A 53,844-nucleotide genomic window follows, 5' to 3' on the forward strand; every position below is an offset into this window, starting at 1 on the left:
TCAGATTCATCCCGGCGAGGTTTTCATAGGCTGCGGCGATGACGCTGCGGTGGGTTTCTTCAAGCCGGTCGAGCCGCGCCTCGAGCCGCTCCATCGCCAGTCCCCGCATGTCCACGATATTGGTACCCATGGATTTGTCATTGGCGGTGATCAGGGCGTGCATCAGCTCCTGATCGTCGAGGATCAGTTCCGGCTGGGTCTTGATCTTGTCACGCAGATCGCTGCCGATCGGGGCGGGAATGCTCATGTCTGCCTCGGATGTTTTTTGTTTGTTGTCGGACAGTATAGCGGGGGTCGAGCGGGAATTCAGCAGCTTTTTGGCAACAGACGAGGGGGAAACCGCTCGTCAGGCGCATGCGATGGCGCCGATCCACGCCCCGCCGGGCTCACGGCCAAAGGAAAGCCCCCACGCCGGATCGTGGCTCACTCCGGAATATGGGACATAGGATGGCCCTGCCGATTTTTTCCGCGGGGCCTCTTGATTGATTTGGGCAAAAAAGTGGTGGCCGCCCCTGAAAGAGCTTGGCGGTTTCTCATGTCTTTGGATCCACTCCATCCATCTCAAACAGGCTTTCGATGATTGGGCAATCAGGCACGTCGCCCTTGGCGCACTCGGAAGCCATATCCTGAAGCGCGCGTTCAAGAACCTGAAGGTGAGTAATCTTGGCGCGCACTGTGCCCAAATGCTGCATCGTCAGGCGATGGACATCGCCGCAGCACACATCCTTCTGATCGACCATGCTGAGCAATGCCCTGATTTCGTGAATGCTGAATCCCAGATCACGGCTGTGCCGGATGAAAGATAGTCGCTTGAGATGGTCTTGTGAGTATTGACGATTGCCGCCCGAAGTGCGCCCGGGGTCCGGCATCAAGCCGATTTTCTCATAATATCTGATGGTTTCGATAATGACCCCGGTTTCCCGCGACATTGCTCCGATGCCATAGGCTCGCGTGTTCGTGATCCCGGTCATGCCAAATCTTCCTTGCATCTGTAGCCACTACAGATCCCAGATTATCAATCATCAGACAACGAAACGAGGGTTTTCATGGCCGAGACCGTTGAACATGTTGCGAGCGATGACCGCAAAACCGCCGGGTTGATGGCCCTGGGCGGTGTCCTTGGCGCGATCGGAGCATCTACTTGCTGCATCGTGCCGCTGATCCTGTTCAGCCTCGGTGTGTCTGGTGCCTGGGTTGGCAACCTGACGGCCATGGAACCCTACAAGCCGATCTTCATCATCTTCACGCTCGGATTTCTCGGCTATGGCTACTGGATGGTCTATCGCAAACCAAAGGCCTGCGCCGAAGGCGAGGCTTGCGCGCGCGCCCTTCCCAACCGGCTGGTGAAGTCCGCTCTTTGGGTTTCGACCGTCCTGATCCTCATCGCACTCTTCTGGAACTGGATCGCCCCTGTTGTGGCCCCGATCCTGCTTGGACTTTGAAAGGAATGACATGCAACTGAAACCCCTTCTTGTTGGCGTGATGCTGGCCGCTTTTTCGCCACCCGCATTTGCCGCCGAGCAAACGGCCACTTTTTCAGTGCCGGGAATGAACTGCGCCAGTTGCCCCTTCATCGTGCAATCGGCCATGTCCGCTGTTGAGGGTGTGCAATCGGTTGAGACAAGTCTTGAGGACCGCACCGCTCGTGTTGTTTTTGACGACGCGCTGACTGCGGCCGATGCAATTGCCCTTGCTTCAACCAATGCCGGATATGCGGCTGAGTTGATCGAAAACGGCGGCGACTCCTGAGAGCTGGCCTTGTCGCGCAGATCCTCCAGCAAACTGCTGACCACCGGCATCGTCGGCACGGTGGTTGCCGCTGTTTGCTGTTTCACTCCTGTGTTGGGCGTGTTGCTGGGCGCGGTTGGGCTGTCCGCATTGTTGGGATTTCTGGATTTTGTCCTGATCCCGGCGCTTCTTGCCTTCTTCGGCATCACGATCTTCGCCCTGGTTCGCCGACCAAATATCAGTTCCCCACCAAAAAGCGGCTCCAAAGAAAGCTGACCTCATGTCCGATTGCTGTTCCTCAGGCCCGACCGACACATTTGACCTCGCCGTCATCGGCGCAGGGTCTGCCGGGTTTTCCGCCGCGATCACTGCTGCGGATCAGGGCGCGCGTGTGGCCTTGATCGGGGGTGGGACGATCGGCGGCACCTGTGTCAATGTCGGCTGCGTTCCCTCAAAGACGATGATCCGGGCTATGGAAGCGGTGCATTCGGCGGCCGCAGCGCGTCGGTTCGACGGCATCGAGGTATCCTCTCGGATCACCGACTGGGGCGCAGTCGTTCGCCAGAAACAGGCGCTGGTCGAAGAATTGCGGGCGGCCAAATACACGGATGTCCTGCCAAACTACAACGCCATTTCCTACATGGAGGGCGCTGCCGCGTTTTCCGATGATGGCGGTTTGTCTGTAGCTGGCAAGGCGGTGCAGGCGCGCAAGACCATCATCGCAACCGGCTCGCGCCCGCATGTTCCGGGTATTCCGGGTCTGGACGGCGTACCCTTCCACGACAGCACGTCGATCCTTGAGCTTGAGGCGCTCCCCGCTTCGCTCATCGTCATGGGTGGCGGCTATATCGGCGCGGAGCTGGCCCAGGTGTTTGCCCGTGCTGGTGTGAAGGTGATGATCGTCTCCCGGCGCGGCCTTCTGCCAGAGGCTGAGCCCGAGATTGCCACCGCTCTGACCTCGTATTTCGAAGCAGAGGGCATCGTTGTTCGCTCGCAGCTGCAATACGAACGCGCTGATCAAGACGGCGACGGCGTGGCCCTTAGGATTTCCGCCCCCGCAGGCAAGGAAATCCTTCGCGCCGAGGCATTGCTCTTGGCGACTGGCCGAGTGCCCAATACGCAGGGTCTGAACCTTGATAGGGCCGGTGTGCGGACCAACGCAAATGGCGGCATCCATGTCGATGCAGCACTCATGACCAGCCGCGAAGGCGTCTATGCGGTGGGAGATGTCACCGGACGCGACCAGTTCGTCTATATGGCCGCCTACGGCGCCAAGCTGGCGGCGCAAAACGCCCTGAATGGCAACACGCTGTCCTACGACAATTCCGCCATGCCTGCGGTGGTGTTCAGCGATCCGCAGGTGGCCAGTGTGGGCATGACGGAAGCGCAGGCCATTGCTGCGGGACACAGGGTGAAAACCTCTGTACTGCCGCTTGAGCATGTGCCGCGCGCCCTCGCTGCAAGAGACACGCGCGGCCTGATCAAGCTTGTCGCGGATGGCGCAACCAGGCGGCTTCTGGGCGCGCACATTCTTGCACCGGAAGGCGCCGACAGCATCCAGACCGCCGCGATGGCCATTCGCGCGAGGATGACATACGAGGAGTTGGGCGCGATGATCTTTCCCTACCTGACGACTGTCGAGGGCCTGAAGCTGGCAGCACAGACCTTTGAGCAGGATGTAACGAAACTGTCTTGCTGCGCTGGGTGAATATTTTGCAAAATCAAAGCCTTTGGTGGGATTCCTGGTTCAGATATCGCGTCTCGAACTTCCCCCACACCTGCACGAAATCGTCGGTGCCGGTAAGCTGCCATCTTCCTCTGCTGTGCTCCCGGTCCCTTGAAAGTCGGCAATGAGAAATCCGCGCCACACTGAAGTTCCCACGATCCGGATCACCACAGGCGTTCAGGTCATTTTGGATGAAATGGGAGGATACACTCCCTCCAACGACAGTTTCGGAATACTCTTGACCATCAGACCTTCCCGTTCTGTGAGCCATCAAGATGGCCTCAGTGAGCCGACTGTTGTACTGGCCAAAGCTGGGAAATCCGAAGCTCTGGCATGCATTTTTTCCGAAAGTGTTTCCGAGGGATTTTTCTCCCTCGGATTCCGCCCGTTCTCTAACTTTTTTCTTCCCGAAAAATCAAACGCCTACCGAGAAAAAATCTCGATAGGCGCGTTCTTTATGTCCCGCTTTCCGGAATGAGCCAGCCGGATCGACGCGGGGGCTTCAGTTCTCGGGAAAGGCGTGGTCCTTACAGGATCTTGATATCCGCAGCGGCGATGTCCGCCAGGAAGGCATCCAGGCCCTTGTCGGTCAGCACATGCTTGGCCATGGCCTGGATCACCGACGGCGGCGCGGTGGCCACGTCGGCGCCGATCAGGGCCACGTCCTTCATGTGGTTCACGGTGCGGATCGAGGCGGCAAGAATTTCGGTCTCGTAGCCGTAGTTGTCATAGATGGTGCGAATGTCGGCGATCAGCTCGGCGCCATCGAGGTTGATGTCGTCCAGGCGGCCGATGAAGGGCGAGATGAAGGTCGCGCCGGCCTTGGCCGCCAGCAGCGCCTGGTTGGCCGAGAAGCAGAGCGTTACATTGACCATGGTGCCGTCATCCGACAGCGCCTTGCAGGCCTTCAGGCCGTCCCAGGTCAGCGGCACTTTCACGGCGATCTTGTCGTCGATCCTGGCCAGCTTGCGACCCTCGGCGATCATGGTTTCGGCGTCGGTGGCGGTCACTTCGGCGCTCACCGGCCCATCGACCAGATCGCAGATTTCCTTGGTGACTTCCAGGATGTCACGCCCGGATTTCTTGATCAGCGAGGGGTTGGTGGTGACGCCATCGACCATGCCAAGGGCGTTCAGCTCGGCAATGGCTTCGATATCGGCAGTATCGGCGAAGAATTTCATGGCAGCGGTCCTGTGTCAGACGGGTTCATGTTGGCGGTCTCATAGCCTAAACAGGTTCCAGCAGAAACCCCAAAGGAGTCGCCCGTGAGCGTCAGGTTCTACAATGCAGGGGAGCGGGTGGGGGTGCTGACCACCCAGCCGCTGGACCGCATCCTGACCTATCGCGCGCCGGAAGGCGGCTGTTGGCAGGGCGCCTATGTCGAGGTGCCGCTGGGGCCGCGCAAGGTGATGGGCGTGGTCTGGGGACCGGGCGAAGGGGGCTTTGACGCCTCGAAACTGCGCAGCGTGATCCGGGTGCTGGACCTGGCGCCGATGCGGCCCGAGATGGCCGAGTTCCTGACCCGCGTGGGCGACTATACCCTGACCCCGATGGAGCAGATGCTGCGTCTGGCCACACGCGCACCGGGTCTGACCGACCCCCCCGGCATGCGCAAGATCTACCGCCCGGGCGGGCCGCGCCCGAACAAGATGACCGATGCGCGGGTGCGCGTGATGGATGCGCTGGACAGCTACGGCGGGCTTGGCTTCACGTTGAAGGAGCTTTCCGACCTCGCCGGGGCGTCCCCCTCTGTCGTGAAGGGGCTGGTGAAGCTGGGGGCGATCCGGGAGGAAGATACGCCACGCGACGTGGGCTATCCCCATCTGGACGCCGCGCTGCCCGGAAACGAGTTGACCGAAGACCAGCAGGCTGCGGCGCAGGTGCTGCGCGACGGTGTGCGGTCGCGCAAATACGGCACCACGCTGCTGCGCGGCGTGACCGGGTCGGGCAAAACCGAGGTCTATATGGAGGCTGTCGCCGAATGCCTGAAACAGGGGCGCCAGGCGCTGGTGCTGCTGCCGGAGATCGCCCTGACCTCGGAGTTCCTGAAACGGGTCGAGGCGCGGTTCGGCGCCCGTCCCGCCGAATGGCACTCCGGCGTGACCATGACCGAACGGCGCCGCTGCTGGCGCATGGTGGGAGAGGGCGAGGCCTCGTTGGTGGTTGGCGCCCGGTCCGCGCTCTATCTGCCCTTCCGCGAGCTGGGTCTGGTGGTCGTGGATGAGGAACACGACAGTTCCTACAAGCAGGAGGACGGGGTTTTGTACTCCGCCCGCGACATGGCGGTGATGCGCGCAAGCCTGTGTGACGCGCAGGTGGTGCTGGCCTCGGCCACGCCGTCGCTGGAGACCTGGGCCAATGCGGAGGCCGGGAAATACAAGAGGCTGGAGTTGAAAAGCCGGTTCGGCCCGGCGGTTCTGCCGGAAATGCGCACGATCGACATGCGCGCGCAGGAGCTGCCGTCGAACCGCTGGATCTCGCACACGCTTCGCCGCGCGGTGAATGAGCGGATCGAGAGGGGCGAGCAGAGCCTCCTGTTCCTCAATCGTCGCGGCTACGCCCCGGTGACTGTCTGCCGCGCCTGCGGGCACCAGATCGGTTGTGACCACTGCGACGCGCGCATGGTGGAACACCGGTTCCTGAAACGGCTGGTCTGTCACCAGTGCGGCGAAACGAAACCCATTCCGGACGCCTGCCCGAGCTGCGAGGCCGAGGGCAGGCTTGCTCCGGTCGGGCCCGGCGTGGAGCGTCTGGACGAAGAGGTGCGCGAGACCTTTCCCGATGCGCGGGTGGCGGTGCTGTCCTCGGACCTGTTCGGATCGGCGCGGGCGCTGAAGGAGCAGGTCGAGCTGATCGCCGCCGGCGGCGCGGATATCATCATCGGCACGCAGATGGTGGCCAAGGGGCACAACTTTCCTCTGCTGACGCTGGTGGGCGTGATCGACGCGGATCTTGGCCTGCAGGGGTCCGACCTGCGTGCCGCCGAACGGACCTTTCAGCTGATCCGGCAGGTGGCCGGTCGGGCCGGTCGGGCCGAGGTGCCCGGGGTGGCGCTTTTGCAGACCTGCCAGCCGGAACATCCGGTCATCCGCGCGATCGTGGCGGGCGACGAGGAAGCCTTCTGGCGCGCCGAGGCGATGGAAAGACGCGGCGCGGGTGTGCCGCCCTACGGTCGGCTTGCGGGGATTGTTCTGAGTTCGCCGGATGTGCAGGAGGTGTTCGACCTTGGCAACGCCATGGTCCGCAACGATGGTCCCTTGCGCCAGATCGGCGCGCAGCTCTTCGGCCCGGCGCCTGCGCCGATTGCCCGCATCCGGGGGCGGCATCGCGTGAGGCTACTGGTCAAGGCCGACAAGGGCGCGCCGTTGCAGCCAGCCCTGGCGCGCTGGCTCAGGCAGTTTCCGGTGAAAGGCGAGCTGCGGATCTCGGTCGATATCGACCCTCAGAGTTTCTATTGAACATTCCCGTAGTGAGTACCTGCGGCAGACTTGATGTCTCGCCGGGCGGTGGCCCGGGTCGGGATTGGTGCATGCGGCGGGTGATACGCGCGAGGGGGTACGGGTTGGACGGGTTGGGCTGATTTTCTGAAACGTGGCCGAACGGCAATCGTACCGCTCAATACACCCTGCTCAATTTGGGGCTGATCCACCCCCGCCTCACACGGTGGCGGGTTGGCCCTTGCGTTGATCCACCAGCGCATCCGTCACAATCGCGCCGATCCACATGCAGATCAGCGCCACCCACGCCGTGCCGACGAAGATCGAACCGCCGGTGACGCCCGCGCCAATCGCGCAGCCGCCGGCCAGCATGCCGCCAAAGCCCATCAACACCGCGCCAGTCATCGAACGGCGCATCATCGCTTCGCCCTCGAACCCCTGCCATCTGAACTCGCGCGACAGGTAGCTTGCGGCAAAGGCGCCGATCACCACGCCGGGGACCAGGCCGATGTCGAACTCCAGCACCGGGTCGGGGATCAGGAAGAACATCAGCGTATTGGCCGAGGGGCCGGTAAAGGTGGCCGAGGTCACGGTGATCGGATCAAATGCCACCTGGGAGAGGTTGTAGGTCAGCACCCAGCCAAGGGCGACGGCAAATCCCACGCCGGAACCGAACACCAGCCGTTTCGCCCCCAGCTCCGCCTTGCGGGCGATCAGCAACGCCAGCACCGCGCAGACCACGCCCAGGGCCAATCCGCCCCAGTCCGGCAGGTTCAGCGCAGTCAGCAGGTTCACGTTGGTCCCGCCACCGGTCATCCACAGTCGCGCCAGCCAGTCGCGGGTGGGGGCGAGCCATCCATGCAGGCTCATCTGCGCGACCACGGCAAAGATCATGCCCGACACGACCGAGCGCAGGTTGCCGGTCGCCGCCAGCACCAAAAGCCGCCCGGAACAGCCCCGCGCCAGCACCATGCCGGCGCCGAAGATCAACCCGCCGATGATCGCGCCCGACCAGCTGCCGGTCACGGCCATCATGCGCGCATCCTCGGGCCGCATCAGCCCCAAGAGCGATGCCCCCTGCACCCAGACCAGCGCGGTCGAGAAACACAGAAGCCAGACCGCGACCGAACTGTCGAGCATGCGGCGGGCGAACTCCACCGTCGCCGCGCGCAGGCAGAACCGCGACTTTTGCGCTGCCACGCCGAAGACCACGCCGGTGATCAGGCCGAACAGAGCATTGGACGGGGCTTCGCCGATCCGCTCCACGATGGGCAGAATATCCATGTCTCTCCTCCCTGCGTCCCCCGCCCGCGCAAGCCGTGCAGGTTTGCCGGGCATTCTCGCACGCCCGGCGGGCTGATCCTTGATATAAATCATATCATATCGAAATGCATGCATATGTTTTGCTCTCGCCCCGGAAGCAAATGAAGCGTATGGCGAAGTCATGACCACGCGACACCACATCCTGACCCTGGCCGAGGCCAAGGGACTGCCGCTCTGGCGCCGCCCGATCACCCTTTTGCTGCTGATGGCAGTGGCGATGCCGATTGCCTTCTCGACCTGGTCGGCGCTTCTGAACAACTGGGTCATCGAGATGGTGGACTTCACCGGGGTCGAGATCGGCTGGCTGCACACGGTGCGCGAGATTCCCGGCTTTCTGGCCATTGGCGTGATTGCCCTGATGATGCTGATGCGCGAGCAGGTGTTGGGCGTGGTCGCCCTGGGCCTTTTGGGCGTGGCCACGGCGCTGACCGCGCAATTCCCCAGCCTGGGCGGGATCCTGACCCTGACCATGCTGAGCTCGATCGGGTTTCATTACTACGAGACCGTGAACCAGTCGCTGCAGCTTCAGTGGATCGAGAAATCCAAGGCGCCGCAGGTGCTGGGCTGGATCACCGCGGTGGGCTCGGGCGCGTCGCTGTTGGCCTATGGTCTGCTGGTGCTGACCTGGAAGACGATGGGGCTGAGCTACAACACCGTCTACATGATCGCCGGTGGCATCACCGCGCTGATCGCTGCCTTCTGTTTCTTCGCCTATCCGCAATTCGAAAGCCCCGAGCCGCAGTTGAAGCAGTTCGTGCTGCGCCGCCGCTACTGGCTCTATTACGCGCTGCAGGCCATGTCGGGTGCACGGCGACAGATCTTTACCGTTTTCGCCGCCTTCATGATGGTCGAACGCTTCGGCTTCGAAGTGCACGAAGTCACGGGGCTATTCATTGCGAACTTCATCGCCAACATGATCTTCGCCCCGCTGATGGGCAAGGCGGTGGCGCGCTGGGGGGAACGGCGTGCGCTGGCCTTCGAATATGTCGGGCTGGTGGTGGTTTTCCTGGCCTATGGCGGGATCTACTATTTCGGCTGGGGCGTGGTGCTGGCCGCCGCGCTCTATGTCATCGACCACCTGTTCTTTGCCCTGGCCTTCGCACTGAAAACCTATTTCCAGAAAATCGCCGACCCGCAGGACATCGCGCCCACGGCGGCGGTGGCCTTTACCATCAACCATATTGCGGCGGTATTCCTGCCGGCGGCGCTGGGCTACCTCTGGGTGGTCTCTCCCGGGGCGGTTTTTGGCCTTGCTGCCGGCATGGCGGGAGTGTCGCTGTCGCTGGCCCTGATGATCCCACGTCACCCGGAAAAGGGGAACGAAACGGTATTCTCACGATTTGTTGCACAGGCGGCCGTGTAGAAAACCCGACCGCGGGCCGCTATCTTTTTTCCAGCGAACAGGGAGGCGCAGATGTTCTTTGCCAGGAAGAAAACGGAAATGGTGACGCAGGACAGGGCACTGCCCGGGCGTGAGGCGACGATTGATTACGGGACAACCCACCATGTTTTTGGCCGTGCCCTGACGCTGGACGTGCCGGAGGGCCATGAGGTCGTGCTGTTCGGCATGGGCTGCTACTGGGGTGTCGAACGCATCTTCTGGCAGCAGCCCGGCGTCTGGCTGACCATGGTCGGCAATGCGGGCGGGTTCACGCCGAACCCGACCTATGAAGAACTCTGCTCCGGCCAGACCGGGCATACCGAGGTTGTGCGCGTGGTCTATGACCCGGCGCAGACCAGTTTCGAGGCGCTGCTGAAACTGTTCTGGGAAAACCACGACCCGACCCAGGGCAACCGCCAGGGCAATGACGTGGGCACGCAATACCGCTCGGCGATCTATGTGACGTCCGAGGAACAGTTCATCGCCGCCCGCGACTCCGCAGAGGCATTCGAGCCGCGCCTGGAAACGGCCGGGCTGGGCGCGATCACCACCGAGATCGCCAAGGCCGGGGCGTTCTACCCGGCCGAGGAATACCACCAGCAATACCTGTCCAAGAACCCGGGTGGCTATTGCGGCATCGGCGGCACCGGCGTGAGCTGCCCGATCGGCACAGGGGCGTAACCCGCCACCCCGACCCGGCGTGCTCACAAGGCCCGGTCGCACCTGCCCACCCCGCTGCGCCATGGGCGGCACCGGGGCCTTTCATCTTTCCGCAAATATCCTCGCCGAAGGCACGAATTCCGCCGAGCGAAGCGAGGCCATCCGCAACGGGCGACAAGCCGAAGGCGACGGCGGGCGGCGGGAGCCCCGGCTGCGCTTGACGCGCTGCCTGCACAGGTCTACGCCCCTTTCAACCACTGAAAGGACACGCCCATGCCCACCTGGACCGCTCTCACCACCCTCTCCGGCAAGGATCAGGCCGAGGCGCTTGGCGCGGCGATGGAGCACCTCACCCCCGAGCCCACCGGCATCGGTGTGTTCGAAGTCGAAGACGACAGCGGCCTGTGGGAAGTGGGCGGTTATTTCACCGGGGAACCGGACGCGGCGGGCCTGGCCCTGCTGGCCGCGATGCATGGTGCCAGGGATTTCACCGTCTCGGAGCTGCCGGAAGTGGACTGGGTCGCCCATGTGAAACGAGAGCTTGCCCCGGTCGAAGCCGGGCGTTTCTTTGTCTACGGCGCGCATGACGCCGACCGGCTGCCCGCCGACAAGATCGGCCTGTTGATCGAGGCCGCCATGGCCTTCGGCACCGGCCATCACGGCACGACGCTCGGCTGTCTGCGGGCGCTGGACCGGCTGGCGCAGGGCGGCTTCCACGGCCATCGCGTTGCCGACATCGGCTGCGGCACCGCGGTGCTGGCCATGGCGGCGGCCCGGATCTGGCCGGAGCCGGTGCTGGCCGGGGACATCGACCAGGTGGCGGTGGACGTGGCAAGGGCCAACGTCGCGGCCAACGGCCTGGAGGGCCGCGTGACCTGTGTCGAAGCGGCGGGTTTCGATGCGCCCGCCTTGCGGGATGCAGCCCCCTTTGATCTTGTCTTCGCCAATATCCTGAAGGGCCCGCTGATCGGGCTTGCTCCTGAGATGGGCCGCTCTCTCCAGCCTGGCGGCTATGCGATTCTCTCGGGCATCCTGAATCCGCAGGCCGAGGAGGTGATCGCGGTTTATGCACGGAACGGGTTCAATCTGGTGCAACGCGAAGAGATTGTTGACTGGACCACGCTAACCTTGCAACGACAGTCCTGAATTGGTTTAGGAAACAATCGGTTTCCTGCGCTTTGCCACATTCCTGCCGCATTTCGCCGTATTCTTGTCACTGTTGCTGGTGGGGGCTAGCAATGGGAGGCGAAGATGGCGGACGCCAACTACGTCAGATTTAACAAACGGCTGCGTGATATCGACCGCAAGCACCGCAAAATGTCGCGGGGTTATGTTCAGCTGGTCGAACGTGACGGACTCCTCGTCCCTGTCTCGCGCCGCCCCGCCCGCCGTGGCTTTCCGTTCCGGGGTCTTCTGTTGATCCTGGCCGGTTTCCTCATATTCAAGGCCATCCTCCTGACCCATCTCGGTCCCATCACCTATGGAGAACGGGTCGAGAAACTGGCAGGTGGCACCGCGCTGGAACAGGCCGGGGCCTGGGTGATGAGGGCGGATCCGGTCACGCTGTGGATCACACAGCAGGTCGAGCTGAAACTCGACGCGCTGCTCTGACAAGAATGTGAATGGACCCGACGGCCTGTCCCCGCCGGGTCCAACCTCTGAAATGAAAGGGCCGCCGCAGGCAATTGCGGCGGCCCTTCGTTCCTCCCGTGCCAGGGCCAGGGCTATTGCACCCCAGGCAGGTCATAAGCCACGAGCCCCAGGCGCCGGGCGCTGTCCATGGTCAGGATGTCCGAGTTGAAGCCGGGCAGCTGGAACTGGCGAATGGCGCGGCGGGTGCGTGCATCCATCTCGCCGGTGATGGCGCCGCGATAGACCCCGCGCACTTCCAGCGCGCGTTGCACCGAGGCGATGAACTCGGGTGTCATCCGGGTGGGGCAGGGGACTTCGAAGAAGAACTCCCGCCGCGCCTGAACGATGCGCTGGCGGGTATCTGTCTGGTAGACCGCAGGCGTGATGATTGCCCCGTCCGCGGCGATCTGCGGCGGCTGCACCAGCACCTGTTCGGTTACGGTTTCGATCACGGCCGGTGTGACGTCCTTGCCGTAGCAGGCACCGTCGGCGGCATCGGGCGGGCCCTCGCCGGGGGCCAGAAGCGTGGCGCCTTCGGGGGCGGTCGGCAAGCCGGGGGCCGCGCAGGCACTCAAGGCGGCGATTGCCACCAGTGGGATCAATGGTCGGAACATTCTGCTCGTACTCGGCTCTTTCTGGGACCGTTTAAAGCGTTCTGCCAAAAATCTGAAACATTGATCTTTGGCAGAACGCACGAAACATCGATATGTTGTGCTGCGCCCCTCCTTATCCCTGCCTCAGGTGTAAGGCAGGACGCTTCGGCGGGACGATAGCCGCTTTCGGCGCGGCGGCCTAGACCCCGGCCGTGTGGATCGGCAGCCCTGTGCCGAAGCTCAGGTGAGGAGGCGCCAGAAGAACACCGCGCTCATGGAAAACCCCACGAGTGCGATCAGCGCGCGGACCAGGGCTTTCGGCAGCGCGCGGGCAATCGGTGCGCCGGCATAGCCGCCCAGGATTGCGGCGGCCATCATGACCAGGGCCAGATCCCACTCGACCAGTCCGCCCACCGCAAAGACTGCGACCGAGATGGCCGAAAGCGCAAAAGACAACCCGTTCTTGAGCCCGTTCATCTGGTGGATGTTCGCCATGCCCCAAAGCGCGAAGAGCGCCAGCAGGACGATGCCCAGCCCCCCGTTGAAATAGCCGCCGTAGATCGACACCAGAACAATCCCGCCGGCACCCTGCGGGGTGATGCCCCGGCTATGATCCGCCGCCCAGGTGCGGAGGCGATCGCCGAACAGGAAGGCCAGCGTGGCGCCCAGCAGCAGGAAGGGTACGACCAGCGAGAACGCCTCGTTCGACGAGACCAGAAGCAGAAGCGATCCGATCAGCCCACCCAGCAGGGTCAGCCCGGTCAGGCGGATCAGCTGGCGCCGGTCAAACCGGGCAAGTTCTTCGCGAAACCCCAGCGCCCCGCCCAGATAGCCCGGAAACACCGCCACCGCGCTGGTGGCATTGGCCGCGACCGGGGGCACACCGATGAAAACGAGGGCGGGAAAGGTCAGGAATGTGCCGCCGCCGGCGATCGTGTTCAGCACGCCCGCGCCGAAGGCGGCGGCGAGAATGAGCAGAATGTCCATGGGGCGTCCTTCAGGTGCGCGTGGTGTCCGCTCCGGCCTATCAGCCTGTCCGGTCGGTTTCCAGTCCACTTTCGGCAGCGGGGCGGGCCAGCTCATCCAGCATGGGCGAGATATCCTCGATCACCTCGGCGATGATCTGCACCACCCCGCTTTCGCGTTGCAGCTTGCCGGTAACGCGCAGGCAGCGCCCCGAGACGACCGCGCGGCGGAACCGCTCATAGGCCTGGCGCCAGACGATGATGTTGGAAATCCCGGTCTCGTCCTCCAGCGTCAGGAAGATCACCCCGTTCGCCGTGCCCGGCCGCTGGCGCACAAGGACCAGCCCGGCCACGCAGACCCGCGCGCCGTTGGGCGGTTCGTTCAGGCGATCATGCGGCAGCGCATGTGGGGGGCGGGGCCAGGCGTGCATGAGAACATTATAGGAACATTTATCGAGGTAACACAACTGCGACATGGCAGGGGTCGCAAATCGGGCTGGCAGGGGTTATCTGGCTTGGCTAGGAAAGGCACAAGCTAAGTTTTGGAGGGAGCCAGATGGCCAAGATCACCTATATCGAGCACAACGGCACCGAGCACGTCGTAGACGTGGCGAACGGCCTGACCGTCATGGAAGGCGCGCGCGACAACAACATTCCCGGCATCGAGGCCGACTGCGGCGGCGCCTGCGCCTGTTCGACCTGCCACGTCTATGTGGACGAAGCCTGGGTCGGCAAGATCCCCGGCAGGGAAGCGATGGAAGAGGACATGCTCGACTTTGCTTATGAACCGAATGCCGTGACCTCGCGCCTGACCTGCCAGATCAAGGTGAGCGACGCGATGGACGGCCTTGTGGTGCGCATGCCCGAGAAGCAGATCTGATGCTTCGCGTGGCGCTCGTCGTTTTCTGGGCGCTGACACAGATCGAGCCGGTCCGGGCAGAGGGCAGCCCGGGCTGTGCCATCTCGATCACGGCCGCCGCCTATGATGGGCCGAGCGACCGCTATCCCCATGGTGCTTTGGGGGATCCACTGGAATGGACGGAACTGCGGTTGCAGGTCACACCTGCCGCCTCCTGTGGGCGCGAGACCACGGCATTGGTTCTGACCCTGCCCGAGGCGCTTGTATTCGAAGACACCGCACCGCGTCTTGCTGATCTTGATGGCGATGGGCTTGCCGAAGTCATCACGGTCGAAAGCCACCAAATGAACGGTGCGCGTCTTGCGATATATGGCGCGGTTTCCGGGTCCGTTGTCCGGATCGCCGCCACCCCCTATATCGGCCGCCGGTTCCGCTGGCTGGCGCCGGTCGGCGGTGCGGATCTTGACGGGGACGGTGCGATGGAACTGGCCTATGTCGACCGTCCACATCTGGCGAAAACCTTGCGGGTCTGGCGGTTTCTCGACGGGCGGTTGTCTGAAGTGGCTTCGCTGGAAGGACTCACCAATCATGCGTTTGGTCAGACTGAAATCCTGGGAGGCATCCGGGATTGCGGATCCGGGCCCGAAGTAATCACGGCGGATGCAGGTTGGCAGAGGATCATGGCAACGCAGCTTATCGAAGGAAGGCTGAGCGCACGAGCTGTTCTGCCTGGGGCGGAACCCGCCCAGTTCGATGCCGCCCTGGCTTGCAAAGACTGAACCCTACTTGTCTGAAATCTCTATACCTGCCACCTTCCGGGGAGGGGGTGGCGAAATGCATTATTCAATCCTGTTGGAAGACGAAAACGGTGTGTCCTACTTCGTGGATCGCGAGGCTGACTTGCCGGAACAGGATTTTGTCCCTCCGGCCACGCCTCTGCTCATATCAGACGTGCTGCCTGCCTCGGGATTCGTTTTCCTGACGCTGCCAGTGGGTTGGAAGGGCATTCGGCACCGCTCTCCTCATCGCCAGATTGCCGCGATCCTGTCGGGCCGGTTCCGGGTCGAGGCAGGTTCGGGCGAGGCGCGCGAATTTACTTCCGGCGATCTGTTCTGGATGGAGGATACTACCGGGGAAGGCCACGCCTCGTCAGCAGAAGGTGGTGAACCGGTTACGATGGTGATCACCCAGCTTTCCTGAATACGGGATTACAGGGCGCGCCAGCCGATATCTGAGCGGTTGAACCCTTCGGGCCAGTCGATCCCCTTGACCATCGCATAGGCCCGATCTCGTGCCTCGCGCAGGCTCTCGCCGCGCGCGGTCACGTTCAGGACCCGGCCGCCGGTGGCGGTGATCCGGCCGTCCTCGGCGGTGGTGCCCGCGTGAAAGACCATGTTCATGCTGTCCTCGGGCAGGGCGTCGAGCCCGTTGATCACGCTTCCCTTTTCATAAGGGCCCGGATAGCCGTTCGCGGCCATCACCACGGTGATCGCGTGATCGTCGGCCCAGTTCACCTGCGCCTCGTCCAGCCGCCCTTCGGCGCAGGCCAGCATCAGGTCCAGCGCCTGTGCGCCCAGGCGCATCATCAGCACCTGGCATTCGGGATCGCCGAAACGCACGTTGTATTCCACCAGGCGCGGCTGGCCGTCCTTGATCATCAGACCGGCATAGAGCACACCCTTGTACGGGCTGCCGCGCCGGGCCATTTCAGCGACGGTCGGGTTGATGATTTCGTCCATCGCTTTTTGGGCGATCTGGTCGGTCAGAACCGGGGCGGGGGAATAGGCGCCCATGCCGCCGGTGTTCGGTCCGGTATCGCCGTCGCCGACGCGCTTGTGGTCCTGGGCGGTGCCGATCGGCAGGGCGGTCTTGCCGTCACAGAGGATGAAATAGGACGCCTCTTCGCCTTCCATGAATTCCTCGATCACCACCTCGGCGCCCGCGTCGCCGAACTCGCCGTCGAACATGTCATCGATGGCCGCCAGCGCCTGGTCCAGTTCCATCGCCACGATCACGCCCTTGCCCGCGGCCAGACCGTCCGCCTTGACCACGATCGGCGCGCCCTGGGTGCGGATGTACTCCTTGGCGGGCTCCGGCGCGGTGAACCGGGCGTAAGCTGCTGTGGGCGCGTTGGCCGCGTCGCAGATTTCCTTGGTGAAGGACTTGGAGGCTTCCAGGCGCGCCGCTTGCGCGGAAGGCCCGAAGACCAGGATACCAGCCTCCTCCAGCCGGTCCGCCACACCGACGGCCAGCGGGGCCTCGGGGCCGACGATGACGAAGTCGATGGTGTTCTCCTGCGCGAAAGTCACCACCGCGTCGCCATCCATGATGTCGATCCCGGCGCATTCCGCGATCTCGTCCATGCCCGCATTGCCCGGCGCCACTATCAGCCGGTCGCATTTCGGGTTCTGCATCACCGCCCAGGCCAGGGCATGTTCGCGGCCGCCGCTGCCGAGAATGAGGATGTTCATGTGGGGAGGCTCCTGCCGAGAAAGTTCCGTTGGGGGTTTCTATGCTGCGTCTGCAGGATTCTCAAGCTTGGTGGCGCCGATTGAGAGCAACGGCGACCGTAACCGGACTACGACCCGCCAATCGTGGGACGGGCCGCCACACTGGCTGGTTTCCCCGGTCACACAAGCCTGAGCCCTTTCCCTTGGCACCTGCCCGCCATAGGATGGGCGGAACCCAGCAGGCAGGTCACACCGGAGCCCCCATGTCCGACTTTTTCGAAGAGCCCGAGACCCCGCAGAATGGCGCAAACGCACCGGAATTCACGGTGTCCGAAATCTCGGGTGCCGTGAAAAAGACCATCGAGGGCGCCTTCGGCCGGGTCCGCGTGCGCGGCGAGGTGGGGCGCGTGTTCAAGGCGCGGTCTGGGCACCTCTATTACGACGTGAAGGACGACCGGAACGTGCTGGCCTGCACCACCTGGAAGGGCCAGGCGTCACGCCTGTCGGTGCAGCCGGAGGAAGGGCTTGAGGTCATCGTGACCGGCAAGCTGACCGCTTTCGGGGCGCAGTCGAAATACAACCTGAACGTCGAAGAGGTCGAGGTCGCGGGCGAAGGCGCGCTGATGGCCATGCTGGAAAAGCGCAAGAAGGCGCTGGCCGCCGAGGGGCTGTTCGCCGAGGAGCGAAAACAGCGCCTGCCTTATCTGCCCGGGGTCATCGGTGTGATCACCTCGCCCTCCGGCGCGGTCATTCGCGATATTCTGCACCGGCTGCGCGACCGCTTTCCGCGCAAGGTGCTGATCTGGCCGGTGGCGGTGCAGGGGGCCGCCTGCGCGCCGGAGGTGGCCCGCGCCATCGAAGGATTCAACCTGCTGACCCCGGGCGGCGCGCTGCCCCGGCCGGACCTGCTGATCGTTGCGCGGGGCGGGGGCTCGATCGAGGATCTGTGGGGGTTCAACGAGGAAATCGTCGCGCGGGCGGTGGCGGCGTCCGGAATCCCGCTGATCTCGGCGGTGGGGCACGAGACCGATACGACGCTGATCGACTATGTTTCGGACCTGCGCGCGCCGACACCGACGGCGGCGGCAGAACATGCGGTGCCGGTGCGGCTGGAACTGATGTCCTGGGTTGAGGATCAGGGTGCGCGAATGAGCCGGGCGATGGGGCAGGGCGTGATGCAGCGCGGCCAGCGGCTGCGCGACCTGGCGAGGGCGTTGCCCCGGGCCGAGGCGCTGCTGGACGGGCCGCGCCAGCGGCTGGACCACGCGGGCCTGCGCCTGCCCACGGCGCTGAAGGGGATGACGGATGCGCGCCGGGTGCAACTGACCCAGGCTTCGGCCGGGTTGCGCCCCCATGTGCTGGCCGCGCGACTTGCGCCGCAGCGCGACCGGGTGGAGGCCGCGGGCGCCAGGCTGGACCGTGCCTTCGCCGCCCTGACGGATGGGCATCGCAAGCGGCTGGATGCCCTGGAGCGGATGCGCCAGACGCTGGGATATACCGAAACCCTGCGGCGCGGTTATGCCGTGGTGCGTGGCGATGGCGATGTGGTGACAACCCGGACAGCGGCGGGCAGGGCCGCGGCGTTGGAGATCGAGTTCGCCGATGGGGTGATTGCGGTGGGTGGGGGCGCTGCCCCCTCGGGCTCCGGGTCGCCGTCCGGACCCAAGCCTGCAAAGAAGTCGAAACCTCCCACGCCTGAGCAGGGATCGCTGTTCTGAACCGTCACCGCACGGCGTGTCGAAGGCGCCGGGTTACTTCCGGTGTGGTTTTCCACCCGGTTTTGCACCCAGTTTACCACTTGGTTTGCCACCCCGTCCGGGCCCGGTCGCACGGGGTGTGCCCGGGGCCTTGCCGGCTTTTCCCGCTTTGCCGAAACTGCCTGCGCCGGGTTTGCCTCCCGGTTTGCTACCTGTGCGCCCCGGTTTGCCGGGTTTGCCCGCACCCGCACGGGCGGGGCGTTCGCCAGGCTTTTCAGCGGTGCCACCCCGGCGTGTGCGCACCGGTTTCTTGGTCGGCGTTTCCTCCAGCCCCAGTTGGTCACGCAGCACACGGGGGCGGACCTCTTCGACTTCGCCTGCCTTCAACTCGCCCAGACGGAAGGGGCCGTAGCTGACGCGCAACAGGCGGTTCACGGAGAGGCCGATCGCCTCCATCGCGCGGCGAATTTCGCGGTTCTTGCCTTCGCGCAGGGACACGGTCAGCCAGGCGTTCGCGCCCTGTTGGCGGTCCAGCGACACGCCCATCGGCTGGAACCGCTCGCCGTCGACGGTGATGCCCTTGCGCAGTGGCGTCAGGCTGTCCTCGGTCGGCGCGCCCTTGACCCGCACACGGTACTTGCGCACCCAGCCGGTCGAGGGCAGTTCCAACTGGCGCTTGATCCCGCCGTCATTCGTGAGCAGCAACAGCCCCTCGGAATTCAAGTCGAGCCGCCCCACGGACATCACGCGCGGCATGTCCCCGGGCAGGGCGTCGAACACCGTCTCACGCCCCTTTTCGTCCTTCGCCGTGGTCACAAGCCCGGTGGGTTTGTAATAGAGCCACAGGCGCGGCGGTTCGGGCTCCGCGAGCGGGGCTTCGTCCACCATGATCTTGTCACGCGGGCCGACGTTCAGGGCCGGGCTGTCGATCCGCTTGCCGTTGACGGACACACGGCCCGCCTCGATCATGCGTTCGGCCTCGCGGCGGCTGGCGACGCCGGCGCGGGCCAGCACCTTGGCGATGCGTTCGCCTGGTGTGGTCGGCGTGGGCGATTTCTTTTGATCCTTGCTCATGCCTCCGCATAGCGCGCTGCGGCTCGAAGGGAAAGGCCTGGTAATGGGTTGGCAAAGCGGCGCGGGCAGGGCAACAAGGCTGCATGAGCCCGTTCATCAGCCATATGGCCCCCGCGCTGGAGGAAGCCCACGCCGCCGCTGCCCGTGGCGAAGTGCCGGTGGGCGCCGTGGTCGTGTCCCCTTCCGGCGAGGTGGTGGCGCGGGCCGGGAACCGGACTCGGGAGCTGAACGACCCTTCCGCCCATGCCGAGGTGCTGGCGATCCGCGCTGCCTGCGCGGCAGCAGGCAGCGAACGTCTGCCGGATCATGACATCTACGTGACGTTGGAGCCCTGCCCGATGTGCGCCATGGTGATCTCGGCTGCGCGTATTCGCAGGCTGTACTACGGCGCGGCAGATCCGAAATCCGGCGGAGTGGCACAGGGCCCCCGGATATTCTCGCACCCGCAATGTCACCATGTGCCCGAGATCTATGACGGGCTGTGCGCCGAGGAGGCCGAGCTGCTGTTGAAATCGTTCTTTGCCGAGCGGAGGTAGCCATGGACTATGAAACTGTTTCCGCTGCGGATTTCGGTCGGCAGCTGAGGGGGGTGGGGGTGAACCTCCTGACCCGTGACGTGAAAGCCAAGGTGGCGTTCCTGACCGGGGTCTTCCGGATGCAGGCGCACCGGGTCACGGCGGATTTCGCAATTCTGACTTACGGGGATGCGGTGTTCCAGATCCACGCCGATCACACCTATCACAGCCACCCGCTGCCCGCGCTACTGCCTGAAGCCGGGGCGCGCGGGGCGGGAGTGGAGCTGCGGCTCTATGACAGCGACCCGAACGCGGCTGCCAGCCGGGCCGAGGCGCATGGCGCGACCCTGTTGCAGGCGCCCGAAAACAAGCCGCACGGGCTGCGCGAATGCGTGATCCTGGACGCCGAGGGCTATGCCTGGGTGCCGTCGCGCCCGCTGACGCCGGATGAAGAGGTGTAGACGCCCGTGTCCTGCCAGTTGCCCGGTCTCGCGGCCGTCTGCCTGGCCTGACAATTTCCCTTCGAAGGAAACTGAACCGGTCAGATCTCGATCGCCTGCATTACCTCGGGCTCGATCACATCCACCCCCGGCAGGCCCTGGGCCAGCACTTCGGCGGATTGTTCGAGAAACGGGAAGGTGCGGTAGTGGCAGGGGATCACGGTCTTGAAATCGAAGTAACGCCGCGCCGCATAGGCCGCGCGCGACATGTCCATGGTGAAATGCCCGCCCGCGCAGAGTATGCCGATGTCGGGTGCGTGGATATCGCCCATCCATTCCATATCGGCCATGATGTCGGTGTCGCCGCTTACATAGATCGTTCGACCCTCAGCTGCGATCATGAACCCGGCTTCGGCGCCGGTGTAGGTCGGGCCGTTGCCATTCGCCATCGAGGACGAATGTACCGCGTTCACCATCGTCACCGCCACGTCGCCCAGCATGACCGTGCCGCCCTTGTTGAAGCCGACTGTCGAGATGCTGTGCTTGCCTTCCCACCACTGCATCAGGTCATAGATGCCGACGGCGGGAACCCCCAGCCCGGTGCAGATCGCGGGAGCGTCGCCCGCGTGGTCGCCGTGGCCGTGAGTGATCAGCACATGCGTCGTGCCTGCAATCGCCTCCTGCCGGCGTGATTCGTCAAACATGGGATTTCCGGTGATCCAGGGGTCCAGCAAAAGCACCTGGTTGCCGATCTCGATGCGGAAACTCGCGTGGCCCAGCCATGTGATTTTCATTTGCAATCCTCCCGTCAAATCTTCACCTCACAGTAGCAGCAATTCGGAGCCTGTCACGTGGACCCGACCGCTTCGGTACGCCCGCCGTTCCGATGCGGTGGCCCCGGGGGCGGCCCTACCGCCGCCACATGCTTGCCCATCCGGTCCCCGGACGCTAAACGACAAGGCGAAACTCATCTGGAGCGCCCCATGTCGATCGACATCGAAACCGCACGCAAAGTGGCCCATCTGGCCCGGATCCGGGTGGAGGAAGACCGCCTTCCCGCCCTGGCTCAGGAATTCAACGACATCCTCGGCTTCATTGAACAGCTGAACGAGGTGGACGTGGAGGGCATCGAGCCCATGACCTCGGTCACGCCGATGCGGCTGAAGCGCCGCGCCGATGTGGTGACTGATGGCGACCAGCAGGAGAAAATCCTGAAGAACGCCCCCGATGCCCGCGAGGGCTTCTTTGCCGTGCCCAAGGTGGTCGAATAATGACTGAACTGAACAAACTGACGATTGCCGCCGCGCGTGATGCGCTGAAGGCCGGGGATGTGACCTCGGTCGAGCTGACCCGCGCCTGCCTGACGGAAATCGACGCGGCCGATGCCCTGGGGGCTTTCGTGCACAAGACGCCGGACCTGGCACTGGAACAGGCGGCCGCGGCCGACACCCGGATCAAGGCCGGAGACGCGCCGGACATGTGCGGCATTCCGCTGGGCATCAAGGATCTGTTCTGCACCAAGGGTGTGAACAGTCAGGCGGCTTCGGCCATTCTGAACGGGTTCAGGCCGGAATACGAATCGACCGTCAGCCAGAACCTTCTGGACGCGGGCGCGGTCATGCTGGGCAAGCTCAACATGGACGAGTTTGCCATGGGATCGTCGAACGAGACCTCGGTCTATGGCAATGCGGTGAACCCGTGGAAGGTGGACGGGCGCAACCTGACGCCGGGCGGCTCCTCCGGTGGTTCGGCCAGCGCCGTGGCGGCCGACCTGTGCCTTGCGGCGACCGGCACCGACACCGGCGGCTCGATCCGCCAGCCCGCCGCCTTTACCGGCATTACCGGCATCAAGCCCACCTATGGCCGCTGCTCGCGCTGGGGCATTGTCGCCTTTGCGTCCTCGCTGGACCAGGCCGGGCCGATGACCAAGGACGTGCGCGACGCGGCGATCATGCTGGAAGCCATGTGCGGCCATGATCCCAAGGATTCGACCAGCGCCGACCTTCCGGTGCCGAATTTCGAGGCGATGCTGACCGGCGACATCAAGGGCAAGGTGATTGGCATCCCGCGCGAATACCGGATGGATGGCATGCCCGCCGAGATCGAGAAGCTCTGGTCTGACGGCTCCGCCATGCTGAAGGACGCGGGCGCCGAGATCCGGGACATTTCGCTGCCGCACACGAAATACGCGCTGCCGGCCTATTACGTGATCGCACCCGCCGAAGCCTCGTCCAACCTGGCGCGCTATGACGGCGTGAAATACGGCCACCGCGCCAAGCTGGCCGCCGGTGATGGCATCAATGACATGTACGAGAAAACCCGCGCCGAAGGTTTCGGCGACGAGGTGCAGCGTCGGGTCATGGTCGGCACCTATGTGCTGTCGGCGGGCTTCTATGACGCCTATTACAACCGCGCACGCCGGGTGCGGAACCTGATCAAGCGCGACTTCGAGACCGTCTTTGCCGAAGGGGTCGATGCGATCCTGACCCCGGCCACCCCGTCGGCGGCCTTCGGCCTGGGCGAGATGGCGGATGCGGATCCGGTCAAGATGTACCTCAACGACGTCTTTACCGTGACCGTGAACCTGGCCGGTTTGCCGGGCATTTCCGTACCCGCCGGGCTGGACGCACAGGGGCTGCCGCTGGGTCTGCAGCTGATCGGTCGCCCTTGGGAAGAGGGCGATCTGCTGAATTTCGCCCAAGTGCTGGAGGATCGGGCCGGCTTCGTAGCAAAGCCCGCGAAATGGTGGTAAGCCGCCGGGATCGACGCTGAAATCGAGGGGAAGAGATGCGGGTTCTTTTGGTGACAATTGCATTGGGCGCTCTGGTGGCCTGTGCGCCGACGGTGCCGAATTCGGCAGCCGGGGTGGGTTTCGACGACTATGACCGCGCCCGCACCGGGCAGGGTCAGCCCTCTGCCGCGACGCCGGCCCCCGCGACGCCGCTGGCCGCGCCGGGCACCGTCAGCGCGGAAACGCTGGATGGCGACCCGGCCCCCACGCCAGCTCCGGTCGCTGACGCCGGGGCCGTCGCCGGGGCTCCGCCCGCGCCGCTTCCGACCAGCATCTCGGACGAGCAGGATTTCGGCGCCGTGTCCGGACGGGAGACTATCGAAAGCGACGCGGCCCGCATTGCCGCCAACCGCGCCGCCTATGTCCAGATCGAACCGACCGACCTGCCGCCCCGCCCGGGCGAAACCGGTCCGTCGATCGTCGCCTTTGCGCTGGCCACCAACAACCCGGTGGGCGCGCCGCTCTACACCCGGTCGCGCCTTTCAGGTGAAGCGCGGTTTGCCCGGAACTGCTCGGAATACACCTCCTCGGACCTGGCCCAGCAGGATTTCCTGCGCCGCGGAGGGCCCAAGCGCGATCCCAAGGGGCTCGACCCCGATGGGGACGGTTTTGCCTGTTACTGGGATCCGACGCCCCTGCGTCAGGCCCGTGCGGCAGCGGCGGCTCCTGCCCCTGTTGTGAGCGAGTAAATGCAGCCGATCCCGCACCCCTCGCCGAATTTCGGCGAGCGGCGCGATGGGCTGCGGCCTGAGCTGGTGGTCCTGCATTATACCGCGATGGAGGATGTGCCTTCGGCGCTGGAGCGCCTGTGTTGCCCCGAGTTCGAGGTCTCGGCCCATTACCTGATTGCCCGTGACGGTACGCTCTACCAGCTTGTCGAGGAAGACAAACGCGCCTGGCATGCCGGGGGCGGGGATTGGCGGGGCCGGGGGGATGTGAATTCGCGTTCGATCGGCGTCGAGCTGGACAATCTCGGCGATCAGCCCTTCTCGCAACCGCTGATGCAGACGCTGGAGAGGCTGCTGCCCGGCATCCTGTCCCGCTGGGGCATCCCGCCTGAGGGCGTGATCGGCCACAGCGATATGGCCCCCCGGCGCAAATCCGATCCGGGCAGGCGCTTCGACTGGGCACGTCTGGCCCGGCGGGGGCTGGGGGTCTGGCCGGAGCCACGGGAGGCTGCGCCGAACGAAGCAGAGTTCCTGCAGGCGGCAGAAACCTTCGGCTATGACAGCTCCTGGGGCATCGACGCGGTTCTGGATGCCTTTCGCCAGCGTTTTCGCCCCTGGGCGCACGGGCGGCTTGAGGCGCGGGACATGGGGGAAATGCTCGACCTCGCAGGGCGCTTCCCCATTGACCCCGCCCCCCCCAGCGCCTAGGTCAGACAGCGCGCGGATGGCCGGATGGCCGCGGGTGACTGTCGGGGCTTGCCTCGGCGTGATCCGAGGAAAGTCCGGACTCCACAAGGCAACGGTGCCGGGTAACGCCCGGCGGGGGCAACCCCAGGGAAAGCGCCACAGAAAACAGACTACCTGGCTTTCGCCTGCGAAAGCTCGGGAAAAGGTGAAACGGTGGGGTAAGAGCCCACCGCGCCCCTGGCAACAGGGGCGGCACGGCAAGCCCCACCGGGAGCAATGCCAAATAGGGATCGCGCGGGGTTCGCCCCGGGGCCGCCTTGGCCCCAGCAGATCCGGGTTGGCAGCTTGAGCGTCCTGGCAACAGGCCGCCTAGAGGAATGGTCATCACCGGGGCAACCCGGGACAGAATCCGGCTTACAGGCCGTCCGCGCGTCTTATCTCCCTGTTCTGCGAGTGACTCTGAATAGCGTTATTGATTGTTTATCTTATTGAATTTACTAAATTAAAACTTGCGTCGCCCCAGTTGTTTTTCCGCCATCACCAACTTAGATTCATTCTAAACAGTGATCCGAAGGAAAGCCCATGACCCTGAACGCCAATGTTGCCACCGCGCTGAACAACCAGATCAATGCGGAGCTGAACGCCTCTTATATCTATCTGTCGATGGCTGCCTGGTTCGACAATAACGGGCTGCCCGGATTTGCCCAATGGTTCCGTGGTCACAGCACCGAAGAGACCGAACACGGCATGCGCATCTATGACTTCCTTGTGCGCCGTGACGCTCCGGTCGAGCTTCAGGGCATTGCCGCGCCTCAAGCCGATTACAGCAGTGCCAAGGAGGTGCTGGAGGCTGCCTTGGCGCACGAGCGCAGCGTGACCGCACAGATCAACGCTCTGTTCGAGCTGGCCCAGTCGGAACGGGAGTTCTCGACCCAGAACATGCTGCAATGGTTCATCGAGGAACAGACCGAGGAAGAGGACCTGTTCCGCACCGTTCTGGACCAGGTGGATGCGGCGGGCGACAACCGCTGGAACCTGCTGCTGCTGGACAAGGAAATGGCAAATGGTCTGGGCCGGGATGCAGGGTCCGACGCCGAAGCCTGATCAGACCGGACCCTACAGAAAAGGGGAGGCCGTGGCCTCCCCTTTCGCATGTCTGACGGGCGGGATCAGAAATTTACCTCAGACTTCCACGCCCGCGCGGATCGACGTGCCCTCGTGCATCAGGTCAAAGCCTTCGTTGATCTGGTCCAGAGTCAGCTTGTGCGTGATCATGTCGTCGATCTCGATCTTGCCGTCCATGTACCAGTCGACGAATTTTGGCACGTCGGTGCGGCCCTTGGCGCCGCCGAAGGCCGTGCCTTTCCAGACCCGGCCAGTGACCAACTGGAACGGGCGGGTCGAGATTTCGGCGCCCGCAGGCGCAACGCCGATGATGACCGACACGCCCCAACCCCGGTGCGAGCATTCCAGCGCGTCGCGCATCACCTGCACGTTGCCTGTGGCGTCGAAGGAATAATCCACACCTCCGAACTGATCCTTCTCGGTCTTGGTCAGCTCGATGATTGCTTCGGTGACTGACTGGCCCTCGGGCAGTTTCGACGGATTCACGAAATGCGTCATGCCGAATTTCTTCGCCATCTCCGCCTTGGTGTCGTTCAGGTCGACGCCGATGATCATGTCGGCCCCGGCCAGGCGCAGGCCCTGGATCACGTTCAGGCCGATGCCACCCAGGCCGAAAACGGCCGCCGAAGATCCGATCTCGACCCCGGCGGTGTTGATTACCGCGCCGATGCCGGTGGTCACGCCGCAGCCGATGTAGCAGATCTTGTCGAAGGGCGCGTCGTCGCGCACTTTTGCCAGCGCGATTTCCGGAAGGACCGTGTGATTGGCGAAGGTCGAACAGCCCATGTAGTGGTAGATCGGCGTGCCATCCAGCATCGAGAAACGCGTGGTGCCATCGGGCATCAGCCCCTGACCCTGGGTGCCGCGGATCGCGGTGCAGAGGTTGGTCTTGCCCGACAGGCAGGCATGGCATTCACGGCATTCCGGCGTGTAGAGCGGGATCACGTGGTCGCCCGGTTTCAGCGTGGTGACACCTTCGCCGACCTCCAGCACGACACCGGCGCCTTCGTGGCCCAGAATCGAGGGGAACAGCCCTTCGGGGTCGGCGCCCGAACGGGTGAATTCGTCGGTGTGGCACAGGCCCGTGGCCTTTACCTCGATCAGAACCTCGCCGGCTTTCGGGCCGTCCAGGTTCACTTCCATCACTTCAAGGGGTTTGCCGGCCTCAAGGGCCACGGCGGCACGGGTGCGCATTGGAGATCCTCCTGTTGTTTCGCACAAACTGCGCGAATTGCCGCATGTTTTCAACTTGGGAACGACCTTGCCTTGTCCCCCACCGACAAACATGTTCCGAAGCAGCGATGAAACGGATCCTATTCCCCGCCACCATCGGTCTGAACCCTTGCGGGGGAGTACCCCGCAGTGGAGTTTTGTTCAGATGCGTCCTGAAATGGGGGCTCGCTTTTCAGATCAACCTCGGGGGGCTTCGAACCTGGCGGGAACCTGCTGGCCGGCTCCCTTGATCGTGTCGAGCGCCGCCTTTGCCCGGGCGGTGTCATGGGGTTTTGCGGGTCAAGTCGTGAGCCGACTTAATCCCGAAATGCCTTAGCCGAAGCTGCCCTGACAGAACCAGCCGGGCGAGAGCGCCGCGCCATGGGCGTAATAGAGCCACAGGCGCAGCCCGCAGCGGGTCGTGACCACCCAGTAGTCGCGCTGGCCGGAGCGCCAGGCCTCTTCCTCCAGCCACCATTCGGGGGTGATGCGTTCCGGCCCCGTGGCCCGGGCGACCTCCAGCGAGCGGCCGCGCCAGTGGATCCGGGGCGGGAGGCGCGGGTGTTCCGGCGCGGTAACGGGTTCGGGGCGCCACATCAGCAGCGGGCGGAGCCTGGGGGGCGCATGCCAGTCGCGCGCCGGGCGGGACCAGACGGCGGCCAGCACCTGTTCGGCCTTCTCCGGCGCATGGCTGTCGCCCGGGTGCAGGCGTGTCACCGCCTCCAGCCCCAGCCGGGCACCGATGCGGCCCATCAGATCCTCGATCCCGGTCCCGGTGGCAGTGCATGTCGCGCCTCCTCGCCGGGTGAGAGGGCCACGATGCTGTTCGGGGCGCACCGCCTCATGCACCGGGGCCACCAGGCGCAGCTGATCAAAGCCGAACCCCGCGTCCACGTCGCCCAGTTTCATCGCCAGCAGCGGCCGGATGCGATCGGGATCTGCCGCGGGGCGGGCCAGGGCAACCTCGATCACCTGAAGCCCGTGATCCACCCGCGACAGTTCCAGCCGCACCACCCGCGCGCCGCGCCCCTTGGTGCGCAGCCGGGCGCAGAGCTCGGGCAGCAACCGGTCGACCCCGGCCATCACATCCTCCTCCAGCCCGATCGGTTCGGGCAGGCCGAGGCGCACGGCGAAGCGCAGCGGTGGCCGGGCGGGGGAGACGGGCTCGGGCTCCACCCCCAGCGCCTGATCCAGACGCCGCACCAGATCGCGGCCGAACCGCCGCGCGAGCCCGGCGCGGGGGGTGCCCAGCACGTCACCGATCCGGCGCAGCCCCAGCCGGTTCAGCCCCGCCACCGTATCGGCAGGCAGGCGCAGGGCGGCGAGCGGCAGGGGGGACAGGGCGGCATGCAGGGCGCCGGGCGGGGCGATGCGTGAGGGATCGCTGGCATTGTCGCCATCTGCCCCCTGTCCCGGGATCGGCGCAGGCAGCGCACCACCACGGGTCCAATGGCGGCGCCCACGGCTTGTCCTGGCAGGGGCTGGCCCCTTGGGGCGGCGCGCGGCGCGCGAGCGGGTGGCGCGGGCCTCCTGGTCGATCGCGTCACCGCCCGGGCCGATGTCCACTTCGGCCCCGGCGAACCGGGCCAGTGCCCAGGCCGCGCCCACCGTGTCGGCAATGCCGCCGCGCATGCTCAGCCCCAGGGTGGTGCAGTCGCGGGCGACCTCGTCCAGCATCGCCGCCTCGCCGCCGAACAGATGGGCGCAGCCGGTAATGTCCAGGACCAGCCCGTCCATGCCTGCCACCTCCGCCTTTGTGCCCGGTACCGGCAGGGCGGTGCCGCCCGCCTCGCCCACCCAGGGCGAGAACTTGCCGGCCCAGCGTCTGAGCGTGGTCAGGAAGGCGGCCTCGGCCACCGGGTTGGCACGTTGCGAGATCAGCTCGGGGCACATGGCGCGGGCATCACGCAGGGGCTGGCCGGGGGTAAGACCCGCCTGTTCCGCCTCGAAACTGAGCGAGGTGAGGATCTGCAGATTGCCCCGATCCGCCACCACCGCAAAGGGTCCGGGCGCCAGACCGCGCCGCCCGCGCAAGAGCCGCTCCGCGCCGAGGCGCGGAAACCACAGGGATAGGATACGACGCGGTTGGGGCATGGCAGCAGCAGGAGTGTTCTGGTTTTGTTCATGATACTGCGGGGCGAATGGGGAGTCGAGTCTCCGCCGGTGAGCTGCGGGGAGAGGGGCGGCGACTTCTTGCCTTCGGCGAGGATATTTGGGGAAAGATGAAAAGGGCGCGCGGCGATGGAGGAAGGCCGGCGTGCGCCATTTCCGGCTGCACCGGGTGGGACGGGGGCTGGTGAACGCCCCCGCGCCCCGCACCCTGCGCCCCGGCTGCGGATCAAAGCGCGCGAATGCCGCCCAGGACGATGTCAGTGACCATCTCGGCATACTCCTCGCGGTTCATGCCTTTGCCGGGCCGGTTCCACATGTAGTACCAGTTCAGGATGCCGAAGACCGACATGGTCACTGCGCGCAGGCGGGTCGGATCACCGGCCAGGCCCGGGGCCTCTGCGGCGATCGCGGTTCCCATCATCGCGATCATCGTGCGCTGATGGCCCAGAAGGTGGGCCTGCTGTTCGGGTTCCAGCACGCCCAATGCGTCGAGCTGCAGCTTGTGTTCCGCATCCGCGCCCTTGTAGGCCAGCAGGATCGCGCGCACCAACCCGCGCAACCCGTCGGTTTCGGGCGCTGCCTCGACCTCGGCGACCAGCTCGCTCAGATGAGTGTCGAGTATGTCATAAAGCAGCGCTTCCTTGCTGTCATAATAGTGGTAAATCAGCGCCTTGGACACGCCACAGCTTTTCGCCGCCCCGGTCATCGAGGCCCGGTCGAACCCGTGTTCGGCGAAATAGGCGGCCGCCCCCTTGCGCAGGGCGGTCCGTTTCTCTTCGTGGTCGCGTGCGATCCCGCGCGGCATCCGTCACTCCTTTGGGCGGTTGTCGATGATCCTTACAGCCTTACCCTGACTGCGCTCAACCCCACCCGGTTCGGTCACATTGACCTTCACGGTGACGCCGACATGCGATTTCACCAGCCCCTTGAGGCGGTGTGCGGCGTCGGCCTGGATGTCGGTCGATTGCCCTTCGGCCAGTTCGACATGCACGTGCATCTCGTCCATGCGGCCGGGACGGACCAGTTCGATCTGGAAATGGGGCGACAGTTCCGGCACTTCCATCAGCTGTTCCTCGATCTGGGTCGGGAAGATGTTCACGCCGCGCAGGATGATCATGTCGTCCGAGCGGCCGGTAATCTTTTCCATCCGCCGCATGGAGCGCGCGGTGCCCGGCAGAAGGCGGGTCAGGTCGCGGGTGCGGTAGCGGATGATGGGGAAACCTTCCTTGGTCAGCGAGGTAAAGACCAGCTCGCCCATTTCGCCATCCTCGACCACCTCGCCGGTGGTCGGGTTGATGATCTCGGGATAGAAATGGTCCTCCCAGACGTGCAGCCCGTCCTTGGTCTCGACGCATTCATTGGCGACGCCGGGGCCGATGACTTCGGACAGACCGTAGATGTCCACCGCGTGCATGTCGAACGCGGCTTCGATTTCCAGCCGCATGGCGTTGGTCCAGGGCTCGGCACCGAAGATGCCGACTTTCAGCGGGCTTTCGCGCGGGTCGCGCCCCTTGCGCGCGTATTCGTCCAGGATCGACAAGGCGTAGGACGGGGTGACGGTGATGCCGTCGGCGCGGAAGTCCTCGATCAGGCGCACCTGACGCTGAGTCATACCGCCCGAGACAGGCACCACGGTCAGCCCGTATTGCTCGGCCCCGCCATGTACGCCCATGCCCCCGGTGAACAACCCGTAGCCATAGGCGTTGTGCAGCACGTCACCGGGACGCAGGCCGGAAGCGCGCAGGCTGCGCCCGACCACGCTGCCCCACATCTTCAGGTCACTGGCGGTATAGCCAACCACCGTCGGCTGCCCGGTGGTGCCGGAGCTGGCGTGAATGCGTGCGATCTGTTCGCGCGGCACGGCAAACAGGCCGAAGGGATAGTTGTCGCGCAAGTCCTGTTTGACCGTGAAGGGGAATTTTGACAGGTCCGACAGGGACTTGAGGTCATCGGGATGCACCCCCGCCTCGTCGAATTTCTGGCGGTAGAAGGGTACGTTGTCATAGGCATGGCGCAGCGACCATTTCATGCGGTTAAGCTGTAGTGCGCCGATCTCGTCGCGCGAGGCGATTTCGATCGGATCCAGGTCCTCGCGGCGCGGGGTCAGGTCTTTCATGGTTTTCTCCACGGGGCGCGGGCCCCCGTCTCCTTCTATTGGCCGGGTTCAGCCGGCAATATCTTCTGCGGGTTCGTGTTCGGATTCGTCGAAATTCTGGCCCGTGATCTGGCGGGAATGGCCGCGGAACTGGGCAATCGGGCGCCCGTCCTCGCCGGTGATCAGCACGTCATAGATGCCGGAGCGTCCGGCCAGGGCGACCTCGTGGGCAGTGGCGGTCAGGGTCTCGCCGATCCGGCCCGGGGTCAGGTAGGTGATCGAATTATGCTGCGCCACGACGGATGTGTTGTAGCTGTTGCAGGCAAAGGCAAAGGCGCTGTCGGCCAGGGTAAAGACATAGCCTCCGTGGGCGATGCCATGGCCATTGGCCATATCCTCGCGCACCGGCATGGTGATTGTCGCGGTGCCCGGGCCGATCTCGACCAGAGTCATGCCGGCGTCCTGGCTGGCGCGGTCGCCTGCCCACATGGACGCCGCCGCGCGTTCTGCACGTTCCTGGGGTGTCATTCTCAGGGGCTCCTCCCAAAATCCCTTGAGACTAGGATGCACAAACCCGACCGTGCGGTCAATAGTGTTTCTTCTGGGGGAGGGGGGAGGCCGCGGCAACCCCCGGTCCGGGTTGGTTGTTGACGGCACTAAAACGCGAAAACCCCGCCTGAAGCGGGGTTTCACTTGTAGTTCCGGCGCCACGAACTGGGTGGGGGCTGTACATCGTGGCGCCGGGTGAGCATGTGCTCGCTACAGGAGTTTTGTCGGTTGTGCTGGCGGCAACAGCATGGAACGGCCGTGGAAAACCAGTGGTCATTTCGAGGCGAAATTCGGGCAGGGATTGATTTGTTTACCCTTTGCGGGCAGGCTGAGGGCATGAATATGCAGACACCAACACCCATTCCGGGCCAAGGTTCAGCATCGGGGCAGGGCCAGCAGGTGGCCTTCGACAGGCACGAGTTGGGCACCATCATGGGGCTGTACGGGCGCATGGTCGCTGCCGGAGAATGGCGCGACTATGGCATGAGCTTCCTCAAGGATGTTGCCGTGTTCGACGTGTTCAGACGAACCGCCGAACACCCGCTCTACCGGATCGAAAAACGCCCGGCCCTGCGTCTGAAGCAGGGCCAGTACAGCGTCATCGGCATGGACAGGCAGATCCTGAAACGGGGTCAGGACCTGAAAACCGTGTTACGCGTGCTGGAGCGCAAGCTGATCCGCGCGGTGGAATAGCCCGCGCCTTTGCCCGATGCGTTGCGGGGCTCCGCGAGCTCCCGCAGCCCGCCTGCGCCCCTGCGAGGCTTGCTCGCGAGGGATGGCGTTGGCGGACCATTTCATGGTTTTGAGCGCTAGCGTCACAGGCTCTTGCGGGCCTTCAGGGCTGCGGTGATGGTCCCGTCGTCCAGGTAATCCAGTTCACCACCGATCGGTACGCCCTGGGCCAGCGATGTGACCTTGCAGCGGGTTTCAAGCTCTTCGGCGATGTAATGGGCGGTGGTCTGGCCGTCGACCGTCGCATTCAAGGCCAGGATGACCTCGGTCACGCCCTCGGCCTCAACCCGATTGACCAGTCGCGGGATGCCCAGCTCGTCCGGCCCGATGGAGTCGAGCGCCGACAGGGTCCCGCCCAGCACGTGGTAGCGCCCGGCAAAGACGCCTGCGCGTTCCATCGCCCAGAGGTCGGCCACCTCCTCGACCACGCAGATCTCGCCATTGGCGCGCTTTTCGCTGGCGCAGATTTCGCAGATCTCCGACGTGCCGACATTGCCGCAGGTCAGGCATTCGCGGGCGCGTTCGGCCACAACCTGCATGGCATCGGCCAGCGGGGCCAGCACGAGGCCCCGCTTGCGGATCAGGTACAAAACCGCGCGACGGGCCGAGCGCGGGCCCAGGCCCGGCAGCTTGGCCATGAGCTCGATCAGCTCTTCGATCTCGCGCGGGGCGTCCATCGAGACGGGGAAACCACCCTCAGAAGGGCAGTTTCATATCCTTGGGCAGGCCCATGCCCTCGGTCAGGGCGGCCATTTCCTCTTCGCTCTTGGCCTTCGCCTTGGCTTGGGCGTCCTTGATCGCGGCCAGGATCAGGTCCTCGACCACTTCCTTTTCGTCCGGGTTGAAGATCGACGGGTCGATGTCCAGGCCGGTCAGAACACCCTTGGCGGTTGCGGTGGCCTTGACCAGACCCGCGCCGCTTTCGCCGGTCACGGTCATGGTTTCAAGGCTCTCCTGCATCTCGACCATCTTGCTCTGCATTTCCTGTGCGGTCTTCATCATCTTGGCCATGTCGCCAAGCCCGCCCAAACCCTTCAGCATGTCACGCTCCTTTGCATTCGGTGTTGGGGGTTAGATACGGGGGCGAGCGCGCCACGGCAAGGGGGAGAGGCCGTGGTTACACGGCCTCTTCGGTCAACGCGGGCAGCCAGACGGTGAACTCCGCCCCCCCTTCGGGCCGGTTGCGCGCCGAGATGCGCCCGCCCGCGCGGCGGATCAGGGTCTGGCTGATCGACAGGCCCAGCCCGGTGCCTTCGCCCGGCTTGGTGGTGTGGAACGGGTCGAAAACCCGCGCCAGACTTGCCTCGTCGATGCCCGGGCCATTGTCGGCGACCACCAGCTCGGTTCCCTCCTGCCCGTCGCGTGCGGCCCGGCGCACCGTGATGTCGACGCGTCCCGTGCCCTCCATCGCCTGGATCGCATTGACCAGAAGGTTCACCACCACCTGCTGCAACTCGCCGGGGTGGATGCCGACCTCGGGCGCGTCGCGGAAGTCCGGGAGCAGCGCGACCTCCTGCCGGGACCGCACATGGCCGACGAGCCCAAGGCATTCGCCAGCCACCTGCGCAACCGAGGCCCCCACATCGGATCGGCCGTAGTCAACCGGGCGCGCAAATTGCAGCAGTTTACCGACAATGCCGTCGATGCGCTGCACCTGCCGGTCGATCAGATCGAGTTCGGTCTTCACCGCTTCGGCCTCTGCGCCCAGCGAAAGGCGCACCACGTCGACATTGCCCTGGATCACCGCAACCGGGTTGTTGATCTCATGGGCCACCCCGGCGGTGATCTCGCCGATCGAGGCGAGCTTCTCGCTCATCACCAGTTGCTGGAACGTGTCTTCTAGCTTCTGGTTGGTCTCCTGCAGTTCGGCGGTGCGCCGGTCTACCCGGGCGTTCAACTCGTTGGCCCAGTCGCGCAAGGCCTGGTCGCGTTCCTGCACCTGGTTCAGCAGTGTGTCCAGATGGGTGGCCACCTGGCCGATTTCATCCTGCGATCCGACATCGCCATTGCGGGCCGCCAGGTCGCCGCGTTCGACCCGTTTCATCGTCCAGGTCATGCGTTCGAGCGGCGAGAAGATGCCGCGCGCCATGCGCAGAAAGATGGGGGCGGAGAGGACCAGGACGGCGCCAAAGGCGGTCAGCATGTTCAGAAGGGCGGCGCGCTTGGCCCCCGTGAAGGGCGCTTCCAGGAATCCCACATACAACATCCCGACCCGATTGCCGAAACTGTCGATCAGGGGCAGGTAGCCGGAGATGTACCAATCGTTCACCACGAAGGCCCGGTTGAGCCATGTGCGGCCCTCGGTCAGTACGGCGTGGCGGACCTCGGCAGACACGCGGGTTCCCAGGGCGCGCACATCTTCGAACAGGCGCACATTGGTTGAGACGCGCACGTCTTCCAGGAACAAGGTCGCGGTGCCCTGACGCTCGCCCCCCGTGGCCGCGTTCAGGTAGACCAGCGCGTTGACCCTGTCGATGAAATCGAGGTTGCGGTTCAGAAGGATGCCACCGACCAGCACGCCTTCCTGGCCCGAGATGCGGACCGGGGCTGCGGTGTGGATGACCATGCCGCGGTCTTCGGCCATGCGGTCGGTGGGCACGGCGGCTTCGGTGTCGATCAGATCCAGATAGGCGCGGTCAGCGAGTCCCGGAAACCGGGCCAGGACTTCGGCCGGAAAGATGTCGATCTGGGCGGTTTGCTGGCCGGCCAGCGCCTGGGCCACGACCGGCCATCTGGCCTCCTCGCCGATGTCCTCTGCGGGCAGGTAGTAAAAGAAATCAAGCTGCAGCGCTTCGGCTCGTTCGGCCAGAAAGCTCTCGACCGCCGCCTGACCCGCCGCAAGTCGGATGCGCATCTCATCCGAACCCGCCACCGCTTGCACGCGGTCTCCGGTCGAGGTCATGATGCGCCCGAGGTGCTGTTCCGCGATGCGCAGGTCGCTGTCCACCTTGGCGGTCAAAAGGGCGTCGTAATCCGCCGTCCAGCGTGATTGCGCCAGGAGCAGAAGCAGAGGCATCAGCACCATCAGCGGCAGAAGCGCCAGGATCAACAGCTTGAAACGAACCGATTTCATCCGAACTTTTCCCCCTGTCTTCCGCCCGGCTCGCCGATGGTAGGAGCGCACAGGCGCCGTGGCAATGGCGCCCGGCCACAAGACGGATGCGGCCGGACACCGGTCGGTTTTAATACGCGCATCCCGGGTCGTTTTGTCTATTCTGGGCCAAAATGTCCCTTGTGGAAGGGACAATTGAACCAAGCGTGGGTGTTTCCCGACATTCGCGGTTTTTCAAAACCCGCGGCTGTGGCATTGCTTCCGGTCAAGGGAGGGGGCGCCGGGCGCGGCCCCGCAAAGAGGACGCGGTCATGTCGGATCTTCTCGAGGGAGCCTTGCAGGCGTTCTGGCTCGTTTTCGGGCGGGACCCGGTGCTGATCGAGATCAGCCTGCGTTCGCTGCGCGTGACCCTCACCGCGCTTCTGGTCGCCTGCGTCATCGCCCTCCCTCTGGGCGCCTACCTGGCCGTGCGCCGGTTCCGCCTGCGCCGCTATGTCATAGCGGTGCTGAATGCGCTGATGGGGCTGCCGCCGGTGGTGGTGGGTTTGATCGTTTATGTCTTTCTCAGCCGGTCCGGGCCGCTGGGCGTACTGGGCCTGCTGTTCACCCCCACGGCGATGATCATCGCCCAGGTGATCATCATCGTGCCGCTGATCGCCTCGATCGCGCACCAGGCGCTGCGCGAGCTGTGGTCGGATTACCACGACCTGTTGATCTCGATGAATGCGAGCCAGGGGCAGCGAATCCGCGCGCTCCTGTGGGACGGGCGCCGCGCCTTGCTGACGGCCGCCCTGGCGGGATTCGGGCGGGGCATCGGCGAGGTCGGCGCAATCATGGTCGTGGGCGGCAATATCGACCACCTCACCCGTGTCCTGACCACCGCCATCGCGCTGGAGACCGGCAAGGGTGAATTCGCCCTTGCCCTGGCGCTGGGCTTCATCCTGATTGCCATCGCCATCGGTGTGAACCTTGCCATCCACATGCTGTCCGGCACCGAGCGGGAGGGGCGCTGGTGAGCAATCTCTTTCCCCTTTCCGTCGAAGGCGCGCTGACCCGGCGCCGTGGGCGTGTTCTGGTCGGTCCCGTCGATCTGAAGCTCGACCCCACCGGCACCACCATGGTGATCGGGCCGAACGGGGCTGGCAAGACCTCGCTTCTGCGGATGCTGCACGGGATTGCCCGGCTGGGCGCGGGGCGGATCAACTGGGCCTGTGAGGAACATGAAGCGCAGCGCCACCAGGCCTTCGTCTTTCAGCAGCCTGTGATGATGCGCCGCACCGTGCAGGACAACCTGGCCTATCCGCTGCGGCTGAGTGGTGTGAAACGGGCCGAGGCGCGCGACCGGGCGGCGGTCTGGGCGGGCAAGGTCGGGCTGGGGGCGATGCTGACCCGGCAGGCCACGGTCCTGTCAGGGGGCGAGCGTCAGAAACTTGCCATTGCCCGTGCCTTGATCCGCGACCCGGAGCTTCTGTTCCTGGACGAACCCTGCTCGTCCCTCGACGGTCGCGCCACCCGCGAGATCGAAGAGATCCTGCACGGTGTTGCCGAGGTTGGAACCCGCATCATCATGTCGACCCATGACATGGGTCAGGCCCGCCGCCTGGGCACCGAGGTCGCCTTTCTGCTGCACGGCAAGGTGCATGAATTCGCCGCCGCCGATACGTTTTTTCCCGCGCCCGCCACCGCGCAGGCCCGCGCATTTCTGAATGGAGATATCGTCGAATGAAACGTCTGATCCTGGGGGCAATTCTGGCCGCCACGACCGCCACAGCGTCGCTGGCCGAAGCGATGAAACTGGCGGTGACAACCTCGTTTCACAACTCGGGCCTGTCCGACATCCTGCTGCCGCAGATCAAGGCGGACACGGGCATCGAGGTGCAGTTGCTGGTGGTCGGCACGGGACAGGCGATCCGGTTGGGCGAGGCGGGGGATGTGGACGCGATCCTGGTGCATTCGCTGAAAGCCGAAGAGGCGTTTCTGGCGGGCGGCTACGGCACCCATCGGCGCGAGATCATGTACAATGATTTCGTCTTTGTCGGTCCGTCGGACGATCCCGCCGGGATTGCCGGGGCGAACTCCGCTGCCGCCGCGCTGGTGGCGATCGCCGATGCGCGGGCGGATTTCGTCAGCCGGGGCGATGATTCTGGCACCCACAAGAAGGAACTCAGCCTCTGGTCCGCCGCGGGCGTGGTCCCCGAGGGCGACTGGTACAAGGCGGTCGGTGCGGGCATGGGGGCTTCGCTGAACACCGCTGCCGGCATGGGCGCCTATATCATGTCGGACCGGGCCAGCTGGCTGAATTTCGCCAACAAGGCCGATCAGGCCCTGCTGTTCGCGGGCGATCCGGTACTGTTCAACCAGTATGCGTTTCTGCCGGTAAACCCGGTGAAACACCCGCATGTAGAGGCGGAATTGGTGGAAAAGCTGGAGGCCTGGCTGGTCTCGGACACGGCACGGGAGCTGATCAACAGCTACAGGATCAACGGCGAGACGCTGTTCACTTTCAACGCCAGGTGAGGGGGGGGCGGAATTTTCGAAAATTCCGGTCCGTTCAGCGGGAATTCGCTCTCCAGAACGAATTCGCATCCGCTTCACTCTTCGAAGAAAACGGTTGCAGGCGCGGACGTCTCGATCAGTCCTCCACCGACCCGTGCACGGCAAACTGGGCAAGATCCGCCGCCTGCGCCTCGATCTTGCGAAAGCCCTCGCGCACGCCGGCTTCGGTCAGTTCGCGTGCCACGGTCAGCAGCGTGTTGTCCGGGTGCTCGTCGCAAAGTTCGGCCATGTGCGCCAGCTCCTCGGCGGCCACCGGGCGGGCGGCCTCGACACTGGGCGCGCCGTAATAGGTCACGAAATGCCGGGCCAGCGTGTCGGTCAGCGCCTCAAACTCACCGGACGTGACCTCGGCCACGGCGACGAAGGTCACGCGCCCGCCGGTTTCCAGCCCCAGCCAGCCATTGGCGAAAGCCTGGCGCGCCTTGCCGACCAGATCCCCCTCGCTCCAGTTCGAGAATTCAAAGCCCCCGGACAGGCACCATTCGCCGGTGCGCGCCGGTTTGGCAAAGACGTACTGGTCGCTTTCGTCAAGATGGGTTGCGCGGGCGAGTTTCATGTCAGGCCTCCAACAGGGCGGTGAGCGGGATCAGATGGGTGGTGTCGCCCTGGCGCAGGAGCATTCCGAATTCTTCGTCCACACCCAGAAAACTGCCGGACAGGTCGCCTTGGGTGCGCTCCTCGCCCATGCCATGGGACAGGCCGCGCCACTCGGCATGCAGCGCACGCGCGCCCTCGTCCTCCCACCGGTTGATCCAGTTCAGCGTATGGCGTGCCCAGGCTTCGAGCAGGGCCGTCGCGTCCACATCCGCGCAGCCCTCGGCATAGAGCGCGGTGGCATCCGGTGTTTCGCCGGTTTCCGCTGACGGCGGCCAGAGCGGCAGGGTCAGGCCGACCACCAACCAGTCGGGCTTCGCCTCGGGATCGGTATGCGAGGCGGCCACCCGCAGCCCGCCGCACCGCGCGCCGTTCAGAAAAAGCGCCCCGTCCCAGCCCAGGTGCACCGCCACCTCGGGTGGGGCGAGCGCGCCCAGGGCGTTCTGAAAGCCCACGGCGCAGAGCGGCAGCATGGTCATTGCCTTGGCCAGGGACACCTCGGGCGCAAGCACCAGCGCCGCCTGCATCACGTCGGCGCCCAGGTTGTGCACGACCAAGCCCGCGTCGCAGCCCATCGCCGCCTTGGCGCAGGCGCTGTCGAAAGCGTCCATCGCGCCGGTCACGGCAAGGCCGGACATGAGGGGCGGAAAGACGGGGTCGCTCATGCGTGGCCCCCGTCGACCAGTGCCCTGGCGAGGGACTGGAAGGCCGCGGCCTGTGCGCTGTCGGGCTGGCTGACCACCACCGGGGCGCCGCCATCGGCCGCCATACGGATCTGTATGTCCAGCGGAATTTCGGCCAACAGATCCACGCCCAGTTTCTCGGCCTCTGCGGCCACGCCGCCATGGCCGAACGTGTGTTCCTCGTGCCCGCAGTTGGAGCAGATATGGGTCGACATGTTTTCAACCATGCCGACGAGCGGCACGTTCATCTGTTTGAACATGTCGATCCCCTTGCGCGCATCCAGAAGGGCAACGTCCTGCGGAGTCGAGACGACCAGTGCCCCGTCCACCTGCGCCTTCTGCGCCAGCGTCATCTGCACGTCCCCGGTCCCGGGTGGCAGATCAACGATCAGCACATCGAGCGCCCCCCATTGCACCTGCATCATCATCTGCTGAAGCGCGCCCATCAGCATCGGCCCGCGCCAGACCACCGCCTGGTCGTCATTGGTCATGAGCCCGATCGACATCATCGTCACGCCATGGTTGCGCAGCGGCAGGATGGTCTTGCCATCCGGGCTGGACGGCCGCCCGGAGACACCCAGCATGCGCGGCTGGCTGGGGCCGTAAACGTCGGCGTCCAGCAGCCCGACCCGCCGCCCGGAGGCTGCCAGAGCGCAGGCCAGGTTCGCCGAAACGGTCGACTTGCCGACCCCGCCCTTGCCCGAAGCCACGGCGAGGATGCGGTCAACGCCGGGGATCTTCTCGGGCCCCTTGGGTGCCGCTTTCTGCGGCTTCAGATCCGGCGGCGCCTTGGTGCTGTGGGCGGTCATGACGATATTCGCCGTTGCCCCCAGCGCGGTCAGCGCGGCCTCGGCCTTGGCCTTGACGCCCTCATAGGTCTGGGCGCGGGTCGGATCGACCTCCATCACGAAGCGCGCGGTGGTGCCATCCAGGTTCAAGGCCCGCACCACGCCAGAGGATACGATGTCGCCGCCGGCCGGGTCCGCCACGCCTTTCAGCGCGTTCAGAATGTCCTCTCGCGTCAAGGGGTTACTCCCGATCCTTGATTTCGCCCTCGACCACATGGGTCATGCCGAGCTCTTCGATGGTGATTACCGCGCGGGCGGTGAAGCTCTTGCCGGCAGAATCGGGCGCGGTGCGCAGGGCTTCTTCGATTGCCTGCTGCGAGGTCACGCCGACCTGTTTCAGGAACTTGCGCATGGACATATTGAAATCGTCGCTCATCAGTCTCTCCGTTCAGTGGTCGCGCCGTTTGGACAGGTAGTCCTCGGTGGTGCGCGGGCGCGGGCGATCTCCGCCCGCGAAAGGGTTGTCCTTTGCGTGATACTGCGCGTTCACGCGGCAATTGTCACACATCTGGATCATCCGCGCGGCCTCGGGGTTGGCGTACATGGCGTGATTGCCCGCGAGTTTCTCGGTAATCTTCTCGATGGTGGACCTCACGCCAAAGAGCGCGCCGCATTCGATACAGGCGAAGGGTTCTTCCTCGTTCAGCACCTGTTGATCCAGGGCGCTGTCGGCCAGGGTCAGCCGGGGCGTCAGGGTGATCGCCTTCTCGGGGCAGGTTGCCGCGCAGATGCCGCATTGCAGGCAGGCATCCTCCTGGAACCTCAGCTGCGGCAGGTCCGGGTTGTCGCCAAGCGCGCCGGAAGGACACAGGGACACGCAGGACAGGCAGAGCGTGCAGGCGTCGGTATCGACCAATACGCCGCCGTAGGGCGCGCCCTCTGGCAGCGGCAGGGTGGGGGCGTCAGGGTGCAGGGCGCGCGCGGCCTGGCGCGTCACTTGCCGACGGGTGCCCACGGGGCGCACCGGCGTGGCGAGGGGCGTGGGCGTGTCACTGTCATAAAGCACGTCCGACAGGGCGTCCGGATCGGCGGTGTCGATCAGCGTGACCGTGGCTCCGATGGCACGAGCCAGGGTCGCTTCGCCTTCCGCCACCTGCCGGTCGACGCCCGGCGCCATCAGGAGCGAGACATCAGCAAACCCCGCCGCCACAGCGGCCAGTATTTCGGCATGCCCGAACGCGCCGGTGGCGGACATTTCCAGCGGCACCACATCGGCGGGCAGGCCACGTCCGAAGCGGGCGGACAGGCGAACCATCTCGGCCCCGTGGGCATTGACCACCAGCAGGCGTGGGGCACTGCCGCCTGCCTTGTGATAGGCGCTGGCGAGGGTCTGGACCCGGCGCAGGGTCAGGTCCACCGGCGGGGCGTCATAGCTGATCGCCCCCGAAGGGCAGAGCGACGAACAGGCCCCGCAGCCCGCGCAGATCATCGGGTCCACGATGATGTTGTCGCCATCGGGCTGGATCGCGCCGGTGGGGCAGGCGTCCAGACAGCGTGAACAGCCCGGCTGGCCGGCGCGGGAATGGGCGCAGAGCATCGGCTCGGTCTTGACGAAGAGGGTTTTCTCGAACGTGCCGACCATGTGCGAGGCGGCCAGAACCGCGCCGGCCACCGCCTGCGGGCTGCGCGGATCGGCGCGCAGGTAGCCTTCGCGTTTCTCGGGCGAGGGAAAGAGCGGGGTATTGCCACTCAGGTCCAGGATAATGTCGCAGTCCGAGCGCCCGCCGTCACGCGGGGCGGTCAGGCCGGGGGTGCCGCGTCCGGTCGGATCCAGCTGCGACAGCGCGTCGATGGTCACGCCAAAGCCGCCGAACGCCCCGGTGGCCTTGCGCAACCGCCCGCGGATCACGTCGAAGTCGCGGGTCACTGGCGGCTCGACATCATCCGTCAGCAGGACCGTGACGCCCAGGTAATCCTTCAACGCCTCCGCCGCGGACAGGGCCACATCGCCCGCGCCGATTACCAGGCAGAGACCTTCGGATGTCACGTCCAGGGCCTTCTCGATGGGGGCGGGCAGGGTCGCCTCCGCGACCAGGGCGGCCAATTTGGGCAGTTTCGGGGCCGGATCGGCGGACCATCCGGCCCGATCGCGCAGGTCCAGAACCGGGGGCGCAGGGGCGCCGATCTCGGCGGCAAGGGCTTCGAAAAGGCGGCTCTCCTGGCCGCAACAAAAAATCGCATTGCCCCCCCCGATCGCGGTGGCGGCAGCGTCGATCTGCGTGGTGCAGAGCGCCGAATGCACCTTGGAGCAGCTCAGGCCGGTGGCCTGCGAAAGCGCCTCTGCATCCAGGGTCATGGATCCAGAGCAATCACATAGAATCAATGATTTATCCAAGGTTTTCCCCTCCGGTTTTCCGCATGGATTTTGGCCCATTTCGGGGCCGGAACCTGATCCAACTAGACATGATTCGAATCGTGTCTCAACCGGTTTTCCCTGCGAAGACCCGGGCGAAACCGGCCGCGCCGGGGAAGGTGATTCGCCCGCATCGGCGCGGCAATTGAACCCGATGAAAAATATCGGGATAGACAAATGGTCCCTGTGGCCTTCGGCGCGAAAAGAGGTGTCGACATTTTGTCCGGAATGCCGCCAGGGCAGTCCAAACCCCTTTCTGCACGAGGTCGCGCTTTGGCAAGCTCGGCTCAGGGAGGACAGTCAGATCGAAATTCGCGACCCCAACAGGTATGACGCGATGCCAGTCGGTATCGTGCTGCGCCGTCGGCCGGGTGTGACCCGATGGGCGGCCTGGTCGTGGTCAGCCATCGATGCGCTGCCCGGGGCGACGGATGCCTCCTGGCGGGTGCTGCGCGAGGAAGGCGGGTTGACGGATTTCCACGCCGCCACACCGGTGATAGAGCTGCATGGCGCGGACACAGAGGGTTACGTGCACGGGCTGATGGCGCAGGTGCCCTCGATCTATGTGATCCTGCGGGAATGCGACGGGGAGCATCCCCTGGAGGTCGTGCTGGCCACGGTCTCGCCCTACGAGGCGCAGGACTATGCCGACAGCGGCGAGGAGATCATCGAGAAGATCCCGATGCCCGCTCCGGTGCTGGCTTGGGTCGAGGATTTCGTCGCGGCCCATCACCACGAGGAAGCTTTCAAGAAACGCAAGCGCGACCGCAAGGATGTGAGCCTTGTCGAGGACGGCGTCGGTGACGCACGCATTGCGCAGATGGCGGATGTCTATCGCTCGCCCGTGCAGGCCAAGAAGGAGCGGCTGGGATGAGCGATGCCAGGAAAAGTGGGAACCGGTTTTCCGCCCGGCATCGCGACCAAGGGGGGCTCGATTTTTGGGCACGGCGGAAAGCGGCGGTTGAAGCCGAGATGCGCGAGGAGGAACGTCGGGACGAGGCGGCCCAGCGCGCCGAACACGAGGCGGCACTGGCAGAGCGCTCGGACGAGGACATCCTGGCTGAGCTGAACCTGCCGGACCCGGACAGCCTGGGTGAGGGGGACGACTTCAAGGCCTTCCTGCAAGACGCCGTGCCCGCCCGTATCCGGACCCGCGCGTTGCGCCGGTTGTGGCGGGTGAACCCGGTGCTGGCCAATGTCGATGGGTTGATCGACTACGGCGAGGATTTCAACGACGCGTCTTTCGTCGTCGAGAACATGCAGACCGCCTACCAGGTCGGCAAGGGCATGACGAAACACGTGCTCGATCTGGCCCGTCAGGCCACCGAGGAGGCCGAAGACGCGGGCCTGCCGGACGACCAGCCCGACACTCCCCCCGGCACTCCCCCCGACGGTTCACCGCCACCTGCGCCCGAGCCCCCTGTTCTGACCGTGGTCGAAACGGCGCCCCTGCCCGAAGAACCCGAACCCATCCCCCAGACCCAGCGCCGCATGCGCTTTGCCTTCGATCAGGAGGCCACATGAGCGAGGAGACCCAGATGAGTGCCGCCGAAGACATCACCATCGTGGAAGAAGACCGCCTGCGCGCGGATCTCTACAATTTCCTGGGGCTGCTTCTGGCCGGTCCGCCGGACGAGGGTACCCTGACCATGACCGCTGGTCTGTCGGGCGATGACACGCCGCTGGGCACCGCCATCAACGCATTGGTCAGGATTGCCAGATTGACCAAGCCTGCCGGGGTGGAAAGCGAGTTCAACAAGCTCTTCATCGGTCTCGGGCGGGGCGAGCTTCTGCCCTATGCCAGCTACTACCTGACCGGGTTCCTGAACGAGAAACCTCTGGCGCAGTTGCGCCGGGACATGGCCGCGCGCGGGCTGACCCGGGCCGAGAATGCCTATGAGCCCGAGGACAATATCGCGTCGCTGATGGAAATGATGGGCGCGATGATCGTCGGCCGGTTCGGTCAGGCGCAGGACGTGGCCGATCAGAAAAACTTCTTCAATACGCATATCGGCCCCTGGGCCGGGCATTTCTTCACCGATTTGGAAGCCGCCAAGAATTCGGTCTTCTACGCCGCCGTCGGCCAGGTTGGCCGGGTGTTCATGGAGATCGAGGCCGAAGGCTTCCGGATGAGCGCGGAGTGATCCGCATTTCCGGGCGGGCAACCGCCCTCAACGAGAGGAGGAACTCTCATGACCAAGAAAGACAAGGCAGAAACCAGCCGCCGCGACTTTCTGAAACTGGCCGCAACCGGCGCCCCCGTGGCGGCTGTTGCCGTGACGGCCAGCGGGCAGGCCGCGGAAGCGTCTGAGCCCGACCTGCAATCGACCCGTTTGCAGGATACGGCGCAGACCCGCGCCTATTTCGACAGCGCCAGGTTCTGAGGCGCCGTTTTCACGCCAGATGCGACCGGTTGCGATAGGCCCGACAGCAGATGGCATTCTTCAACCCCAGCCAGCCCGAAACGGGCAGCAAGGGAGGTTAACATGCTGAGGAAAAAGACCAACGGGGTTGCGAGACGCCCCCAGCGGACAAGTATCCTGTCAGATGTCGCGGAGAAATCCGTCGACCGCCGCGCGTTCCTGCGTGGCAGCGGCCTGGCCATTGGCGGCCTTGCCGCAATCAGTGCCACGGGCGGAACCGTGTCGCAGGCCTCTGCGGCGACCGCCGCCGAGGGCGCCATCGAGACCGTGAAATCGGTCTGCACCCATTGTTCGGTCGGCTGTACTGTCCTGGCCGAAGTCGAGGACGGTGTCTGGATCGGGCAGGAGCCCGGTTACGACAGCCCGTTCAACCTGGGAGCGCACTGCGCCAAGGGTGCCTCGGTGCGTGAACACGCCCATAACGAACGCCGCCTGAAATACCCGATGAAGAAAGATGGTGGCGAGTGGAAACGCATCAGCTGGGAACAGGCGATCGACGAGATCGGCGACGGCATGATGAAGATCCGCGAGGAAAGCGGGCCCGACAGCGTCTATTGGCTGGGCTCGGCGAAACATTCGAACGAACAGGCCTACCTGTTCCGCAAGTTCGCCGCCTATTGGGGCACGAACAACGTGGATCACCAGGCACGGATCTGTCACTCGACCACGGTGGCGGGTGTGGCGAACACATGGGGCTACGGCGCCATGACCAACAGCTACAACGACATCCACAACAGCCGGGCGATCTTCATCATCGGCGGCAACCCTGCCGAGGCGCACCCGGTGTCGCTTTTGCATGTTCTGAAAGCCAAGGAAGAAAACAACGCGCCGCTGATCGTCTGCGACCCGCGCTTTACCCGCACGGCGGCGCATGCGGACGAATATGTGCGCTTCCGTCCCGGTTCGGACGTGGCTCTGGTCTGGGGCATCCTGTGGCATATCTTTGACAACGGCTGGGAGGACAAGGAGTTCATCCGCACCCGAGTCTGGGGCATGGATCAGATCAGGACCGAGGTCGACAAATGGACCCCGGAAGAGGTCGAACGTGTCACCGGAGCCCCCGGCGAGCAACTGCGCCGCGTGGCCCATACGCTGGCCAACAACCGTCCCGGCACCGTGATCTGGTGCATGGGCGGCACCCAGCACACCAACGGTAACAACAACACCCGCGCCTACTGCATCCTGCAACTCGCGCTGGGCAACATGGGCACCTCGGGCGGTGGCACGAACATCTTCCGTGGCCATGACAACGTGCAGGGCGCGACCGACCTGGGCGTCCTGTCGCACACGTTGCCGGGGTATTACGGCCTGTCCAAGGGCGCTTGGGCCCATTGGGCCCGTGTCTGGGAAGAGGATGCCGATTGGCTTGCCGGTCAGTTCCAGAAAGTCACCGGCGCCGATGGCAAGGAGAAGTCGCTTCAGAACCTGAAGGGCATTCCCGTCAGCCGCTGGATCGACGGTGTTCTGGAAGATCCGGAAAACACCGATCAGCCAGACGCGGTGCGCGCCATGGTTCTGTGGGGCCATGCGCCCAACTCGCAGACCCGCGGCCCGGAAATGAAGACGGCGATGGAGAAGCTGGACATGCTGGTCGTGGTCGACCCGTATCCGACTGTCTCGGCGGTGCTGCATGACCGCACCGACGGCGTCTATCTGCTGCCGGCGGCGACGCAGTACGAAACCCGTGGCTCGGTCACGGCATCGAACCGGTCGTTCCAGTGGCGTGACCGGGTCGTGGCGCCGCTGTTCGAGGCCCGGACCGACCACGAGATCATCGCACGGTTCGCGAACAAGTTCGGTTTTGCCGACCGCCTGTTCCGCAACATCGAGATGGAGGACGAGGTCACGCCGAACGTGGAAAGCATCACCCGCGAGTTCAATCGCGGTCTGTGGACCATCGGCTATACCGGTCAGAGCCCCGAGCGTCTGAAGCTGCACATGGCCAACCAGCACACCTTCGATCGCACTACGCTGCGCGCCAATGGCGGGCCGGCGGATGGCGAGTATTACGGTTTGCCCTGGCCCTGTTGGGGCACGCCCGAGATGGGCCACCCCGGCACGCCGAACCTCTATGACATGTCCAAGCCTGTCAGCGAAGGCGGCCTGACTTTCCGCGCCCGGTTCGGGGTGGAACGTGACGGCCAGAACCTGCTGGCCGAAGGCGTCTATTCGAAGAATTCCGAGATCCAGGACGGCTACCCGGAATTCACGATGCAGATGCTGATGGACCTGGGTTGGGATGGCGATCTGACCGACGAGGAACGCGCGGCGATCGACGCCGTGGCCGGGCCAAAGACCAACTGGAAAACCGACCTTTCGGGCGGAATCCAGCGGGTGGCAATCAAGCACGAATGTGCGCCTTTCGGTAATGCCAAGGCCCGGACAGTCGTGTGGACCTTCCCGGATCCGATTCCGCTTCACCGCGAGCCGCTTTACACGCCGCGTCGCGACCTTGTGGCGGATTACCCGACCTATGAGGACCGGCATGATTACCGTCTGCCGACCCTCTATGCCTCGATCCAGAAGAACGACTTCTCGAAGGAGTATCCGATGATCCTGACCTCGGGGCGCCTCGTGGAATACGAAGGTGGCGGCGAGGAGTCCAGGTCGAACCGCTGGCTGGCCGAGCTTCAGCAGGACATGTTCGTCGAGATCAACCCGCGCGACGCCAACAACCTTGGTGTTCGGGATGGCCATCAGGTCTGGGTCGAAGGTCCGGAAGGCGGCAAGGTCAAGGTGATGGCAATGGTCACAGAACGGGTCGGCGAAGGCGTTGCCTTCATGCCGTTCCATTTCGGCGGGCATTTCCAGGGCAAGGATCTGAGGGACAAGTATCCCGATGGCGCCGATCCCTACGTGTTGGGCGAAAGCTCCAATACAGCCCAGACCTATGGCTATGACAGCGTCACGCAAATGCAGGAGACCAAAGTGACTCTCTGCAAGATCATGTCAGCGTAAGGAGAACGAACCATGGGAAGAGCTAAGTTTCTCGTCGACGCCGAGCGCTGCATCGAATGCAACGCTTGTGTGACGGCCTGTAAAAACGAGAACGAAGTGCCCTGGGGCATCAATCGTCGCAGGGTGGTGACGATCCAGGATGGAACGCCGGGCGAACGGTCAATTTCGGTTGCCTGCATGCATTGTTCGGATGCGCCCTGTATGGCGGTCTGTCCGGTGGATGTGTTCTATCAGACGGAAGAGGGCATCGTTCTGCACTCCAAGGATCTGTGCATCGGCTGCGGCTACTGCTTCTATGCGTGCCCCTTCGGCGCGCCGCAGTACCCGCAGGCGGGCAACTTCGGCTCGCGCGGCAAGATGGACAAGTGCACCTTCTGCGCCGGTGGTCCGGAAGAGAACCACTCGCAGGCCGAGTTCGCCAAATATGGGCGCAACCGTATCGCCGAAGGCAAGCTGCCGATCTGTGCCGAGATGTGTTCGACCAAGGCGCTTCTGGCCGGGGACGGCGACGAGGTGTCGACGATCTACCGCGAGCGTGTGGTCGCGCGTGGCTTCGGCGCTGGCGCCTGGGGCTGGGGCACAGCCTATCAAAGAAAGGCGGGCGGCTGACACCCCCGTCTGACGGGGCGGCCTTTCGGGGCCGTCCCGGTTTCTGGAATTCTGATACAAGGAGGCGACCATGCTGCGCATGGCACTAGCCCTTGTCCTGTCGCTTGCGCTGACCGGTGTGGCGCAGGCGCAAAGTACCGACCGTAGCCAAACAGGCGGGGCACAGACGCTGGAAGACATCATGGCCCGGCAAGAAGGGCTGAAAGTGGATGACAGTTTCCGGTCCGAGGCAACCGGCGACCCCACCCGCGCGGCCCCGATCACGGGACAGCTTGGCACGCTTGGCGGGGTGTCCGACCCCGAACTATGGCGCGCGATGCGATATGACACCGCTGATATCTCGGTCCAGCAACGCGGACCCGCTGCCGCGGTACTGGTGCAGGATGGCGGTATGGTCTGGCTTGACTTCCGCGACGGACCGCTGCGCAGGTATGGCGGCTGGCTGCTCTTGGGCACGCTGGCGGCGCTGGCCCTGTTCTATGTGATCCACGGCCGCATCAAGATCGACGACGGGGCTGCCGGAACCACCGTGACCCGGTTCACGGCGATCGAAAGGTTCGGTCACTGGCTGTTGGCCGGGGCATTCGTCCTGTTGGGCGTCACGGGCCTTCTGGTCCTGTTCGGCCGCCTGTTCCTGGCGCCAACCCTGGGCAAGGAGGTCAACACCGCCCTGCTGATCTGGTCGAAATGGGTGCACAACAACGTGGCATGGGCCTTCATCATAGGGCTGGTGATGATCTTCGTGATGTGGGTGGTGCACAATATTCCGAACCGCACCGACCTGGTCTGGTTGTCCAAGGGCGGCGGGCTGCTGTTCGGCCATGACCACCCGCCTGCCAAGAAGTTCAACGCGGGGCAGAAAATCATCTTCTGGTCGGTGATCCTGTTCGGCGGCTCCATTGCCTTGACCGGCGTGTCGCTGCTGTTCCCCTTCGAATTGCCGCTCTTTGCCAAGAGCTTCGAATGGCTGAATGCGGCGGGCCTGCCGCAGATGGTCGGCTATGGGGAACTCCCCACGGTGCTCGCCCCGCAAGAGGAAATGCAGCTGGCCCAGGCCTGGCACGCCATCCTGGCTTTCGTGCTGATGGCCATCGTGCTGGCGCATATCTATATCGGCTCGGTCGGGATGGAGGGCGCCTTTGACGCCATGGGCTCGGGCGAAGTGGATGAGGCCTGGGCGGAACAGCACCACTCGATCTGGCTTGAAGAGGTGAAAGAGGCCGAAGCCGCCAAGACCCCGGCCGAGTAGGCAGGGTGATTTTCCCGGACCGGCCCATCTGCTAGGATCGGGTCGGACCGCCTTTGCACGGAGAGAAGACAATGAAAGCCATGCTGACAGGGTTCGTGGCCATCGCGGTGATCGCGGTGGGGGCGAATCTGATTCTGGACAATGCGGGGTTCGCGGCGCGGGACGTGCAATCGGGCGCGGCCGTGCGGCTGGACTGAGCCGATGCCGGCAGCCTCCCTCAACGCCCCCCTGCGCGATGAATACGGCGAAAGCCTGGCCGGAGCTTCGATCCTCGTGATCGACGACGAACCGGGCATGCGCCATTTCCTGACCAAGATCCTGACCCCGCGCTGCAAACGGGTGGAGCAGGCGGGCTCGACGGCGGAGGCGGTGGAGATCCTGGACCGCAGTCATTTCGACCTTGTGGTGCTGGACAATGTGATGCCGGGCAAGACGGGGCTGGACTGGCTGCGCGAGCAGCGCAGGGTCGGGTTCTTTTCCGACGCCATCCTGATCACCGCCTATGCGGACCTGGAGACCGCCATCGACGCGCTGCGTATCGGGGTGGCGGATTTCGTGCTGAAACCGTTTCGCGCAAACCAGATCCTGAACGCGGTCGCCCGGGCGCTGGACCGAAAGATCCTGCGCCGCGACAACTCGCTTCTGCGCCATGAACTGCTGGCCGAGGGCAGCCCGGCCAAGGGGCGGCTGTTGGGAAAATCTCCTCCGATCGAGGAAGTCCGGCACATGCTGGGCCGGCTGGCACCGATGCCCACGCCGGTTCTGTTCACCGGCCCCTCCGGTACCGGCAAGGAGGTCGCGGCGCGCACGCTTCACGCCCTGTCCGACCGGGCCGACAAACCCTTCGTCGCGGTGAACTGCGCCGCCGTGGCCAGCGACCGTTGCGCGCAGGAATTCTTCGGTATGACCGACAGGCGTGAGGGCGGCAGTCAGGACGGACTGTTTCTGCTGGCAGACGGGGGTGTTCTGTTCCTGGACGAAGTGGCGCAGATGCCCGAGGTAATGCAGGCCGCGCTGTTGCGTGTTCTGGAAGACCAGCGCATCCGCCCGGTTGGTGCCGAACGCGACATCCCGCTGAATCTGCGTTTCTTCTTTGCGACCAACGCGGACCTCGAAACGCTGGTCGCCCAGGGCAGGTTCCGCGCCGATCTCTACCACCGGATCAATGTGGTGCAGATCAAGATGCCGCCTCTGAAGGAGCGCGCCGAGGATATCGTTGAGCTGGCCGCGCTGTTCATGGACCAATTCGCGAAAACCCTGGCGCTGCCGGGGTTGGAACTGGATGAGCAGACCCTTCTGAAGATCACCCGCTATGACTGGCCCGGCAATGTGCGCGAGCTGCGCAACATGATCGAGCGCTCGGTGATCCTGGGCGCCTTTCCCGAGGAGTTCGCGGGTGCTGGCCAGGTCAAGGGGGCCGAGGCGTTGGAGACTCTGGAGCTGGTCACGCAACGCCACATCATGCATGTGCTGGATGCCTGTGACGGCAATCGCGCCGAGGCCGCCCGCCGCCTTGGCGTGTCGCGCAAGACCATCGACCGCAAATACGCCAACTGGGACATTTAAACGTCCGCGCGGTTCGACGGGGCGGGCAACGGATCAACCGTGCCCGGAGGTCTTTTTTGCGGGGCCTCGGATCACTCTTCCTCGAACGGATCCCACTCGTCCTCGACCTCCTGCAACGCCTCGGCGGCGGCCTCGGCCTGGATTTCGTCGGGAGTTCGGATCGTGTTGATCCTGGCGCCGGGGAAAGAGGCAATTACCGCCTGGACCAGCGGGTGATCCTGGGCCTTGGCCTTCAATTCCAACAGCGCGCCATCGCGGGTTTCGGCAATGGTGAGCACATCGCAGTCATTGACCAGAGTCACCACCCAGCGTACGCCGGTCCAGCCGTGCAGACGCTGCGCCAGCCGCGCGGCCAGGTCGCGCGGGGCCTTGGCCGTGGGGGTGAATTCGATCCGTCCGGGGGCGTAGTTCGCCAGCCGCACGCCGCCTTCCACCTCGACCAGCAGCTTCACGTCGCGCGAGGCGCGAATCAGGTCGACCACGTCATCAAAGCGCGCATAGCTGGCAAGAGAGACCTCGGGGGCCTGCGCGAGTGCTGCTGCCTGACCACCACCGCCGTGCATCCTTGGCGCACCCCGGGGCGGGCCGTCCATACCCATCGGCGTACCGCCCGTGTGGGTCGCCCCTCCGGGCGCGGGGTGACTGCCGCTTCCGCCGCCGCCTGGCAGGGGCGGGGGCACGGGCGCATCCTTCAGGCGTTTGGCAAGTTCTTCGGGCGAGGGGAGTTCGGCCACATGGGTCAGGCGGATCACCGCCATCTCGGCTGCCATCATTGCGTTGGGCGCGCGGCCGACTTCATCGAGCGCGGTCAGCAGCATCTGCCACATCCGGGTCAGCGCGCGCATGCCCAGCCCGTCCGCCATGGTCTTGCCGCGCATCCGTTCGTCGGGCGAGACCGTTGGGTCGTCCACCGCCTCGGGGGTGATCTTGATCACGCTGATCCAGTGGGTCACTTCGGCCAGGTCGCGCAGCACAGCCATCGGGTCGGCGCCATCGGCATACTGTGCGCCCAGCTCGGCAAGGGCGCCCGCCGCGTCGCCCTTCATCACCAGGTCAAACAGGTCCAGCACCCGGCCGCGGTCGGCCAGGCCCAACATGGCACGCACCTGATCGGCGGTGGTTTCGCCTGCGCCGTGGGAAATCGCCTGATCCAACAGCGATTGCGCATCGCGGGCAGAGCCCTCGGCGGCGCGGGTGATCAGAGCCAGCGCGTCATCGGCGATCTCGGCCCTTTCGGCGGTGGCGATGTGCTTCAGCATGGCCAGCATGTCCTCCGGTTCGATCCGGCGCAGGTCGAAGCGCTGACAGCGCGACAGAACCGTGACCGGCACCTGGCGGATCTCGGTCGTGGCGAAGATGAATTTCACATGGGCCGGCGGTTCCTCCAGCGTCTTCAAAAGCGCGTTGAAGGCGCTCTTGGACAGCATGTGGACCTCGTCGATGATGTAGATCTTGAAGCGCGCGGAGGCGGCCCGGTAGTGCACAGAATCGATGATCTCGCGAATGTCGCCGACCCCGGTGCGCGAGGCCGCGTCCATCTCCATCACGTCGACATGGCGGCCCTCGGCGATGGCCACGCAGTGTTCACAGGTGCCGCAGGGCTCGACCGTCGGGCCACCGGTGCCATCTTTTCCGATACAGTTCATGCCCTTGGCGATAATGCGCGCAGTGGTGGTTTTGCCGACCCCGCGAATGCCGGTCATGATGAAGGCCTGAGCGATCCGGTCGCTTTCGAACGCGTTCTTAAGCGTGCGCACCATGGCGTCCTGTCCCACCAGGTCGGCAAAGCTTTCCGGCCGGTATTTGCGGGCCAGAACCTGATAGGTCTTTTCGGTGCTTTCAGACATGGTGCCCCCTGCGGTCGGGCGCGCCACTGCGCCCTGAATCGGTCCCGACCAACCTAAAGCCTTGGGGCTTCGACCTGCAACAGGGAAGCGGTGCGCGGTCAGGCCGGATCAGCCTGCCTGTCGTGCCGCAAGGTGGGCGCGCAGCGACGCCTTTGCACCCTCGATATGGGCACGGGTCAGCGCGCAGGCCAGTTCCGCATCGCGTGCCTCGCAGGCTTCGAGGATGGCCAGGTGTTCGCGATTGGCCTTTTCCATCCCGTCGCTCATCTCCAGTTGTGTGCGCAGGTAACGATCCACCCGGTCCATCGCATTGTCCACGACGCTCAGGTGATAGGGCAGGGCGCAGGCGGAATAGAGCGACCAGTGGAACCTGCGATTCAGATCACCCCATTGCGTCGGATCGGGAGAGGCGGCGAAGTCCTCGCAACAGGCGCGGGCTTCGGCCAGAAGCCCGGCAGACATCTGCGGCACGGCCCGGCGGATCACCTCGCCCTCGACCAGGGCGCGGAACTCGAAGATTTCGGTGGCCTCCTCGATCGACAGCCCGGCCACCACGGCGCCCTTGTAGCGCTGGGACGTCACCAGCCCCTGTTCCTCGAGCCGCGAGATCGCCTCGCGCACGGGAATGCGCGACGTGTTGAAAAGCCGGGCGATT

At 64.8% G+C, this 53,844-nt stretch carries 59 protein-coding genes and 1 other RNA gene (2 of these 60 running past the window's edge); 35 read left to right on the forward strand and 25 right to left on the reverse strand.

Going from position 1 to position 53,844, the window contains the following annotated elements:
- Positions 1-247, reverse strand: the beginning of a protein-coding gene (locus Q1V43_RS15000) for a DUF484 family protein (RefSeq protein ID WP_300519699.1). It extends 458 nt beyond the left edge of the window; the window shows 247 of its 705 coding nt (coding positions 1-247); its start codon is at positions 245-247; the stop codon falls past the left edge of the window.
- A gap of 286 nt (positions 248-533) precedes the next feature.
- The gene (locus Q1V43_RS15005; RefSeq protein ID WP_300519701.1) at positions 534-971 is read right to left on the reverse strand and encodes a helix-turn-helix domain-containing protein; all 438 of its coding nucleotides are present in this window, start codon (positions 969-971) and stop codon (positions 534-536) included.
- A 75-nt stretch (positions 972-1,046) separates the two neighbouring features.
- Here Q1V43_RS15005 and Q1V43_RS15010 point away from each other — a divergent pair, with 75 nt between their 5' ends.
- The 5 genes from Q1V43_RS15010 (at position 1,047) to Q1V43_RS15030 (ending at position 3,932) form a co-directional block, all read left to right on the forward strand.
- The gene (locus Q1V43_RS15010; RefSeq protein WP_300519703.1) at positions 1,047-1,442 is read left to right on the forward strand and encodes a mercuric transporter MerT family protein; all 396 of its coding nucleotides are present in this window, start codon (positions 1,047-1,049) and stop codon (positions 1,440-1,442) included.
- 10 nt (positions 1,443-1,452) lie between these two features.
- Positions 1,453-1,749, forward strand: a complete 297-nt coding sequence (locus Q1V43_RS15015; protein WP_300519706.1) for a cation transporter — start codon at positions 1,453-1,455, stop codon at positions 1,747-1,749.
- Between the two features lie 9 nt (positions 1,750-1,758).
- Entirely contained in the window at positions 1,759-2,004 is a 246-nt protein-coding gene (gene merF, locus Q1V43_RS15020; protein WP_300519709.1) for a mercury resistance system transport protein MerF, read from the forward strand.
- A 4-nt stretch (positions 2,005-2,008) separates the two neighbouring features.
- Positions 2,009-3,436, forward strand: a complete 1,428-nt coding sequence (merA, locus tag Q1V43_RS15025; protein ID WP_300519712.1) for a mercury(II) reductase — start codon at positions 2,009-2,011, stop codon at positions 3,434-3,436.
- A 142-nt stretch (positions 3,437-3,578) separates the two neighbouring features.
- A complete protein-coding gene (locus Q1V43_RS15030; protein ID WP_300519715.1) occupies positions 3,579-3,932 on the forward strand; it encodes a hypothetical protein in 354 nt (117 codons plus the stop codon).
- 49 nt (positions 3,933-3,981) lie between these two features.
- On the opposite strand, the gene fsa is transcribed toward Q1V43_RS15030, so the two are convergent.
- Complete coding sequence (gene fsa / locus Q1V43_RS15035; protein ID WP_300519718.1) at positions 3,982-4,635, reverse strand: fructose-6-phosphate aldolase; 654 nt, start codon at positions 4,633-4,635, stop codon at positions 3,982-3,984.
- An 84-nt stretch (positions 4,636-4,719) separates the two neighbouring features.
- On the opposite strand from fsa, the gene Q1V43_RS15040 reads away from it, so the two are divergent.
- Complete coding sequence (locus tag Q1V43_RS15040) at positions 4,720-6,912, forward strand: primosomal protein N' (protein ID WP_300519721.1); 2,193 nt, start codon at positions 4,720-4,722, stop codon at positions 6,910-6,912.
- Between the two features lie 198 nt (positions 6,913-7,110).
- On the opposite strand, the gene Q1V43_RS15045 is transcribed toward Q1V43_RS15040, so the two are convergent.
- The gene (locus Q1V43_RS15045) at positions 7,111-8,175 is read right to left on the reverse strand and encodes a YeeE/YedE family protein (protein ID WP_300519724.1); all 1,065 of its coding nucleotides are present in this window, start codon (positions 8,173-8,175) and stop codon (positions 7,111-7,113) included.
- A 160-nt stretch (positions 8,176-8,335) separates the two neighbouring features.
- Here Q1V43_RS15045 and Q1V43_RS15050 point away from each other — a divergent pair, with 160 nt between their 5' ends.
- The 4 genes from Q1V43_RS15050 (at position 8,336) to Q1V43_RS15065 (ending at position 11,866) form a co-directional block, all read left to right on the forward strand.
- Positions 8,336-9,577 (forward strand): MFS transporter, encoded by a 1,242-nt coding sequence (locus Q1V43_RS15050; protein WP_300519726.1) that lies wholly within the window; start codon positions 8,336-8,338, stop codon positions 9,575-9,577.
- A gap of 51 nt (positions 9,578-9,628) precedes the next feature.
- Entirely contained in the window at positions 9,629-10,276 is a 648-nt protein-coding gene (msrA, locus tag Q1V43_RS15055) for a peptide-methionine (S)-S-oxide reductase MsrA (protein WP_300519728.1), read from the forward strand.
- A 252-nt stretch (positions 10,277-10,528) separates the two neighbouring features.
- Positions 10,529-11,401 (forward strand): 50S ribosomal protein L11 methyltransferase, encoded by an 873-nt coding sequence (locus tag Q1V43_RS15060; RefSeq protein WP_300519730.1) that lies wholly within the window; start codon positions 10,529-10,531, stop codon positions 11,399-11,401.
- 105 nt (positions 11,402-11,506) lie between these two features.
- Complete coding sequence (locus tag Q1V43_RS15065; protein ID WP_300519732.1) at positions 11,507-11,866, forward strand: hypothetical protein; 360 nt, start codon at positions 11,507-11,509, stop codon at positions 11,864-11,866.
- A 113-nt stretch (positions 11,867-11,979) separates the two neighbouring features.
- Here Q1V43_RS15065 and Q1V43_RS15070 read toward each other — a convergent pair whose 3' ends face one another.
- The 3 genes from Q1V43_RS15070 to Q1V43_RS15080 all read right to left on the reverse strand — a co-directional run bounded on the left by Q1V43_RS15070 (position 11,980) and on the right by Q1V43_RS15080 (position 13,876).
- A complete protein-coding gene (locus tag Q1V43_RS15070) occupies positions 11,980-12,501 on the reverse strand; it encodes a peptidoglycan-binding domain-containing protein (RefSeq protein ID WP_300519735.1) in 522 nt (173 codons plus the stop codon).
- 219 nt (positions 12,502-12,720) lie between these two features.
- Positions 12,721-13,467 (reverse strand): sulfite exporter TauE/SafE family protein, encoded by a 747-nt coding sequence (locus Q1V43_RS15075; protein WP_300519738.1) that lies wholly within the window; start codon positions 13,465-13,467, stop codon positions 12,721-12,723.
- Positions 13,468-13,507: 40 nt separating this feature from the next.
- On the reverse strand, positions 13,508-13,876 hold the full coding sequence (locus tag Q1V43_RS15080; RefSeq protein WP_300519741.1) for an OB-fold nucleic acid binding domain-containing protein: 369 nt from the start codon (positions 13,874-13,876) through the stop codon (positions 13,508-13,510).
- 125 nt (positions 13,877-14,001) lie between these two features.
- Here Q1V43_RS15080 and Q1V43_RS15085 point away from each other — a divergent pair, with 125 nt between their 5' ends.
- Genes Q1V43_RS15085 through Q1V43_RS15095 form a run of 3 tightly spaced genes read left to right on the forward strand, consistent with a single transcriptional unit; the run spans position 14,002 to position 15,504 of the window.
- Positions 14,002-14,325 (forward strand): 2Fe-2S iron-sulfur cluster-binding protein, encoded by a 324-nt coding sequence (locus Q1V43_RS15085; protein ID WP_300519744.1) that lies wholly within the window; start codon positions 14,002-14,004, stop codon positions 14,323-14,325.
- A complete protein-coding gene (locus tag Q1V43_RS15090; RefSeq protein ID WP_300519747.1) occupies positions 14,325-15,083 on the forward strand; it encodes a VCBS repeat-containing protein in 759 nt (252 codons plus the stop codon). Before Q1V43_RS15085 ends, Q1V43_RS15090 begins: the two co-directional genes overlap by 1 nt.
- 55 nt (positions 15,084-15,138) lie before the next feature.
- Positions 15,139-15,504 carry a cupin domain-containing protein gene (locus Q1V43_RS15095; RefSeq protein ID WP_300519750.1) on the forward strand — a complete coding sequence of 122 codons (366 nt, stop codon included), beginning with the start codon at positions 15,139-15,141 and terminating at the stop codon, positions 15,502-15,504.
- An 8-nt stretch (positions 15,505-15,512) separates the two neighbouring features.
- Here the strand turns inward: Q1V43_RS15095 and purD are convergent, their stop codons facing one another.
- Positions 15,513-16,775: a phosphoribosylamine--glycine ligase gene (gene purD, locus Q1V43_RS15100; RefSeq protein ID WP_300519753.1), complete on the reverse strand. Its 1,263-nt coding sequence runs from the start codon at positions 16,773-16,775 to the stop codon at positions 15,513-15,515.
- 242 nt (positions 16,776-17,017) lie between these two features.
- Here purD and xseA point away from each other — a divergent pair, with 242 nt between their 5' ends.
- The gene (gene xseA / locus Q1V43_RS15105) at positions 17,018-18,472 is read left to right on the forward strand and encodes an exodeoxyribonuclease VII large subunit (RefSeq protein ID WP_300519756.1); all 1,455 of its coding nucleotides are present in this window, start codon (positions 17,018-17,020) and stop codon (positions 18,470-18,472) included.
- Positions 18,473-18,505: 33 nt separating this feature from the next.
- Here xseA and Q1V43_RS15110 read toward each other — a convergent pair whose 3' ends face one another.
- A complete protein-coding gene (locus Q1V43_RS15110) occupies positions 18,506-19,525 on the reverse strand; it encodes a pseudouridine synthase (protein ID WP_300519760.1) in 1,020 nt (339 codons plus the stop codon).
- An 83-nt stretch (positions 19,526-19,608) separates the two neighbouring features.
- On the opposite strand from Q1V43_RS15110, the gene Q1V43_RS15115 reads away from it, so the two are divergent.
- Together Q1V43_RS15115 and Q1V43_RS15120 are read left to right on the forward strand one after the other, a co-directional pair.
- Positions 19,609-20,061, forward strand: coding sequence for a nucleoside deaminase (locus Q1V43_RS15115; protein WP_300519762.1), 453 nt, complete (start codon positions 19,609-19,611; stop codon positions 20,059-20,061).
- 2 nt (positions 20,062-20,063) lie between these two features.
- A complete protein-coding gene (locus Q1V43_RS15120) occupies positions 20,064-20,501 on the forward strand; it encodes a VOC family protein (protein ID WP_300519764.1) in 438 nt (145 codons plus the stop codon).
- Positions 20,502-20,581: 80 nt separating this feature from the next.
- Here Q1V43_RS15120 and Q1V43_RS15125 read toward each other — a convergent pair whose 3' ends face one another.
- Positions 20,582-21,274: a metal-dependent hydrolase gene (locus Q1V43_RS15125; RefSeq protein ID WP_300519766.1), complete on the reverse strand. Its 693-nt coding sequence runs from the start codon at positions 21,272-21,274 to the stop codon at positions 20,582-20,584.
- Between the two features lie 189 nt (positions 21,275-21,463).
- Here Q1V43_RS15125 and gatC point away from each other — a divergent pair, with 189 nt between their 5' ends.
- The 6 genes from gatC (at position 21,464) to Q1V43_RS15155 (ending at position 25,730) form a co-directional block, all read left to right on the forward strand.
- A complete protein-coding gene (gatC, locus tag Q1V43_RS15130) occupies positions 21,464-21,751 on the forward strand; it encodes an Asp-tRNA(Asn)/Glu-tRNA(Gln) amidotransferase subunit GatC (RefSeq protein ID WP_300519769.1) in 288 nt (95 codons plus the stop codon).
- Positions 21,751-23,232, forward strand: a complete 1,482-nt coding sequence (gene gatA / locus Q1V43_RS15135; protein WP_300519772.1) for an Asp-tRNA(Asn)/Glu-tRNA(Gln) amidotransferase subunit GatA — start codon at positions 21,751-21,753, stop codon at positions 23,230-23,232. The genes gatC and gatA overlap by 1 nt, the downstream gene beginning before the upstream one ends.
- Positions 23,233-23,267: 35 nt before the next feature.
- Positions 23,268-23,960, forward strand: coding sequence for a hypothetical protein (locus Q1V43_RS15140; protein ID WP_300519775.1), 693 nt, complete (start codon positions 23,268-23,270; stop codon positions 23,958-23,960).
- On the forward strand, positions 23,961-24,647 hold the full coding sequence (locus Q1V43_RS15145) for an N-acetylmuramoyl-L-alanine amidase (RefSeq protein ID WP_300519778.1): 687 nt from the start codon (positions 23,961-23,963) through the stop codon (positions 24,645-24,647).
- A gap of 12 nt (positions 24,648-24,659) precedes the next feature.
- Positions 24,660-25,059: RNase P RNA component class A (gene rnpB / locus Q1V43_RS15150), an RNA gene on the forward strand.
- Between the two features lie 149 nt (positions 25,060-25,208).
- Positions 25,209-25,730, forward strand: a complete 522-nt coding sequence (locus Q1V43_RS15155; RefSeq protein WP_300519780.1) for a ferritin — start codon at positions 25,209-25,211, stop codon at positions 25,728-25,730.
- 78 nt (positions 25,731-25,808) lie between these two features.
- Here the strand turns inward: Q1V43_RS15155 and Q1V43_RS15160 are convergent, their stop codons facing one another.
- The 5 genes from Q1V43_RS15160 to paaI form a co-directional block, all read right to left on the reverse strand.
- Positions 25,809-26,945 carry an S-(hydroxymethyl)glutathione dehydrogenase/class III alcohol dehydrogenase gene (locus Q1V43_RS15160; protein ID WP_300519783.1) on the reverse strand — a complete coding sequence of 379 codons (1,137 nt, stop codon included), beginning with the start codon at positions 26,943-26,945 and terminating at the stop codon, positions 25,809-25,811.
- 351 nt (positions 26,946-27,296) lie between these two features.
- Positions 27,297-29,057, reverse strand: coding sequence for a DNA polymerase Y family protein (locus Q1V43_RS15165; protein WP_300519786.1), 1,761 nt, complete (start codon positions 29,055-29,057; stop codon positions 27,297-27,299).
- A 244-nt stretch (positions 29,058-29,301) separates the two neighbouring features.
- Entirely contained in the window at positions 29,302-29,880 is a 579-nt protein-coding gene (locus Q1V43_RS15170) for a TetR/AcrR family transcriptional regulator (RefSeq protein ID WP_300519789.1), read from the reverse strand.
- A 3-nt stretch (positions 29,881-29,883) separates the two neighbouring features.
- The gene (paaK, locus tag Q1V43_RS15175; RefSeq protein ID WP_300519792.1) at positions 29,884-31,191 is read right to left on the reverse strand and encodes a phenylacetate--CoA ligase PaaK; all 1,308 of its coding nucleotides are present in this window, start codon (positions 31,189-31,191) and stop codon (positions 29,884-29,886) included.
- Positions 31,192-31,239: 48 nt separating this feature from the next.
- Positions 31,240-31,698: a hydroxyphenylacetyl-CoA thioesterase PaaI gene (gene paaI / locus Q1V43_RS15180; RefSeq protein WP_300519794.1), complete on the reverse strand. Its 459-nt coding sequence runs from the start codon at positions 31,696-31,698 to the stop codon at positions 31,240-31,242.
- A gap of 357 nt (positions 31,699-32,055) precedes the next feature.
- Between paaI and Q1V43_RS15185 the strand changes: the two genes are divergently transcribed.
- Positions 32,056-32,412 carry a DUF2794 domain-containing protein gene (locus Q1V43_RS15185; protein WP_300519797.1) on the forward strand — a complete coding sequence of 119 codons (357 nt, stop codon included), beginning with the start codon at positions 32,056-32,058 and terminating at the stop codon, positions 32,410-32,412.
- 122 nt (positions 32,413-32,534) lie between these two features.
- Here the strand turns inward: Q1V43_RS15185 and recR are convergent, their stop codons facing one another.
- The 3 genes from recR to Q1V43_RS15200 form a co-directional block, all read right to left on the reverse strand.
- Complete coding sequence (gene recR, locus Q1V43_RS15190; RefSeq protein WP_300519800.1) at positions 32,535-33,128, reverse strand: recombination mediator RecR; 594 nt, start codon at positions 33,126-33,128, stop codon at positions 32,535-32,537.
- Between the two features lie 19 nt (positions 33,129-33,147).
- A complete protein-coding gene (locus Q1V43_RS15195; RefSeq protein ID WP_300519803.1) occupies positions 33,148-33,492 on the reverse strand; it encodes a YbaB/EbfC family nucleoid-associated protein in 345 nt (114 codons plus the stop codon).
- Positions 33,493-33,568: 76 nt separating this feature from the next.
- A complete protein-coding gene (locus tag Q1V43_RS15200) occupies positions 33,569-35,524 on the reverse strand; it encodes a cache domain-containing protein (RefSeq protein ID WP_300519806.1) in 1,956 nt (651 codons plus the stop codon).
- A gap of 290 nt (positions 35,525-35,814) precedes the next feature.
- Between Q1V43_RS15200 and Q1V43_RS15205 the strand changes: the two genes are divergently transcribed.
- Genes Q1V43_RS15205 through Q1V43_RS15215 form a run of 3 tightly spaced genes read left to right on the forward strand, consistent with a single transcriptional unit; the run spans position 35,815 to position 38,020 of the window.
- Positions 35,815-36,519, forward strand: coding sequence for an ABC transporter permease (locus Q1V43_RS15205; protein ID WP_300519809.1), 705 nt, complete (start codon positions 35,815-35,817; stop codon positions 36,517-36,519).
- The gene (locus Q1V43_RS15210; RefSeq protein ID WP_300519812.1) at positions 36,516-37,229 is read left to right on the forward strand and encodes an ATP-binding cassette domain-containing protein; all 714 of its coding nucleotides are present in this window, start codon (positions 36,516-36,518) and stop codon (positions 37,227-37,229) included. Before Q1V43_RS15205 ends, Q1V43_RS15210 begins: the two co-directional genes overlap by 4 nt.
- Positions 37,226-38,020, forward strand: coding sequence for a substrate-binding domain-containing protein (locus Q1V43_RS15215; RefSeq protein ID WP_300519814.1), 795 nt, complete (start codon positions 37,226-37,228; stop codon positions 38,018-38,020). The genes Q1V43_RS15210 and Q1V43_RS15215 overlap by 4 nt, the downstream gene beginning before the upstream one ends.
- Positions 38,021-38,135: 115 nt before the next feature.
- On the opposite strand, the gene Q1V43_RS15220 is transcribed toward Q1V43_RS15215, so the two are convergent.
- From Q1V43_RS15220 to Q1V43_RS15240, 5 genes are read right to left on the reverse strand one after another with little or no spacing between them, the layout of a single operon-like run.
- Complete coding sequence (locus tag Q1V43_RS15220) at positions 38,136-38,615, reverse strand: DUF6505 family protein (protein WP_300519817.1); 480 nt, start codon at positions 38,613-38,615, stop codon at positions 38,136-38,138.
- A 1-nt stretch (position 38,616) separates the two neighbouring features.
- Positions 38,617-39,318, reverse strand: coding sequence for a biotin/lipoate--protein ligase family protein (locus Q1V43_RS15225; protein WP_300519820.1), 702 nt, complete (start codon positions 39,316-39,318; stop codon positions 38,617-38,619).
- Positions 39,315-40,400 (reverse strand): Mrp/NBP35 family ATP-binding protein, encoded by a 1,086-nt coding sequence (locus Q1V43_RS15230; protein WP_300519822.1) that lies wholly within the window; start codon positions 40,398-40,400, stop codon positions 39,315-39,317. Before Q1V43_RS15230 ends, Q1V43_RS15225 begins: the two co-directional genes overlap by 4 nt.
- Positions 40,366-40,560, reverse strand: a complete 195-nt coding sequence (locus tag Q1V43_RS15235; protein WP_300519824.1) for a DUF6494 family protein — start codon at positions 40,558-40,560, stop codon at positions 40,366-40,368. Before Q1V43_RS15235 ends, Q1V43_RS15230 begins: the two co-directional genes overlap by 35 nt.
- A gap of 12 nt (positions 40,561-40,572) precedes the next feature.
- Positions 40,573-42,480, reverse strand: coding sequence for a 4Fe-4S binding protein (locus tag Q1V43_RS15240; RefSeq protein WP_300519826.1), 1,908 nt, complete (start codon positions 42,478-42,480; stop codon positions 40,573-40,575).
- Between the two features lie 394 nt (positions 42,481-42,874).
- On the opposite strand from Q1V43_RS15240, the gene Q1V43_RS15245 reads away from it, so the two are divergent.
- The 9 genes from Q1V43_RS15245 (at position 42,875) to Q1V43_RS15285 (ending at position 51,342) form a co-directional block, all read left to right on the forward strand.
- Positions 42,875-43,411, forward strand: coding sequence for a DUF3305 domain-containing protein (locus Q1V43_RS15245; RefSeq protein ID WP_300519829.1), 537 nt, complete (start codon positions 42,875-42,877; stop codon positions 43,409-43,411).
- Entirely contained in the window at positions 43,408-44,061 is a 654-nt protein-coding gene (locus tag Q1V43_RS15250) for a DUF3306 domain-containing protein (protein ID WP_300519831.1), read from the forward strand. Before Q1V43_RS15245 ends, Q1V43_RS15250 begins: the two co-directional genes overlap by 4 nt.
- Positions 44,058-44,681, forward strand: coding sequence for a molecular chaperone TorD family protein (locus Q1V43_RS15255; protein WP_300519834.1), 624 nt, complete (start codon positions 44,058-44,060; stop codon positions 44,679-44,681). The genes Q1V43_RS15250 and Q1V43_RS15255 overlap by 4 nt, the downstream gene beginning before the upstream one ends.
- Positions 44,682-44,729: 48 nt before the next feature.
- Positions 44,730-44,921 carry a twin-arginine translocation signal domain-containing protein gene (locus Q1V43_RS15260; protein ID WP_300519837.1) on the forward strand — a complete coding sequence of 64 codons (192 nt, stop codon included), beginning with the start codon at positions 44,730-44,732 and terminating at the stop codon, positions 44,919-44,921.
- 102 nt (positions 44,922-45,023) lie between these two features.
- Positions 45,024-47,918, forward strand: coding sequence for a formate dehydrogenase subunit alpha (locus tag Q1V43_RS15265; protein WP_300519840.1), 2,895 nt, complete (start codon positions 45,024-45,026; stop codon positions 47,916-47,918).
- 12 nt (positions 47,919-47,930) lie between these two features.
- A complete protein-coding gene (gene fdh3B / locus Q1V43_RS15270; protein WP_300519843.1) occupies positions 47,931-48,527 on the forward strand; it encodes a formate dehydrogenase FDH3 subunit beta in 597 nt (198 codons plus the stop codon).
- 70 nt (positions 48,528-48,597) lie between these two features.
- Positions 48,598-49,776: a formate dehydrogenase subunit gamma gene (locus Q1V43_RS15275; RefSeq protein WP_300519846.1), complete on the forward strand. Its 1,179-nt coding sequence runs from the start codon at positions 48,598-48,600 to the stop codon at positions 49,774-49,776.
- Positions 49,777-49,847: 71 nt separating this feature from the next.
- Positions 49,848-49,973: a hypothetical protein gene (locus Q1V43_RS15280; protein WP_300519848.1), complete on the forward strand. Its 126-nt coding sequence runs from the start codon at positions 49,848-49,850 to the stop codon at positions 49,971-49,973.
- Between the two features lie 4 nt (positions 49,974-49,977).
- Entirely contained in the window at positions 49,978-51,342 is a 1,365-nt protein-coding gene (locus tag Q1V43_RS15285) for a sigma-54 dependent transcriptional regulator (RefSeq protein WP_300519851.1), read from the forward strand.
- A gap of 71 nt (positions 51,343-51,413) precedes the next feature.
- Here Q1V43_RS15285 and Q1V43_RS15290 read toward each other — a convergent pair whose 3' ends face one another.
- Positions 51,414-53,189: a DNA polymerase III subunit gamma/tau gene (locus Q1V43_RS15290; protein WP_300519853.1), complete on the reverse strand. Its 1,776-nt coding sequence runs from the start codon at positions 53,187-53,189 to the stop codon at positions 51,414-51,416.
- Positions 53,190-53,297: 108 nt separating this feature from the next.
- Positions 53,298-53,844, reverse strand: partial view of a GntR family transcriptional regulator gene (locus Q1V43_RS15295; protein ID WP_300519855.1) — the 3' portion only. It continues 122 nt past the right edge of the window; the window shows 547 of its 669 coding nt (coding positions 123-669); the start codon falls outside the window, past its right edge; it ends in the stop codon at positions 53,298-53,300.

The organism is Aliiroseovarius sp. (assembly GCF_030148435.1).
Classification (GTDB): domain Bacteria; phylum Pseudomonadota; class Alphaproteobacteria; order Rhodobacterales; family Rhodobacteraceae; genus JASBTN01.

What these genes read in the sequence shown, in the direction of transcription:
- fdh3B (WP_300519843.1), top strand. Translation starts at nt 47,931, where the DNA reads ATGGGAAGAGCTAAGTTTCTCGTCGACGCCGAGCGCTGCATCGAATGC.
- Q1V43_RS15255 (WP_300519834.1), top strand. Translation starts at nt 44,058, where the DNA reads ATGAGCGAGGAGACCCAGATGAGTGCCGCCGAAGACATCACCATCGTG.
- merA (WP_300519712.1), top strand. Translation starts at nt 2,009, where the DNA reads ATGTCCGATTGCTGTTCCTCAGGCCCGACCGACACATTTGACCTCGCC.
- Q1V43_RS15160 (WP_300519783.1), bottom strand. Translation starts at nt 26,945, where the DNA reads ATGCGCACCCGTGCCGCCGTGGCCCTTGAGGCCGGCAAACCCCTTGAA.
- Q1V43_RS15185 (WP_300519797.1), top strand. Translation starts at nt 32,056, where the DNA reads ATGAATATGCAGACACCAACACCCATTCCGGGCCAAGGTTCAGCATCG.
- Q1V43_RS15245 (WP_300519829.1), top strand. Translation starts at nt 42,875, where the DNA reads ATGCCAGTCGGTATCGTGCTGCGCCGTCGGCCGGGTGTGACCCGATGG.
- Q1V43_RS15225 (WP_300519820.1), bottom strand. Translation starts at nt 39,318, where the DNA reads ATGAGCGACCCCGTCTTTCCGCCCCTCATGTCCGGCCTTGCCGTGACC.
- Q1V43_RS15220 (WP_300519817.1), bottom strand. Translation starts at nt 38,615, where the DNA reads ATGAAACTCGCCCGCGCAACCCATCTTGACGAAAGCGACCAGTACGTC.
- gatA (WP_300519772.1), top strand. Translation starts at nt 21,751, where the DNA reads ATGACTGAACTGAACAAACTGACGATTGCCGCCGCGCGTGATGCGCTG.
- Q1V43_RS15265 (WP_300519840.1), top strand. Translation starts at nt 45,024, where the DNA reads ATGCTGAGGAAAAAGACCAACGGGGTTGCGAGACGCCCCCAGCGGACA.
- Q1V43_RS15215 (WP_300519814.1), top strand. Translation starts at nt 37,226, where the DNA reads ATGAAACGTCTGATCCTGGGGGCAATTCTGGCCGCCACGACCGCCACA.
- Q1V43_RS15015 (WP_300519706.1), top strand. Translation starts at nt 1,453, where the DNA reads ATGCAACTGAAACCCCTTCTTGTTGGCGTGATGCTGGCCGCTTTTTCG.
- Q1V43_RS15230 (WP_300519822.1), bottom strand. Translation starts at nt 40,400, where the DNA reads ATGTGGTCGAGGGCGAAATCAAGGATCGGGAGTAACCCCTTGACGCGA.
- gatC (WP_300519769.1), top strand. Translation starts at nt 21,464, where the DNA reads ATGTCGATCGACATCGAAACCGCACGCAAAGTGGCCCATCTGGCCCGG.
- Q1V43_RS15075 (WP_300519738.1), bottom strand. Translation starts at nt 13,467, where the DNA reads ATGGACATTCTGCTCATTCTCGCCGCCGCCTTCGGCGCGGGCGTGCTG.
- Q1V43_RS15120 (WP_300519764.1), top strand. Translation starts at nt 20,064, where the DNA reads ATGGACTATGAAACTGTTTCCGCTGCGGATTTCGGTCGGCAGCTGAGG.
- Q1V43_RS15240 (WP_300519826.1), bottom strand. Translation starts at nt 42,480, where the DNA reads ATGACCCTGGATGCAGAGGCGCTTTCGCAGGCCACCGGCCTGAGCTGC.
- Q1V43_RS15095 (WP_300519750.1), top strand. Translation starts at nt 15,139, where the DNA reads ATGCATTATTCAATCCTGTTGGAAGACGAAAACGGTGTGTCCTACTTC.
- Q1V43_RS15045 (WP_300519724.1), bottom strand. Translation starts at nt 8,175, where the DNA reads ATGGATATTCTGCCCATCGTGGAGCGGATCGGCGAAGCCCCGTCCAAT.
- Q1V43_RS15235 (WP_300519824.1), bottom strand. Translation starts at nt 40,560, where the DNA reads ATGAGCGACGATTTCAATATGTCCATGCGCAAGTTCCTGAAACAGGTC.
- Q1V43_RS15280 (WP_300519848.1), top strand. Translation starts at nt 49,848, where the DNA reads ATGAAAGCCATGCTGACAGGGTTCGTGGCCATCGCGGTGATCGCGGTG.
- Q1V43_RS15140 (WP_300519775.1), top strand. Translation starts at nt 23,268, where the DNA reads ATGCGGGTTCTTTTGGTGACAATTGCATTGGGCGCTCTGGTGGCCTGT.
- Q1V43_RS15260 (WP_300519837.1), top strand. Translation starts at nt 44,730, where the DNA reads ATGACCAAGAAAGACAAGGCAGAAACCAGCCGCCGCGACTTTCTGAAA.
- Q1V43_RS15080 (WP_300519741.1), bottom strand. Translation starts at nt 13,876, where the DNA reads ATGCACGCCTGGCCCCGCCCCCCACATGCGCTGCCGCATGATCGCCTG.
- Q1V43_RS15110 (WP_300519760.1), bottom strand. Translation starts at nt 19,525, where the DNA reads ATGAGCAAGGATCAAAAGAAATCGCCCACGCCGACCACACCAGGCGAA.
- Q1V43_RS15250 (WP_300519831.1), top strand. Translation starts at nt 43,408, where the DNA reads ATGAGCGATGCCAGGAAAAGTGGGAACCGGTTTTCCGCCCGGCATCGC.
- xseA (WP_300519756.1), top strand. Translation starts at nt 17,018, where the DNA reads ATGTCCGACTTTTTCGAAGAGCCCGAGACCCCGCAGAATGGCGCAAAC.
- Q1V43_RS15200 (WP_300519806.1), bottom strand. Translation starts at nt 35,524, where the DNA reads ATGAAATCGGTTCGTTTCAAGCTGTTGATCCTGGCGCTTCTGCCGCTG.
- Q1V43_RS15285 (WP_300519851.1), top strand. Translation starts at nt 49,978, where the DNA reads ATGCCGGCAGCCTCCCTCAACGCCCCCCTGCGCGATGAATACGGCGAA.
- paaK (WP_300519792.1), bottom strand. Translation starts at nt 31,191, where the DNA reads ATGAAAGACCTGACCCCGCGCCGCGAGGACCTGGATCCGATCGAAATC.
- Q1V43_RS15195 (WP_300519803.1), bottom strand. Translation starts at nt 33,492, where the DNA reads ATGCTGAAGGGTTTGGGCGGGCTTGGCGACATGGCCAAGATGATGAAG.
- paaI (WP_300519794.1), bottom strand. Translation starts at nt 31,698, where the DNA reads ATGACACCCCAGGAACGTGCAGAACGCGCGGCGGCGTCCATGTGGGCA.
- Q1V43_RS15065 (WP_300519732.1), top strand. Translation starts at nt 11,507, where the DNA reads ATGGCGGACGCCAACTACGTCAGATTTAACAAACGGCTGCGTGATATC.
- Q1V43_RS15290 (WP_300519853.1), bottom strand. Translation starts at nt 53,189, where the DNA reads ATGTCTGAAAGCACCGAAAAGACCTATCAGGTTCTGGCCCGCAAATAC.
- Q1V43_RS15005 (WP_300519701.1), bottom strand. Translation starts at nt 971, where the DNA reads ATGACCGGGATCACGAACACGCGAGCCTATGGCATCGGAGCAATGTCG.
- Q1V43_RS15090 (WP_300519747.1), top strand. Translation starts at nt 14,325, where the DNA reads ATGCTTCGCGTGGCGCTCGTCGTTTTCTGGGCGCTGACACAGATCGAG.
- Q1V43_RS15155 (WP_300519780.1), top strand. Translation starts at nt 25,209, where the DNA reads ATGACCCTGAACGCCAATGTTGCCACCGCGCTGAACAACCAGATCAAT.
- Q1V43_RS15115 (WP_300519762.1), top strand. Translation starts at nt 19,609, where the DNA reads ATGAGCCCGTTCATCAGCCATATGGCCCCCGCGCTGGAGGAAGCCCAC.
- Q1V43_RS15125 (WP_300519766.1), bottom strand. Translation starts at nt 21,274, where the DNA reads ATGAAAATCACATGGCTGGGCCACGCGAGTTTCCGCATCGAGATCGGC.
- Q1V43_RS15170 (WP_300519789.1), bottom strand. Translation starts at nt 29,880, where the DNA reads ATGCCGCGCGGGATCGCACGCGACCACGAAGAGAAACGGACCGCCCTG.
- msrA (WP_300519728.1), top strand. Translation starts at nt 9,629, where the DNA reads ATGTTCTTTGCCAGGAAGAAAACGGAAATGGTGACGCAGGACAGGGCA.
- Q1V43_RS15050 (WP_300519726.1), top strand. Translation starts at nt 8,336, where the DNA reads ATGACCACGCGACACCACATCCTGACCCTGGCCGAGGCCAAGGGACTG.
- Q1V43_RS15275 (WP_300519846.1), top strand. Translation starts at nt 48,598, where the DNA reads ATGCTGCGCATGGCACTAGCCCTTGTCCTGTCGCTTGCGCTGACCGGT.
- Q1V43_RS15145 (WP_300519778.1), top strand. Translation starts at nt 23,961, where the DNA reads ATGCAGCCGATCCCGCACCCCTCGCCGAATTTCGGCGAGCGGCGCGAT.
- purD (WP_300519753.1), bottom strand. Translation starts at nt 16,775, where the DNA reads ATGAACATCCTCATTCTCGGCAGCGGCGGCCGCGAACATGCCCTGGCC.
- Q1V43_RS15165 (WP_300519786.1), bottom strand. Translation starts at nt 29,057, where the DNA reads ATGCCCCAACCGCGTCGTATCCTATCCCTGTGGTTTCCGCGCCTCGGC.
- recR (WP_300519800.1), bottom strand. Translation starts at nt 33,128, where the DNA reads ATGGACGCCCCGCGCGAGATCGAAGAGCTGATCGAGCTCATGGCCAAG.
- Q1V43_RS15205 (WP_300519809.1), top strand. Translation starts at nt 35,815, where the DNA reads ATGTCGGATCTTCTCGAGGGAGCCTTGCAGGCGTTCTGGCTCGTTTTC.
- Q1V43_RS15070 (WP_300519735.1), bottom strand. Translation starts at nt 12,501, where the DNA reads ATGTTCCGACCATTGATCCCACTGGTGGCAATCGCCGCCTTGAGTGCC.
- Q1V43_RS15010 (WP_300519703.1), top strand. Translation starts at nt 1,047, where the DNA reads ATGGCCGAGACCGTTGAACATGTTGCGAGCGATGACCGCAAAACCGCC.
- Q1V43_RS15085 (WP_300519744.1), top strand. Translation starts at nt 14,002, where the DNA reads ATGGCCAAGATCACCTATATCGAGCACAACGGCACCGAGCACGTCGTA.
- Q1V43_RS15060 (WP_300519730.1), top strand. Translation starts at nt 10,529, where the DNA reads ATGCCCACCTGGACCGCTCTCACCACCCTCTCCGGCAAGGATCAGGCC.
- fsa (WP_300519718.1), bottom strand. Translation starts at nt 4,635, where the DNA reads ATGAAATTCTTCGCCGATACTGCCGATATCGAAGCCATTGCCGAGCTG.
- Q1V43_RS15030 (WP_300519715.1), top strand. Translation starts at nt 3,579, where the DNA reads ATGAGAAATCCGCGCCACACTGAAGTTCCCACGATCCGGATCACCACA.